The following is a 57,671-nucleotide window of genomic DNA, read 5'->3' on the forward strand; positions in this document are numbered from 1 at the left end:
GCCGTGCGGCACTTGGCGAGCCAGTCGTCGCGCTCGTCGAGGGAGGTGAGGTTCACCCCGAACCGGAACGGCTTCACGACCGCACTCCCGCGAAGTCCAGTTTGGACACCGGCGTCGACAGGTGTTCGGCGAACCCGCTGAGCACGGACCCGATGTCGTGGGCCACGCGCTGGGCTTCGGCCGCGCTGACCTGGTCGCCGCGGTAGGACAGCGTCCCCAGTAGCGCCTCGGAGGTTTCGGTGAACGTGACGGTGATCGGGAACTTGCTGACTTCTTCGGCCCGGGACACGAAGTTGACGGGCGTCAGCCGCGCTGGGCCGAGCCGGGCCGACCAGCGCGACACACCGACATTGTTGACCATCACGTCGACGTACGGCGTGCGGCCCGGCAGCCGCGACGGCCGAAGCTCCCGCACCACCGATTCGAGCGGCACGTCCTGGTATTCGAAGGCGTCGATCACGCTCTCGCGCACGGCGTCCAGCAGGTCCGCCAGCGTGGTCGCGGGCTCGGCCCGGGAGCGCAGCACCAGCGTGTTCAGCCGGGGCCCGATGACCTCGCCCGCGCCGGGCCCGCCGCGGGTGGCGACCGGGATCCCGAACGTCAGGTCGTCCTGCCCGCTCCAGCGGTGCAGGACCGCGGCGACCGACGCGGCCGCGATCATGAAGCCGGACACCTTCCGCTCCAGCCGCACCGGGAGCAGCGCGGCCGTGGTGCCCTCGGCCAGCGGAATCGTGACAGCGCCGTGGGGTTCCGGCTCCGCCGGCCCGGTCAGTGCCAGCGAGCCGGGCGCGCCGTCGAGCCGTTTCCGCCAGTGGGCGAGGTCCTCGGCGCTCACCTCGGCCTCGGCCCGGTCGTGGTACTGCGCGGGCGGCGGTGCCGTCCGGGCGCGCCCCGTGGCGAGACGATGGCACAGCTCGAGTTCGCGCAGCAGCAGCGGCACCGACTCACCGTCCAGCACGAGGTGGTGCGCGCACAGCGCGAGCACCTGGCCGCCTTCGGCCACGTCGAACAGCCCCGCCCGCAGCAGCCGGCCCCGCGTGGGATCCAGCGACCGGCCCGCCTGCTCCGGCCATTCCGCCAGCCGCTCCGCTCTGTCCACAGCGGACAGTCCGGACAGGTCGGCGGTGTCGAGCTCGGCCTGGTGGGCCGGCAGCGTCTCCTGGTACAGCAGGCCGTCTTCGTCGACGAACCGGGCCCGCAGGATCTGGTGGCGGGTGGTCAGCAGGGTGAGGGCGGAGCGCAGGGTTTCGGGCTCCAGGTGCCCGGACACCGTCCAGGACAACGGAATGTGGTAACGCGCGTGCTCCGGGTCCAGCCGCTCGGCGAGCCAGATGCCCTCCTGGAACCGCGACGCGCGGAACACCGTCCCGGCGCGGGCCTGCGCGGTCCCGGCTTCCGCCGTCTTCGGCGCGCGCGCCACGACTTCGGCCAGGTCGCCGAGGACCGAATGGGCGAACAGGTCCCGCACGGACACGGTCACCCCCAGCCGTTCGTTGATGCGGTGCACCACCGCGCTCGCCAGCAGGGAATGGCCGCCGAGGAGGAAAAACGAGTCCAGCGGGTCCACCGAGGCCACGCCCAGCGTCTCGCACCACACCTGGGCGAGCGCGGCCATGACCTCCTGGTGCGTGTCCGGCGCCTTGCGCGGTGCCGCACCGGCTGCCGGAACCGGCGCCGCGGCCGGACCGGCCGCCCGGCTCGGATGGAGCCCGGCCCGGCCCTGGGCGAGCGTCCGCCCGGGATCGGCGGTCATCTCGGCCACCATCGTCAGGTGGTCGTCGGCCAGCGCGCTGAGCAGGCCGGCGCCGAGAGTGCCGTGGTGGTCCTGCCAGATCAGAGACGAGCCGCTGCCGTCCTCCTGCAGCAGCACCGTCAGCCGCTGGTCCGACGCGTTGGTCGCGTCCACCAGGTCCAGCTCGGCCGGGCCGAAGTCGAGGTGCCGCACGTCGTGCGGACCGGCGGCGGTGTTCCAGTAGGTCAGCACGACGTCGCTCACCCGGTCTCGCGCTTCCGGCCCGACCAGGTCGGCCGCGCGGAGGATGGCGGCCAGCGGCAGGCCGCCGTGCGCGGTCGCGGCCCGGAGGTCCCGGCTCAGCCGTTGCGCCAGCTCCCGATACGTGTCGCTGTCGCGCATCCGCTGCCGGATCGGCAGCAGGCCGGCGAACGAGCCGACCTGCTCCGACAGCGCGTTGCCCCGCCGGCCGTGGTGGGCCGTCGAGACGATCAGGTCGTCCGCGCCCGAGTGGTGGTGCACCGCGGCGAACAGCGCGCCGTACATCATGGTGAAGTAGGTGACGCCCAGCTCCCGGGCGGTCCGTTTGACCTCGGCCACGAGCCCGGCCGGGACGGGCACGACCACCGGCGGCGCTCCCTGGCTGCCCTGGTGCGCGGGAAGCGGGCGAGCCGGTGCGGCCCCGGAGAGCGTGCTCCGCCAGAACGCCCGCATCGGCGCCCCCTCGGCGCCGACCGCCAGCTCCCACGACCGCCGCGCGTAGTCGGCGAACGGCGCCACGTCGTCCGGTTCGCCGAGCCGCTCACCGCGGTAGGCGCGGCTCAGGTCGTCGAGAACCGGCGGAATGGAGGCGCCGTCCAGGACGAGGTGGTGCACCGTGAACACCACGGTGACGCCTTCACGACCGCGGACGACCTCGACTCGTGCGAGCGGCCCCTGCGCCAGGTCGATCGGGCGCCGCCGCGCGTCGTGCACGGCCTGTTCGTCCCCGTCGGTCACCACGAACGGGATGGCCGGCGCGTCGGCCCAGGTGAGGCGGGTGCCCTCCGGCGTCACGACGACCCGGCCGGTGAACATCGGGTACCGCGCGCAGAGGACGGCCACCGCCTCGCGGAGGCGGTCGAGGTCCAGTTCACCGCGGACGGCGAGGGTGAGCGGGACGAGGTGCACCCAGCGTTCCGGCTCCACCTGCCAGGAAACCCACATGGCCTCCTGCAGCGCGGACAGCGGCAGTTCCTTCTGGGCCAAGGGTTCGGGGGCGGTCATCGCACCTGCTCGGCGAGGGTGCGCTTGTCGGCCTTGCCCGACGGGGTCAGCGGCAGGAAGTCCATCGGCACGAACCGGCTGGGGATCATGAACGCGGGCAGCACCGTCCGGCCGTGCGCGGCGATGCGGCCGGGCAGGCCGTCGGTGGCCACCCCGGGGCGCGGTGAGTAGAACGCGACCAGGGTCTGCTCGCCGATGCGGCTCGTCGTGGGCACCACGACCAGGTCGAGCACCCCGTCGGTCCCGCTCAGCACGTGCTCGATCTCGCCGATCTCGATCCGGAACCCGTTGATCTTCACCTGGTCGTCGACCCGGCCCGCGTAGTCCAGCGTGCCGTCCGGCCGCACCGAGGCGAGGTCGCCGCTGCGGTAGAAACGGCGCGGCCGCCCGTCGAAGTCGAGCACCGGGTACCGGGCCGCGGTCAGCTCCGGCCGCTTCAGATACCCGTCGGCCAGCTGCGGGCCGGCCTGGTGCAGCTCGCCGATCACACCCGGCCCGACCGGGCGGTCGTGCTCGTCCAGCACGACGATCTCGTTGCCCGGCAAGGGAACGCCGATGCCCAGGTCCCGTTCGGCCGAGCCCGCGGGCAGGCGCCGGTACATGGCGAAGACGGTGGTCTCGGTGATGCCGTACATGGCGACGAACTCGGTGTCCCCGCCGTGGTTGCGCCGCCAGTCGTGCACCGAGCCCGCATCCACCGGCTCGCCGCCGAAGATGACGTACCGCAGCGCGGGCACGGTGGTCCCGGGCTCCGCCGCCCGGCTGAGGTACCGGAACACCGACGGCACCTGGTTGAGCACCGTGACCTCGTGCTCCACCAGGAAGTCCAGCGTCGCCTCGGGGGAGCGGGCCACGTCCGCGGACGGCACCGCGACGCTCGCGCCGTGGCTCAGCGCGCCCCACAGCTCCCACACCGAGAAGTCGAAGCAGTAGGAGTGGAACAGCGCCCACACGTCGTCGCCGCGCAGGTCGAAAACCTGGTCGCAGGCGCCGAGCAGCGCGGTCACGTTGCGGTGCGTCACCACGACTCCCTTGGGGGAGCCCGAGGATCCGGAGGTGTAGATGACGTACGCGGGAGTGTCCGGAGTGGACGGTGCGGTGTCTGAGAGCGTCGAGCCGGGTTCCTCACCGGGCCAGACCTCTTCGTCGACACCCACCACCTGGGCCTCGGGCAGCACCGAGCCGGTGTCCTGGTCGGCCACCACCAGGTCCACCGCCGCGTCGGCGGCCATGTAGCGGATCCGGTCGCGCGGGTAGTCCGGGTCGAACGGCACGTAGGCGCAGCCCGCCTTCAGCACCGCGAGGATCGCGACCACCTGGCCGGCGCCGCGTCGCAGGTACAACCCGATCCGGCTGCCCGGCTCCTGCCGGTACCGCCCCAGCACGGTCGCGAGGCGGGTGGACCGCTCGTCGAGCTCGCGGTAGGTCAGCGACTCGCGCTCGTCCACCACAGCGACCGCGTCCGGGGTTTCGTCCGCCTGCCGGCTGAACACTTCGTGCAGGCACAGGTCTTCGGTCACGAGCGCGCACTCCTCGGCCGCAGGTCGGTCCACAACACGTCGATCTCCGCCAGGCACGCGGATTTCGGCCGTGGCTCGCCCACCGCGGCCCAGCCGGCCGGGAGACCGCGGTCTTCGGGCCAGATCGAATACTGCTCCTCGTCGTTGCGCACCACGACGTAGCCGCGCTGGTCGTCGTCCTCGAACACAGGCAGGCTCCCCCTCACCGGGTCGATTGAAGTTGTCGGACATGGTCGAGCAAGAGGGCGGACAGGTCGCCGAACATTTCGGCGCGGCCCGGTCCGTCCTGGAAGAAGTGGCCGCCGGCGAAGACCCGCGTGCGGAACGCGCCGCTGGTGTGCGCCCGCCAGCCTTCGAGGTCCTCAGTGGACACAACGGGGTCCGCGTCCCCGCCGTACACGGTGATCGGCAGGGGGAGCGGCACCGGGTCGTGGTGGCGGTAGTGGTAGTCCAGCTCGAAGTCGGCCCGCAGCGCGCGGACCGCGGTGCGCCGGACGCCCGGGTCGGCCAGGGCGCCCTCGGTCGTCCCGCCGAGCCCGGTGGCCACCGCCAGCATCTCGTCCTCGGTCAGGAGGTGCCCGGCGAACCCGGCGTTGCCCCGCGCGGGCGCCCGGTGCGCCGCCACGACCAGTGCGGCCACCGTCGCCGGGGACCGGACGAGCCGGGCGGCCGCCTCGAACGCGATCAGCGCGCCGAGGCTGTGCCCCAGCACCACCACCGGCCGGCTCGGGTCGTCGGCCACCGCCTCGGCCAGCCCGTCCGCGAACGGCGCCATCCGGGTGAGCGGCTCCTCCCGCAACCGCGCGCCGCGGCCGGGCGGCTGCACGGCGCAGACCTCGACCTCGTCGGGCAGCAGCCGCGCCCAGCCGTGGAACATCGACGCCGAGCAGCCCGCGCCCGGCACGCACACCAGCCTCAGCGCCGCGGCCGGGCGCGGCGGGAACCGCAGCAGCCAGCGGGTCATCGCGCGCTCCGCAGGTGAGCCGCCAGATCCTCGACGGTCGGGTTCCGGAAGATGTCGCCGACGCTCAGCCGCAGCCCGGCCTCGCGGGCCCGGTGCACGACCTGGATGCCCTTGAGCGAGTCGCCGCCGATGGCGAAGAAGTCCTCGTCCGGCCCGACCGAAGCGCGGTCCAGCACCCGCAGCCAGATGCCCACCAGCGTCCGCTCCAGCTCGTCGCGAGGCTCCGCGCGCGCGGCCTCGGCCAACGCCGGCTCGGGAAGCGCCGCGCGGTCCACTTTGCCGCTGCGGCCCAGCGGAAGCCGGGGCAGCACCACGAACCGGGACGGCATCAGGTATCCCGGCAGCCGCGCCCGCAGCCGCTCGCGCACCGGCCCGGCCGGATCGCCGTCGCCGCGGGGCACCAGGTACGCGGTGAGGCCGCGCTCGGTGGCGGTCACCGCGGCGTCGCGGACCTCCGGGTGCTCGCGCAGCGCGTTCTCGATCTCGCCGAGTTCGACCCGCACGCCGCGCACCTTGACCTGCTGGTCGTTGCGGCCCAGGTAGTCGAGCGCGCCGTCCGGCCGCCACCGCACCAGGTCGCCGGTGCGGTACAGGCGCTGTCCCGGCCGCCTGGCGAACGGGTGCGGCACGAACCGCTCCGCGGTGGCCGCCGCGAGCCCGAGGTAACCGCGGGCCAGCGCGACGCCGCCGAGGAACAGCTCCCCGGTCACCCCCGGCGGCACCGGGCGCAGTTCGGCGTCGAGCACGTAGGTCTCCACCCCCGCCAGCGGCCGGCCGATGGGCACCCGGGGGCCGTCGGCGGCCCGGCACTCCCAGCCGGTGACCTCGATCGAGGCCTCGGTCGGGCCGTAGAGGTTGATCAATCGCACTGGCAGCAACAAAAGACAGCGGTCGCGCAACGCGGCGGGCAGCGCCTGCCCGCTGCACAGCACCCGGCGGAGCGATCCGCAGCGGTGCAGGTCGGGCTCGCCGAGGAACGCCTCCAGCATCGGCGGCACGAAGTGCACGGTGGTCACCGCCTCGCGCTCGATGAGGTCCACCAGGTACGCCGGGTCGCGGTGCCCGCCCGGCTCCGCGACGACCAGCGCCGCGCCCGTGGTCAGCGGCCACAGCAGCTCCCACACGGACACGTCGAACGTCGTGGGCGTCTTGTGCAGCACCCGGTCGTCCGCGGCCAGCGGATGGGCCCGGCGCTGGTTGGCGATCCGGTTGGCCAGGCCCCGGTGCGGCACCGCCACCGGCTTCGGCGGCCCGGTCGAGCCGGAGGTGCTGATCACGTACGCCAGGTCGGCCGGGTCCACCGCGCGCTGGGCCATGGGCGCCTCGACGCCGTCGTCGCCCAGCTCGTCCACCAGTAGCACCGGCACGCCGGTCGTGTCCGGCGCAGTGTCCTTTGTGGCCAGTACCAGGGACGCCCCCGTCGCGCGGAGCACCGCGTCAATGCGGGCCGGCGGATCCTCCGGCGACAGCGGCAAGTAAGCGCTTCCCGCGGCCATCACGCCGACGACGGAGGTCACCAGCTCGAGGCCGCGGTCCAGGCACAGCGCGACCACGGTGTCCCGGCCCGCGCCGTGCGAAGCCAGCCGCCGCGCGAGCGTCCCGGCACGACGCACCAGTCCGTTGTACGACAGCTGCTCGTCCTTGAAGACGACCGCGGTCGCGTCCGGCGTGGCCAGGGCCTGGCGCTGGATGAGTTCGTGCACGGGCTCGGTCCACGGGTGGGCGTCGCCGCCGCGGCTCCACTCGTTCAGGATGCGCGCGCGTTCCCCCTCGTCGGACAGCTCGAAGCGGGACAACGGGGTGCCCGGCTCGGCCAGCGCGGTGCGCAGCACGGTCAGGAACCGCCGTGCCGTGCGCTCGATGTCGGCGGCGTCGAACAGCTCCGTCCGGTAGTGCAGCGCGCAGTCGGCCCCGTCGGCGTCCGGCCGGATCTCCAGCCACAGGTCGGTGAACACACTCGCCGTCGGCACCGGGAAGATCTCCGCGGCCAGCCCCGCGAACTCCGGCGCCGGCGCCGGCTGCTGGACGGCGAACATGGTCTGGAACAACGGGTCGTGGCCGCCGGCCCGGTGCCGCACCAGGTCGGCGACGATCCGGTCCAGCGGCACGTCCTGGTGGGCGACGGCGTCGAGGACCGCGTGCCGCACGTGCTTGAGCACCTCGGCGAACGTGGGGTCCGCGGCCAGCTCCACGCGGATCGGCATCGTGTTGACGAACATGCCGACCACCGGTCCGAGCGACGCCCCGGAGCGGCCCGCGCTCGGGCTGCCGATCACCACGTCGCGCGACCCGGTCAACCGGGACAGCAGCACCGCGTACGCCGACAGCAGCAGGATGTACGGCGTCACCCGTGTGCGTACCGCCGCGGCGCGCACTTCGGCCCACAGCTCGGCGTCGAGCGGGGTGCGGTGCGTGGCGCCGGCGAACCCCTGCGTCGCGGCCCGGGGGTGGGTGGTCGGCAGGGCCAGCAGCTCGGGAGCGCCCGTGAGCCGGTCCCGCCAATGGTCCAGCTCGGTGCGCAACCGGTCACCGGCGAGCTTTTCCCGCTGCCGCACGGCGAACTCGCCGAACTGCGTCGCCGGCTCCAGCTCGGCGCCCGCGTACAGCGCCGCCAGCTCGTCGACGACGAGGGCCATCGACCAGCCGTCGCAGACGATGTGGTGGCAGACCACGGTCAGCACGTGGTCGTTTTCGCCCAGCCGCAGCAAAGCGACGCGGACCAGAGGCCCGGTCGTCAGCGCGAACGGGCGCGCGATCTCCTGCTCGACCGCCTCGCGGGCCGCCGCTTCGCCGCCGACTTCGCGAACGGCCAGCTCCGGCGACAGCTCCGTGGCCACCTGCTGGAAGGGCTCGCCGTCGACCACGGTGAAGGTGGTGCGCAGCGCCTCGTGGCGGTCGGCCACCGCCGCCAGCGCCTGGCGTAACGCGGTGACGCCGACCGGGCCGTGCAGGCGCAACGCGGTCACCAGGTGGTAGGCCGAGCCGGTTTCGCCGATCTGGTCGAGCATCCAGAGCCGGCGCTGCGCGAACGACGTCGGCAGCAGCCGGGTGGCGGTGGTGGCGGTCATGCCTCGGCCTCGGCCCGGTACCGGTCGACGACCTGGGCGAGCCCGTGGACCGTCGGCTCCTCGAACACGTCCTCCAGCGTCAGCGCCACCTCGAACTGCTCGTCGACCAGCGCCATCAGCTGCACGGCCGCGAGCGAATCGCCGCCCTGCTCGAAGAAGTCCGGGTTTTCGACGTCCTCCTCCACCCCGAGCACCTGCTGGAACAGCCGGAGCAGGGCGGGTTCGACCGGGCCGGAAACGCTGGTGGCCGGAGCCGTGGTCACTGCCGGTGCCTCCGGGCGAACCAGGTGCTCACGGCGTTCGAACGGGTAGGTCGGCAGCACCACCCGCTGCCGGGGCGTCCCGGCGTGCACGCGCGCCCAGTCGATGCGCACGCCCGCCTGCCACAGCTGGCCGACGGCGTCCAACAGGGCGCGCAGCGGCTCGCCTTCGTCGGTGAGCGACACGCGCCGGCCGTCGAATTCCAGGTCGAGCACGCTGGTGGTGCCCGTTTCCCGGTGGGTGGTCCGCGCGATCCCTTCGGCCAACGGCAGCGCGCCGGTGACGCAGGCCGCGACCGATTCACCGGTGCCGTCGCCGCTGATCGTGTCCGGCTCCACGCCCCAGTCGACGAGCAGCTTGCCCAGCGCGTACCGCATCGCGAACGCTTCGGCGTCCAGGCTGATCGACCGGCATTCCTCGACCGCGGCCCGGAACACGGGGAAACGGTCGAGCACCTTGCTCCAGCCCTCGTCGCCGGAGATCGGCGGGAACCGGAAGGCCACCGGCGGCCGGGCCCCGGACTCGCGGCCGGTGACCGAGGCCAGCGCGCCGACGGCCTGTTCGACATCGCCGCAGGCCAGCTGCCACCGGTGCGCGAACGTGTGCCGCCCGCGCTGGAGGGTGGCGGCGACGTCGTCGAGCGGCAGCCCCGGATGCGCGCGCAGGTGCGCCGCCAGCTCGGTGGCCATTGTGGACAGTGCCGCGGGCGTGCGGGCGGAAAGCACCAGCAGCACGGCTTCCGAGGCCGGGGCCGGTACCGGGCCGGGCGGTGCTTCCTCCAGCACGGCGTGCGCGTTGGTGCCGCCGATGCCGAACGAGCTGACGCCGGCGCGGCGCGGAAGCCCGGAGCCGGGCCACGCCCGGTTCTCGGCCGTCACCTCGAACGGGCTCGACGTGAAGTCGATGCGGGGATTGGGCGCGGTGTGGTGCAGGGTCGCCGGCAGCGTCCGGTGTTCCAGCGCCAGCGCGGCCTTCATCAGCCCCGCGACGCCCGCCGCGGTGTCGGTGTGCCCGACGTTCGTCTTGACCGAGCCGAGCGCGACGCTGCCCGCCGGCACCTCGCCGAACGCTTCGGCCAGCGCGGTCACCTCGATCGGGTCGCCCACTGGCGTGCCGGTGCCGTGCGCCTCGACGTAGCCGATGGAGTCCGGCGCCACCTCGGCGATCGAGTGCGCGATGCGGACCACCTCGACCTGCCCGTGCACTCCCGGCGCGGTGTAGCCCGCCCGCTGGCGGCCGTCGTTGTTCACGGCCGTGCCGCGGATGACCGCGTGGACGTGGTCACCGTCGTCGAGGGCGTCGTTCAGCCGGCGCAGCACCACGATCCCGGCGCCGTCGCCCGCCACGATTCCCCGCGCGTCCTCGGAGAAGGTGCGGCAGCGGCCGTCGGGCGACATCGTGCCGCCCTCCTTGAACCAGTAGCCGCTGCGCGGCACCCGCAGCGTGACCCCGCCCGCCAGCGCGAAGTCGCAGTCCCCGGCCAGCAGGGCCCGGCCGGCCTCGTGCACGGCGACCAGCGACGTCGAGCACGCTGTCTGCACCGCGACGCTCGGCCCGGTCAGCCCGAGTGCGTAACTGACCCGGGTCACCAGGTGCTCGGGTTCGTTGGACAGGCTCAGCGAAAGCTCGTCCAGGCCGGGGAAACGGTCGGCCTGCGACTCGACCAGCCGGGCGTAGCCGTTACGCCCGGCCCCGGCGTAGAGCCCCACCACGCCGGGCACGTCCGCCGGGTCGTACCCGGCCCGCTCCAGTACTTCCCAGGCCAGCTCCAGGAAAACCCGGTGCTGCGGGTTCAGGATCGCGGCGTCCCGGGTGGTGATGCCGAAGAAGTCGGCGTCGAAATCACCGATCCCTTCGACGATGCCGTGCGCGGTGACGTACCGGGGGTCCGACCGCAGCGCGGGGTCCTCGCCCCATTCCGCCAGCTCTTCGGCGGAGAAGTCGCGGACGGAGTCGACCCCGCCGGCCAGGTTGAGCCAGAACTGCTCGGGGGTGGCGGCGCCGGGGAACCGGCAGGCCATGCCGATCACAGCCAGGTGCGTGTCGGTGTCGGTCAACTGATCGGTCCTTTCGGCGCGGGCGCGGCTGCGCACGGGGTGCAGTCGTGCCGGGCGGTGGTTACCCCGGTCCACTCGCGGCCGGCCGGCGGCCGGGCTGTCCAGGTGCCGGGCGAATCCCGCGACGGTGGGGTGGGCGTAGAGGTCGGTGACGGGCACGGCGTGGCCGAGTTCCCGGCGCAGCCGGGCGCTGACCGTGGTCAGCAGCAGCGAATGCCCGCCGACGTCGAAGAAGTTGTCGTCCCGGCCGAACGCGTCGTGGCCCAGTACCGCGGACCACACGCGGGCGACCAGCTCCTCGGCGCCGGTGGTGAACCCCGGCCGGTCCGGGCGGAGTTCGGCCGCGCCGGCGTCCAGCGCCGTCCGGTCGACCTTTCCGTTGGAGTTGAGCGGAAAACCGGGCAGCACGAAGTAACGGTGCGGGCGCATGTATTGCGGCAGCGCCCGGCCGGTGTGCTCGTGCAGCTCGGAGGGCGCCAGGCCGTCGGCGCCGACCAGGTACGCGGTGAGCCCGTTCCCGTCCGGCACGACCACGGCGTCGCGCACGCGGGGGTGAGTGCGCAGCACGTTCTCGATCTCGCCCGCCTCGACGCGGAACCCGCGCACCTGCACCTGCGCGTCGTTGCGGCCCAGGAACTCCAGCGCGCCGCCGGGACGGCGGCGGACCAGGTCACCGGTGCGGTAGAGACGCTGTCCCGGCCGCTCGGCGAACGGGTGCGGCACGAACCGGTCCGCGGTGAGTGACGGCCGTCCGAGATAGCCCCGGGCCAGACCCGTGCCGCCCAGGTACAGCTCGCCGGTGACGCCGTCCGGGACGAGCTGCAGCTCGGCGTCCAGCACGAAGGCGTCGATGCCCGGCAGGGAATGCCCGATCGTGGGCAGGCCGCCGTCTGGGCCGACGGTGCCGGAGGTGGCCACCACGGTGCACTCGGTCGGCCCGTAGTTGTTGACCAGCCGGAACGGCAGGGGCCCGGGGACCGCGTGCAGCCGGTCCCCGCCGGTCAGCACGGACCGGGGCGCGTGGCCCGCGGTCCACGGCAGGATGTTCTCGAGCAGGGGAGTGGGCAGGAACGTGGTGGTGATCCGCCGCTCCGACAGCCACTCGCGCAGTTCGTCCGGACTGTGCAGCAGTTCGGCGGGCGGCACCTCCAGCGTCGCCCCGGCGGTCAGCGCGGCGAAGATCTCCCACAGGGACGCGTCGAAGCCGGGCGCGGCGATCATCGTCGCCCGGTCGCCCGGGCCGAGGCCGAACTCCCGGTGGTGCCACGCAACGAGGTTCGCCAGCCCGGCGCGTTCGACCACCACGCCTTTCGGCCGGCCGGTCGAGCCGGAGGTGTGCACCACGTAGGCGGCATCACCGGGCCCGTTGCCCGGTAGCCGGGTCGCGCGCACGTTGTCGAGGTCGGCCAGCGTCACCAGCGGGCCCGCCTCGTCCAGGATCGAGGCCAGCCGGGCCGGCGGCTGGGCGGGGTCGAGCGGGACGCAGGTGGCGCCGGACTTCAGGATCGCCAGGTGGGCGATCACCAGCTCGGCGCCACGGGGCAGCAGGGTCGCGACCAGCGTGCCCGGCCGCGCTCCGGCCTCGCGCAGCCTTCCGGCGACTTCACCGGCCCGGCGGTCGAGGTCGCCGTAAGTCAGTTCCCCGTCGGCGGTTCGCACCGCGACCGCGTGCGGAGCCGCACGGACCTGCGCGGCGATCAGCGTTTCCACCGGTGTCGCGGCCTCGCCGGGCTGGCGTTCGTGGGTCAGCGTCCGGTGCTCCGCGGCGGACAGCAGCGGGAGCCGCGAGACCGGGGTGTCCGGCGCGTCCAGTGCCGCGGCGAGCACGCGGACATAGCGGGCGGCGGCCGATTCGACGGTGGCGGCGTCGTAGACGTCCGTCCGGTAATCGAACGACGCTTGCGGCCAGGTCACGCGCAGGATGAGGTCGAAAGCCGGGGTACGGGCGGGAAGCGGCACTGCGGAGGCGGCCAGCCCCGGCAGCCCCGGCTCGTCATCCGGCGGCTCCGAGTAGCTCATCGCCGTCTGGAAGAACGGGTGTGTCCCGGCGGACCGGTCCGGTCGTAACTGCTCGACCAGGTCGTCGAAACGCACTTCCTGGTTTTCCTGGCCGTCGAGCAGGGTGTCGCGGACCTGGCCGAGCAGCTGCGCGAACGTCAGGCCCGGGGTGAGCCGGACCCGGACGGGCAGCATGGTGACGAACAGGCCCACCACCCGCTCGACCGCGAGGTCGGTCCGGCCGCTCGACGGCACGCCGATCACGACGTCGTCGGCCGAGGACATCCTGGCCAGCAGCACGGCGTACGCGGCCAGCAGCGTGGCGGTTCTCGTGACCCGGTGCCGGGCCGCGACCGCGTCGGCGAGCGTGAGGAGGTCCCCGGACAGTGCCACCGGACAGCTGGCACCACCGGAAACGGGTTCGGGGGGCCGAGAACCGGGCAGGCCGGACCGCGGGGGCGCGCCCGTCAGCGATTGCCGCCAGTAGGCGAGCGCTTCCTCTTGTTCCGGCTCCCGCTCGGCCCACTCCCGGTAACTGCGGCCCGGCTGTGGCAACGGGCCGGTCGCGCCGTAGAAGGCGGCCAGGTCCTCGTCGATCAGCCCGACCGACCAGCCGTCGGCGACGATGTGGTGCAGGACCAGCACGAGCGCGTGGTCGTCTTCGGCGACCTGCAGCAGGTGTGCCCGAAGTACTGGGCCCTCGACCAGATCGAAGGGCTCGTGGACGAGCGCCGCGACGGCTTCGTCGAGCGCCGCTTCGCCTGCCACCCGCGATACCTTTAGCGGCACCGGGCCCGGCGGGCTGATCCGCAGGACGGGCCGGCCGTCGGACTCCGGGAAAGTGGCCCGCAGCAGCTCGTGCCGTTCGGCCAGTGAAGCCAGTGCGCGTTCCAGAGCCGGTACCTCGAGCCGGCCGCGCAGCCGCACGGCCTTGACCACGTTGTACTCGTCGCTTTCCGGCCGCAGCCGCCACAGGAACCACAATTGTTCCTGGGCTGGGGACAAGCGGCTGACCGCGCTGCTCAAGACCGTTCCGGCGCGGCGGCGTGCGCGAATTCGGACAGTTCGCGCACAGTCGGCCTTTCGAAGAATTCCGCCAGTGTGAGGCGGACGTGCAAATCTCTCGTCATCCGGGAAATGACCTGCGAAGCAGCGAGTGAATGGCCTCCCAGCTCGAAGAAGTCATCGGTGGCTGTGACACCGTCTATCCGCAGTACTTCTTCCCAGATCCGGGTGACCACGGTCTGAATGGCGGGTATCGCGAGGGTTTCCCGTGTCTCTCCGCCGGTGAATTCCGCGCTCATGCGACTGATTTTTTGATTGACACGCTTCGACTATAGACACTGCGGGTCGGAGTTTGTGCCAGCATTCGAGTGAACGCCGTCACCCACTTGTGATGTGAGCGAGGTTACACCCGACCGGAGCATGATGCCATCTTTCTTTCGGAGGATAATAACGCGAAGCGCGATTAATCCGTGCGAATTTTATTCAGTCTGAGGAGTCATCGTCGTTATGTCTGAGATCGGTCGGATGAGGCATTCCCGTGCGGCCGTCCCATCCAGCGGGTACCCGCCGTTGACCGCCGCTCAGCATTCACTGTGGTATCTGGACCGGCTGTATCCGGGCAGCGCCGTCTATAACGTCCCGCTCGCCGTGCGGCTCTCCGGCCCGCTCGACCGGCTGGCTTTGGAGCGTTCGCTGACCTCGCTGGCCGCACGACACGAGGCCCTTCGGACGACTTTCCCCGTGCACGAGGGAGCGCCGTACCGGCACGTCGCGGCTCCGGCGTCAGTTTCCCTGACGGTGACCGAAAGCAGCGGTGACGCTTTCGCCGCGCTCCTCGACGGGTGGGCGCTGGAGCCGTTCGATCTGGCCGAAGGGCCGTTGTGGCGGGCCCGGGTGATCCGCCTCGGCCCCGAGGACCACGTGCTGGCCCTGCAGCTGCACCACATCATCTGCGACGGCTGGTCCGTGCGCCTGCTGTTCGACGAGCTGGGCGAGGCCTATTCGGGCGCGGAACCACGTCCGCCGCTGGAAATCCCCGGCCCGGACGGCCCCGTGGCCGGCTCGTCGGTCCAGTGGTGGCGAGACACCCTCGACGAAGCCCCGGCCGCACTCGGGTTCCCGCCCGGCGCGCGGGGGAGCGGCCCGCGCTCGATCGACAGCGCGTCGCATCGCTTCACGCTCGCCCATGACCTGATCCGGACCCCGCCGCGGACGACCCCGTTTGTCGTCCTGCTCGCGGCGTACGCGCTGGTGCTGGGCCGGGCGACCGGCCGTTACGACGTGGTGGTCGGGGTCCCGGCCTCCACCCGTTCGACGCCGGAGCTGGAGCAGGTCGTCGGCTTGTTCGTCACCACGGTCCCGGTCAGAGTCGACCTGTCGGGCAACCCCACTTTCGACGGCCTGGTCAGCCGCGTGCGCGGCGCGCTACTGGCCGCGCTCGACCACCAGATCCCGTTCGACGCACTGGTCGACGGCCTCCGTCTGCCGCGCGACCCGGCCGGGCTTCCCTTGGTGCAAGCCACTTTCGGCTTCGAACCCGGCTCGCCGGCCTGCCCGCGCTTCGCCGGCCTCACCGCCACCGCGTTGCCCGCCCCGCCGCTGCCCGCGAAGTTCGACCTGGACGCCGTGGTGTCCCTCGCGGCGGACGGCAGCGGTGATCTGGACGCCGAGTTCGGCTACGCCACCGACCTGTTCGGCGCACCGGAAGTCCGCGACCTGGCCTCGCGTTTCGCCGGGGTGCTCAGCCGCGCCCGCGATCCGCGGCTCCGCCTGGCCGACCTGATCGAGGACCCGCCGGCCGACGTCGCCGAGCCCGCCCGGCCGACGGCCGTCCCGGTGCACGAACTGGTCGCCCGGCAGGCACTGGCGACGCCGGACGCCCCGGCTGTGGCCGACCGGACCGGCACCACCACCTACCGCGAGCTGGTCGAACGCGCGCGGGCCATCGCCCGCGAACTCCACCAGAACGGCGTCCGGCCGGGCGACGTCGTCGCGGTGTCCCTGCCGCGGGGCCGGGAGGTGCCGGCCGCGCTGCTGGGGGTGCTCATGGCGGGCGCCGCCTACCTGCCGCTCGACCCGCGCCACTCCGACGCCCACGCGGCCGAGCTGATCGCACGCGTTGGGGCTCGGCTGGTCTTGACTGCGGAGTCGGTGGCGCCCGTTGCCGGTGACTCGTCGGGCGTCGGGGCCCTGCTCCTGTCGACGGTGCAGTCGGTGGCGCCTGGCGCTGGTGATTCGTCGCGCGTCGGGACCCAGCTCCTCCCGACCGCACAGCCGATGCTGCCCAGCACCAGCGACCCGTCGAACACGGGACACGGCCCGGCCTACATCATCTTCACCTCGGGCTCGACCGGCGCGCCCAAGGGTGTCGCGGTCGGTCACGCCGCGCTGGTCAACCACGCCCAGGCGATGCGGGACCGGCTCGCGCTGGTGGCGGGCGACCGGGTGCTGCAGTTCGCCGGAATCGCGTTCGACGTGGCCGCGGAGGAGGTCTTCCCGACCCTGCTGGCCGGCGCGTGTGTGGTCGTCTGCCCCGACCCGCCCGCGCCCGCGGAATTCACCGAAGTGGTGCGGCGCCTGGACATCACCGTCGCCAACCTGCCGTCCGGCTACTGGCAGCGCTGGGCGGCCACCGCGCCCGTGGTCCCGGCGCTGCGCCTGCTGGTCGTGGGCAGCGAGCAGGTCGACCCGGGCGCGCTCGCCGCCTGGTGCCGTACCTCGGCGGTCCCGGTCCTCAACGCCTACGGCCTCACCGAAACCACGATCACGGCGCTGACCCATCGCGTCGAGCCGGACTTCGCGGGCGACATCGTGCCCGTCGGCACGCCGCTGGCGGGAGTCGTCGCCCGGGTGCTCGACCCCGAGCTGCGCCCGGTACCGCCGGGCGTCGAGGGCGAGCTGTACGTCGGCGGCGTGGCCCTCGCCGACGGCTACCTCGGGGACCCGGCCCTCACCGCGACCCGGTTCATCCCTGATCCGTACGCCCACGGCGCCCGCCTGCACCGCACGGGCGACCGCGCCCGGCGGCGCGCGGACGGGGCCGTCGAGGTGCTCGGCCGCGCGGACGGACAGTTCAAAGTGGACGGTTACCGGGTCGAGCCCCACCAGGTCGAAGCCGCGCTCGCGGCTCACCCCGAAGTGGAGCAGGCCGCGGTTACCGTCCACAAGGGGCAGGACGGTACTCCGAGGCTCTGCGGCTACGTCGTCCCCCGCGTCCCGGACGACCTCCGCGCGCAGCTGGCCCACCGCCTGCCGTACCACCTCATCCCGGCGTCCCTGACCGCGCTTCCCGCCCTGCCGCTCACGGCCAGCGGGAAAGTCGATCGCGGCGCCCTTCCAGCGCCCGTACGCGGCCCGGCGTCGGCCGGCCCGCCGCCGCGCACCCCGTGGGAGCGGAAGCTCGTCGCCCTCCTGCGCGACCTGCTGGGGACCGCGGAAATCGGGGTGCACGACAACTTCTTCGACCTCGGCGGCAATTCCCTCACCCTCGCCACCCTCCACTTGCGACTGGACGCACCGGTTCCGCTGGTCGTCCTCTACCAGCACCCGACGGTCGCCGGGCTCGCCGGGTACCTGTCCGACGGTCACGACCGTTCGATCGGGGCCGACCGGCCGGAAGCGAAAGCGGGACTGAGCCGTCTGGCCGGGCTCCGCCAGAAACAACGGTGAACGGCCGCGCTGTCCTCAGTGGATAGTGGCGAGCCGAGCCCGCAGAGTCCCCGCCGGAACCCCGGCGGCGTCACACACCACTAGCAAACGCGCCTGGCGCGGATCGAGCGTCAGGGCCCCGGTCGCGGTGCGGACGAGCACCCGGCGGTCCGGCCCCGCGGCCAGTTCCACTGTGGTCCCGGGCAGGATCCCGGCCCCGCGCAGGGCGCTGAGGAACCCGACGTCGTCCTGGATCCGTTCGCTGATCCGGTGCAGCCGCACCGGCCGTTGCCCTCGGTGCAGGGCTTCGGACAGTGGCCGCATCCCGCCGGGGACGCGCAGCGGCGCGACGGCGATGCCGAGGTCGGCCAGCCCCGGGATCGGCGTTCCGTACGGGTCGTATCGCGGGCCGCCGCACACGTCGAAGATGCGCCTCGCCGCGGAAGCCGACATGACGTGCTCCCAGCGGCAGGCCTCGGCGTGCACCTGCTCCCAGTCCAGCCCGACCACGCGGTACAGCAGCACCTCGGCGAGCCGGTGCTTGCCCATCACCCGCGTCGCCCGGCGACGGCCCTCGGCGGACAGCACGAGGTGCCGGTCCTCGCTCACCTCGAGGAGCCCGTCGCGCTCCAGGCGGGCCACCGTCTGGCTCACCGTCGGCGCGCTCTGGGCGAGCCGGTCCGCGATCCGCGCGCGCAGCGGGACCACCCCGTCCTCGGCCAGTTCGTAAGCCGCCTTGAGGTACATCTCGGTGGTGTTGATCAGGCCTCGCGCGGTCACCCAGGCGAGGCTGTCAGCTCAACTCCGGTTGAGGTCAAGGCATCGAACCGCTGACCACGGGCACCTGCACCTCCTCGCGGAACTGCGGGCACTCGTCGGGCGCGCCCTCGTGCCGGCAGTCGAGCAGATGGGTCAGGTACGACCGGGCGGTTTCGAGCCGCGCGGCCTCCGCGTCGATCGCCTCGATGCGCGCGGACACCGTGTCCCGCCAGCCCCGGCTCGCGGCTCGCAGACCCAACGCGGCGGCGATGTCGTCGAGGCTCAGCTGACCCGTCTCCCGCCACACCCGCAGCAGCGCGATCCGGTAGAGCTGGTCGCGGTCGTAACACCGCCGGCCGGACCGGCGGTGCGGAGTGACCAGCCCGCAGCGCTCCCAGTAGTGCAGCGTCGAGATGCGCAGCCCGAAACCGGCGGCCACCTCGCTGATCGGGAGGAGATCCATGTCCGCCATTTGACCTCAACCCGGGTTGAGTTTGCAAGCTTAGGCTAACCAAACTAATAGGGGGATGCCATGACGTTCGAGGATTCGGCGGTGGTGCTCCCGCTCACCGCTGTCGGCGCCACGATGGCGGACCTGGTCGGCGGAAAGGCGGCGAACCTCGGGGAAATGCTGGCGGCGGGGTTCGACGTCCCCGGCGGGTTCTGTGTGACCACGACGGCTTACCGGGAGTTCCGGCCCGACGACCCCGCGTTCGGCGAGCTGGAATCCTGCCCGGCGGACGACGTCACGCGGCTGGCGGAGTTGTCAGCGAAGGTCCGCCGCCTGGTTCTCGCGGCGCCGGTTCCGTCCTCTGTGGAGAGTGCCGTCCGCCTTGCGTGCCAACGGCTTTCCGCGGGTGGTCCGGTCGCGGTCCGGTCTTCGTCCACCGCCGAAGACCGGCCGGACGCCAGCTTCGCCGGACAGTACGACACCTTCCTCGACGTGTGTGGTGCCGACGCCGTCCTCGTCGCGGTGCGCCAGTGCTGGGCGTCGCTGTGGTCCGAGCGGGCGACGCGGTACCGGGCGGCGCACGACGTCGGGCGCCGCGGTCCCGCGATCGCCGTGGTCGTGCAGCACATGGTCGACGCGGAGTGCGCGGGCGTGCTCCACACCGCGAACCCGGTGACCGGGAACCGCGCCGAGACGGTGGTCGAAGCCGCGCCCGGGCTCGGCGAGGCGGTGGTTTCCGGGACGGTCACCCCGGACCACTACCGCCTGACGGCCGACGGCGACGTAGCCGACGGCGACGTAGCCGACGGCGCGGGCACCGGCTGCCTGTCCGCCGCCCGGCTCGGTGAGCTGCAGCGGCTCGGCCGGTCGCTGGAGCGGTACTTCGGCGCACCCCAGGACGTCGAGTGGGCGATCGGCCACGACGGCCGGCTGCGGCTGACCCAGTCGCGGCCGATCACCACACTGTTCCCGATCCCGGTCCACGCCGGCCACGACGTCCGCGCGTACTCATCGGTGAACATTTACCAGGGTCTGGACCGGCCGTTCACCCCGATGGGCTCGTACCTGGTCCGCAAGCGCCAGGAGGGGATGCGGCAGTACCTGGTGGCGGTGGGTTTCTCGGCGGAGGTCACCGACGTGGACGGGTGGCTGTACTGGGACATCACCGACAGCGTCCGGCACGCCGCGAAACGGCCGAAGGTCGTCTCGTTCATGAACAACCTCACGGCGCCGGCGGGGCAGGTGGTCGAGCAGCTCGGGAGTGACCCGCGGTTTCCTGAGGTGCCGGGATCGTCGGCCGAAGCGGTGCCGGGCCCGGGCCGTCACCGGTGGGAGCGCGTCGTTCCGGCCCTGCTGTGGCCGTCCGCGGCGCGGGCGCGGGTGGTCCGGGCGGCGGAGGGGAAGCTGCGCGGGTTCGCCGGCCCGGTGGAGGCAACCGCGCAGGAGCGGCTGAGCTTCGTGGAGGACGTGCACCGCGACGTCTGCCAGATCGAGGCGAACCTGCCGCGCGGCGCCAACAGCGCGCGGACCGTGGTGTCCGGCTACGTCGCCAGGCTGCTGGCCGGGTATGCCGATCCGGCGGAGATCGCCGCCGTCTACCGGGGAATCCCGCACAACCCCACCACGGAGATGGACCTCGTGCTGTGGCAGCTCGCCGTCGCCGTGCGGCGTGATCCGGCGCTGTGCGCGCAGCTGCTCGAAACCGACGCCGGACAGCTGGCGCGCCGTCAGCTGTCCGGCGAGCTGCCCTCGGTCGTGCAGGACGGGATCCGGGAGTTCCTCGCAGCCTACGGCTGCCGCACCACTGCGGAAATCGACTTCGGGGTGCCGCGGTGGAGCGACGATCCGGCGCCGGTTTTCGTGATGCTGGCGAACTTCCTGCGGGCGACCGGCGACGACCAGGACGCCGGGAAGCGGTTCGCCGCGGCCGCGGTCGCCGCGGAAGCGAAGATCGGCGAACTGACCGGACGGCTCCCGCGTTCCCGCGCGCCGAGGGCGTGGCTCGCGCGGTTCCTGCTGCGCCGGACCCGTCAGCTGTGCGGGCTGCGGGAATTCCCGAAGCTCTGCCTGATGCGCGGGTTCGCCTTGCTGCGTCGGCAATTGCTGCTCGTCGGCGCGGAGATCGCCGGCGCGGGGCGGCTGGCGAAGGCGGGCGATGTCCTGTTCCTCGATCTGCCGGAGGTGCGGAAAGCGTTGGCGGGGGAGGACTTCCGGGATCTGGTCACCGAGCGCAGGGCCGTTTACGAGCGGGAGTGCCGGCGGCCGAGGGTGCCCGCCGTCATCCTTTCCGATGGCACCGTTCCCCAGCCGGACCGCGCCTCCGCCGAGGCTGCGCTCACCGGGCTGGCGGCCGCGGCCGGGGTCGCGACCGGCCCGGCCCGCGTCGTCCACGATCCGGACGGCGCGCGGGTCGAGCCCGGCGAGATCCTGGTCGCCGCGACCACGGACCCCGGCTGGACCCCGCTCTTCCTGACCGCGGCCGCCCTGGTCACCGAGACCGGTGGCATGGTCTCGCACGGCACCACCGTCGCGCGGGAGCACGGGATCCCGGCCGTGGTCGGCGTCGGCGACGCCACCCGCCGCATCCGCACCGGCCAGCGGATCACCGTCGACGGCAGCGCCGGCACGGTGACGCCGGATGATCCTGGGTAGCCGGTCAGGTCGTACGGCCGTGTTCCTGGTGGAGCGGTCCTTCGCCGGTGCCCACCCCGGACAGCACGGCGCGCGCGACGTCCTCCGAGAACTCCGGCCCGAGTTCGAGATGGCCGAAGAGCGCCCGGAAGACGACGGGGGCGGCGAACAGGTCGACCACGAGGTCGATGTCGAGGCCGGGACGGAGGTCGCCGCGGGCCCTCGCCCGGTCCAGGGAGACGACGCAGGCTTCCCGCCGGGGTCCCCAGACGGCGGTGAGGAAGGTCGCCCGCAGCTCCGGGTCATCCGCGAGGTCGGCCACCAGCGCCGGGAGCACTTGGCCCAGCGCGGGGTCGTCCATCGCGATCCGCAACGCTTCGAGGTGCCCCACGATGTCGCAGTGCGTGCACCCCGTGTCGATCTCCACGACACCGCTCTTCTCGTCCGCCATAGCCGCGACGACCAGGTGTTTCTGGCTCTTCCAACGGCGGCGGATGGCCGGCTTGGTGGTGCCCGCCCGCTTCGCGATGGCCTCCATGGTCAACGCCGGGTACCCGACCTCCCGCACGAGCGCGGTCACCGCGGCCAGCACGGCGTCATCGATCCGCTCGTCCCGCTGGCGTGCCATCGAACCCTCCCGCGTACCGCTGCCGCGACGAAACCCTGTGACCTGGCACCTTACCCAGGGGGCGGGACGACCTCGCCGAACGGCGTTCCGCGGCGACACCGACGAGCACGTGACCGGGCGCGAGCTCAGCTCAGCACGTCGAGCAGCTCGGGAACCGGCAGCCCAGGGGACCGGTGACCGCGGCGGCCGACCATGGTGCGGCCGGCGACAAGGGCGTTGAGCACAGCCTCCTCGACGGCAGGGGCAACGGCCGCGTAGAAGGCGTCCATCCGGTTCCACGGCACGAACCGGAGCTGCTCGTAGCCGGGGTCGCCCTCGGGCGGGCCGATCGTCAGCGCGCCGGCGTTGGCGGTGGAGAAGGCGAGGAAGATGTCACCGGAGAAGTGCGAGCCGGTGGTCCCGGTGCGGGCGAGGCCGAGTGGCACGCGGCGGGCCAGCGCGGTGCACTGCCCGGGCAGCAGCGGGGCGTCGGTGGCGACGACGACGATCACCGAACCGGCGCCGGGCGGCGTCCGCCACTCGGTGTGCTCCATCGGGTTGTCGGCGCCCAGCCGGTCCCCGACCGGCACCCCGCAGACGGTCAGCTCCCGCCGGGACCCGAAGTTCGCCTGCACGAACACCCCGACCGTGTAAGTGTCGCCGCCGTGGGCGACCACCCGGGACGCCGTGCCGCTGCCGCCCTTGAAGGCGTAGCAGTTCATCCCCGTCCCGCCGCCGACCGAGCCCTCCTCGACCGGGCCGGGCCGCGCCGCGTCGATGGCGGCGATCGCGTGCTCCGCCCGCACGTGCGGGCCGTTGATGTCATTGAGGTAGCCGTCCCAGGTCTCCGCGACCACCGGCAGCAGCCACTGGTCCGCGAGGCGCGGCCGCTCCCGCAGCGCCCAGTCCACGACCCCGCGGTGCACGGGCCCGATCGCGTGCGTGTTGGTGATCATCACCGGCAGCCGCAGCGCCCCGGTCTCGGTCAGCCAGCTCGTGCCGGTCATCTCGCCGTTGCCGTTGAGCGAATACCAGCCCGCCGCGCACGGCACGTCGACCTCGTCGTGCGGCCGGGGGAGGATCGCGGTGACGCCGGTGCGGACGTCGGTGCCCTCGATCAGTGTGGTGTAGCCGACGGCGACTCCCGGCACGTCGGTGATCGTGTTGAGCGGGCCGGTCCGGCCGGCCAGCGGCAGGCCAAGCGCACGCGCGCGCATTTCAGGCTCCTTCCGGCTGGGGGAGCGCGTCGAGGGCGCACCCGGTGGAATCGGTGGCATAGGCCAGTAACAGCTGTTCCGCCACTGGCGCGGTGAAGGTGGGCACGGCGTGGGTGAGGTGCAGGCCGAGGCCGTCCTCCAGCGCCACCAGGTTGCGGGCGATCGTGGTGGTGTCCCGGGTCAGGGTGAACACGCCGCCCGCCGCGCCGGCCGCCAGCACGGCGGAGTACAGCGCGACCTGGCGTTCGTAGAGCTGGATGTGCTGGGCGGCGTAGGCGGGATCGGTGCGGGCGTAGGCACCGAGCTCGTAGATCAGGAAGCACAGGTCGTCCTCGCGCCCGGACGGCAGCCCGGCCCGGATGAGGCCGGCGAGCCGGCGCCGGGGATCGGGCTCCCGCGCGGCCGCGGCCTCCCGGTCGGCGCAGAACCGCTCGACCGCGGCCCGCTGCACCTCGTACAGCAGCTCGGTGAGGTTCGGGAAGTAGTAGAGCAGCGAACCGGTCGAGATGTCCGCCCGGTCCGCGATGTCCCGCAGACGGAGGCCGATCACCCCGTGCTCGGCGATCGCCTCCCGGGCGGCGACGAGGAGTTCGGCCCGCCGCTCGGCGGCCCTGCTCGGTCGTGGCATGGCGTCGATTCTTCACAGGATGGTCAGAGAACACAAGCATTACCAGACAAGCCATTGACATATGCCCGTCGGGGTTCTTTGATGCCTCTTCAAAGAACTGCTCCGAAGAGGAGACGGCGACATGGCATCAGACCCGACCGGCGGCCCGGCCGCACCGTCCACGCCTCAGCAGCAGCCGTCCCGGCCGGTGCTGCGCCGCGGCCTTCGTGTGCTGGGCACGCTGCTCATCACCCTGTCCGCGACCACCCCCGCGTCCTCGGTCTTCATCATTTCCCCCGGCGTGATGGCGCAGGCCGGCAGCGGCGCCTTCTGGAGCTTCCTGCTGGCCGGCGTGGTCGGGATCTTCATGGCGTTCGTCTACGCCGAACTCGCCTCCGCGTACCCGCTCAGCGGCGGCGAGTACGCGATCGTCGGCCGCACACTGGGCAAACTGCCCGGTTTCGTCACCCTCGGCCTGCTGGTGATCACCCAGGTGCTGATCATCGCGGTGATCGCGCTCGGGGTCGGGACCTACCTGTCGGTGGTGTTCCCGAGCCTGAACGGCCCGGTCGTCGCCGCCGTGACCACGGTCGTGGCGACCGTGCTGGCCGTCTTCGACATCAAGCTGAACGCGTGGGTGACCGGGGTCTTCCTGGCCATCGAGATGGCCGCGCTGGTGGTCCTGACCGTGCTCGGCGTCGCCCATCCCAGCCGGCCGTTCACCGACCTGCTGCTGCACCCGGTGGCGGCCGGCTCCGGCGGATCGCTGATGCCGGCCGGCATCGGGCTCATCGGCGCGGCGACGGCGGTCGCGATCTTCTCCTACAACGGATACGGCTCGGCCGTGTACTTCGGCGAGGAGACGAAGGACGCCCACCGCGGCATCGCCCGCGCCGTGCTGTGGGCGCTGGTCATCACCGTGATCGCCGAACTGGCCCCGGTGACCGCCGTGCTGCTGGGGGCGCCGTCGCTGAACGAGCTGTTCGCGGCGCCGAACATGATGGCCTACTTCATCACCGCCGTCGGCGGGTCCGGGCTGAACACGGCGATCAGCCTCGCCGTGGCGCTGGCGATCCTCAACGCGGTGCTGGCGATCATCCTGATCACCGCCCGGATGGTGTTCAGCACCGGCCGGGACGCGGCCTGGCCGGGCACGGTCAGCCGGGCGCTGGCCACCGTCCACCCCCGCTTCGCCACCCCGTGGGTAGCGACGATCGCCGTCGGGGCCGTCGGCGCGGCGCTGTGTTTCGCCGACGAGCAGTTCCTGGTCGTCACCACGGCGACGACGATCGTGGCCGTCTACATCCTGCTGTGCCTGGCCGCGGTGAACGGCAGGCGCAACGGCTCGACCGCGCACGCCCGCTACCGCATGCCACTGTTCCCGGTCGCCCCGATCCTCGCGCTGATCGCCCTCGGGTACGTGGTCTACGAGAACGCGCTGGACTCGAAGGTCGGCCGGCCGAGCCTGTACGTCACGATCGGCATCGCCTCCGTCGCAGTCGCTTATTACCTGCTCGTCCTGCGTCGGCGCGGCACCTGGGAACTGCGCGGCGCAAGCGACGAGTGACGCTCCTTTTTCGCGAGGACGAAGTGTGGTGGTGCGAGCAGGATCGTCATCGGAGCGACGAGCACTGGGGACCTGATTCGCATGGGGGACAAGCACTTGCGTCGCCAGAGCGACGCCACGACAATCGCCTGTTGCTTCGGGTTGTCATTCAGGTGTTCCGGCGCATAGCCGCGGCCGTGCTTGTCCATCAACGCGTTCAACTCATGAACCGGCGGAAAGTCACCGAAAATGCAGGGCAACGCGGCTTCGGCGGCTTAGTACCCGGGCGAGCTCAAGAAGGCGCGGCTCATCCGTCCAAACGGTCGTCTTCATCTCGCCAGGGCTAGCTGAAGATCGTCGAAATGGTGGCGAAGGCGTCCTCGTCGAGTTCGGCCTCGAGCGCTTCGTGAACGGCCTGCCACTGGGCGGCGGTGCTGGGCGAGATGACCGGCGCGGTGATCGCCGGATGCGCCCGCATCCAGGCCAGCGCCAGCCCCGCCACGCTGATTCCCTTGTCCCGTGCGATGTCCCGGAGCCGGGCGACGCGGGCGAGGTTGTCCGGGGAGTACATGCCGGCGTAATAGTGATCGCCGGCCACCGCGATGCGGCTGCCCGCGGCCGGTTGGGCGCCGTCGAGGTAGCGATCGGACAATACGCCGCCGGCGAGCGGGGAAAAGGCCATGTAGCCGAGGCCCTCCGCGTCGACCAAGGGCAGCAGATCCTTCTCGTCCTTGCGGTCAAGCAGGTTGAAGCCGTTCTGAATCCACTCGGGACGCGGCAGCCCGGCGTTCGCCGCCGTGGACAGGAGGGATTCGAGCAGCCCGGCGTCGACATTGCAGACCCCGAACGCCCTGATCAGCCCGGCTTCCTGCGCGGCCGCGAACGCGGTGAGGGTTTCTTCGAGCGGGGTGGTCGGGTCGGGCGCGTGCGTCAGGTAGAGGTCGACCCGGCCCAGGCGCTCGATGCTCTGCGCGAGCTGCCGTTCGACGTGCGGACCGGACAGGTTGATGCCCTGCGCGGTGCCGCCCACCTTGGTCTCGACCAGGACGTCCTCGGGCAGCTGCTCCGCCAGCCAGCGACCGACGGTGAGCTCGCTTTCACCGCCGCCGTAACTGTCCGCGGTGTCGACCACGCGAATGCCCAGCGCGTGGGCTTCACTCAGCCGGTTGAACCCCTGCTCGGCATCGATGCCCAAGCCCCGAGTCGCCGGCGCGCCGCCGATGCCGCCGATCGATCCCGCGCCGTAGACGAACTCGGAGATCTCGATTCCGGTCTTGCCCAGCTGCCGCTTCTCCATGGTGAAACCCTACTCAAGGAGTTCCGGATCCGGCCGCGGCCGTGCGCGAAGTACCCCGAACGGGAGGAGAAACGGGCGCGCCACGGGAAGCCCCCGCGGCGCCGGGGGAGAACTCACCCCGGGCGCGCGGCGGGTAATAGGCCCCGATGCGATATTTCGCTTACGCCTTCTTCGCGCTGTTACGCTTGCGCGTGGCCTTCGCCGGAGCCTGGTCACGCTCTTCATAGGCGGCGATGACGGTCGCCGGGATGCGTCCGCGCTCGGAGACGTCCCAGCCGTTCGCCAGCGCCCACGCGCGAATCTCCCGCGAACGCTCCCGGTCGGCGGAAGTGGTGGTCGCGACCCCGGCGACCGACCGGATCTTGCGGCCCCCGGTCCGGCGCGACGCGGCGATGTAGCGCGCGAACTCCTCACGCAGACCGGTCGCGTTGTCATCGGACAAGTCGATTTCGTACTGGATGCCGTCGATGCCGAACGGGACCGTCTGGCTGGCCTCGCCACCATCGATGTCATCGACCATCTGGACTAGAACTTTTTGTGCCATGGGGGGTGATTCCTCCTCGGAAGGCATTACCTGTGTGGATCCACGCAGATTCTCACTCACACTATACAGTGATCCACAGTGGATCGGTAAGTCGGCCCGGCGAATCAAAGCCTACCGGACCCGCACTCGCCCCCGGTGAAAATTTCTCTCCCGGCGGAGATCACACCTTTTGCGGCCGCCTCCGAGGAAACGTCAACCCGGCGCCGTCCCGCTTTGATCCCGAACGGGGCGGGGCGGCCACCGGCCCCGGCCGAGGGCGATGTTATCGGGCGAAGACGGAGCAACTGGTTCCCGCAGCCCGCTTCGAAGGGTGGGGTCAGGGTGCGGTCCCGTTGCGCGGGTCGCGGACGTGGCCGAGGTATCCGGTCGACTGCTCGACCGCGTTTTCGGCGATCACCGGCGCGCCGGGCCGCAGGTGCGGCTCGCGCAGTTCGAGCGCGGGCCGGCAGAGGCCGAACGCGCCGTCGAGCAGCACCAGGTCCACCGGCCCGCCGACACCGTCGCGGAGTGCTTCCAGCGCGTCGCCGACCCGGATTTCCACGAGGTCGGCCAGGCTGGCGGTCTCGTGGTTATCCCTTGCGCACTGGGTCTTCGTGGCTTCCAGTTCGGTCCTGAGCCGGCCGCCGCCGTCTTTGAGCGCGGTGGCCAAATAGATGGTGGAGATGCCGAACGACGTGCCGAACTCCACGATGCGCTTCGCCTGGCGGGCCCGCGCGCAGATGTAGAGGAACTGGCCGACCTCCGCAGAAATGTTCAGGAAGTTCCCCGCGAAGGATTTGTATACATTTTTGTAGCCTGTTGCCTCTTCCCCGAGCAGTTGCTTGATGCTCTCGTCATTAAAAGCCGGGCCGTCGGTGTGCTCTTCGAGCAGCGGCCGGCGAGCGGGGTGGCAGCCGCATCTTCGGTATCGGCCGGGCCGGGGTCGATCCTCATCCGCATTTCCCGCCCCACGTCCACCGTGAGCCCATGCTGTTGTGGGCCTCGACGGCGACCGTGACCGTGACGACCGCGTCGCGGGATTGGCTGGTGCCGCCCGCCGACGGGATCTGGATTCCCGGCGGGGCCGAGCACGCCGTGGCCACGTTGCAGGCCGGCGAATTGAGCATCGTGCTGTTCGTGCCCGGCCGCTGCCCGGTCACCTGGTCCGAGCCCGCCGGTGTCGGGATGACCCCGCTGCTGCGCGATCTCATCCTGCACCTGAACCGGACCGGGGCTGGGCGGAGGAACCGGGCCGGCGGCACGCCGAAGCGCTGGTCTTCGACCGCCCAGTGGCGCACCCACGTCCGTATTCGCGCCGCCGCCCGGCAGCCGGCCGACGGCGCGTCGGTCAACGCCACCGCCCGGACGCGACGCCAGCGCGGATCTGCTGGCACAGCCCGAATCCGGGTCGAATCGTGGTGCCGGCTCGATCCGGTGGGCTAGGCTCTGCGGCATGACTACCGGGACGGCCTCGAGCCACGCACGGATTGGTTACCCGGTGCTCTTCTGAGCGCCGTGCGGGCCGCTGCGGGCCCGCTGTTCGAGCGAAAATCCGGCACTGCCGCACGGGCTCCGCCTCCGTCGTGTTGATCACCAGCTCCCACCATCAACCACGACTGGAGAATTCATGCCCACCACGACTTTGCTGATTCCCACTCCCGACGGCCAGGCCGACGCTTTCGCCGCTTTCCCTGAAGGCGGGCGGCACCCAGGGGTGCTGATGTACGCGGACGGCTTCGGCCTCCGGCCCGTGCTGCTGGAGATGGCCCGCGAACTGGCCGGGCACGGGTACTACGTGCTCGTGCCCAACTTCTTCTACCGGCACGGCCCGGCACCGGTGATCGAACTTCCCGAGCACATCGGAGAAGCGGCCCGTCCCGCGGTCTTCGCCCGGCTGATGCCCTTGATCGAGGCGCACACCACCGAACGGATCCTGCGCGACGCCGACGCCTACCTCAGGTTCCTCACCGCCCAGCCCGAGGTCAGCGCCGGGCCGGTCGCGGTGACCGGCTACTGCATCGGCGGCCTCCTGGCGTTGCGCACCGCCGCGGCCCACCCCGGCCAGGTGGCCGCCGTCGCCGGATTCCACGGCCCCGTCGGCGCCGACGGGCCGGACGGCCTCCTCGCCCGGATCACCGCCGAAGTCCACCTCGGTCACGCCGAAGGCGACCTGACGCCCGAGGCCCTCGGCGAGCTCAACCAGGCCCTGGACGCCGCGGGTGTCCGCTACACCTCCGAGATCTACCCGGGCACCGTCCACGGCTTCACCATGTCCGACACCGATTCCTTCAACGCCTCCGGACTACAGCGGCACTGGGACCGCCTGCTTCCCCTGCTCGACCGGACCCTGGCCACCGGCTGAGGACACCGCGCCCGGCCGGATTCATCAGGTGTGAACGCGAAGTGAATATTGCGAATCCGGCGCGGCCGCACCGGTGGTGAACTCGACAGTCGCAGTTCTTCCCCGGCTGCGGGCCGTTGTGAACGCTCACACCGTCGCGCCGCGGCCCGGCCGCACTGTTGCCCGGCCGCGGCGCCGAGCACACAGTGATCTCCGGCCGGGCGACTCGTCCCGGTCTCCAGCACGAACTCCGTTTCCCCACATCCCTGTTACTAGGAGATTCGATGGATTACCGATCCAATCGACGGGCAGTCCGGGCCGTCGTGGCGACCGGGGCGACCGCCCTCGCGTTGGCCATGCTGCCCGCTTCCGCGTTCGCGCAGTCCGGCGGCGACACGAACCGGCCCAACGGACTGGAGAAGACCAGCACCCACACGCAGGTCCGGCAGGTCACGCCGCCCGGCGCCAGGGCAGCGAGCACCTCCCACGCGGCACCGGCGTCGAAACAACTGGACTACAGCCAGCAGGTGCAGCAGAACGACGAGTGGTGCTGGGCCGCGGACGGCTCCAGCATCGAGCAGTCGCAGGGCGGCAGCGCCTCCCAGGAGGAGTTCTGCGCCGCGGGCAAGGGGGCCCAGGTCGGCTCCTGTCCGAACGACGCGGCGCAGATTTCGGAGATCGTGCAAGGGTTCCAGGGCACCGGCTTCTCCGCGCAGGACGCGGGCGGGCCGATCAGCTACAACTCGATCGAGCAGCAGGTCGACTCCGGCATCCTGAACCTGACCGGCATCTACTGGACCTCCGGTGGCGGCCACGCCGAGGTGATCTACGGGTACGACAGCTCGAACCAGTCCATCATGCTCGGCGACCCGTGGCCGTCCTACCAGCGCTACCAGACCTGGGACTACAGCCAGTACCAGCGCAACGCCCAGTTCACCTGGAACGACACCGTCGTCAACATCCAGAAGGGCTGATCCGCGGTCATGAGTGAGATCTGCCGGAAGTTCTTCTTCAGTCTTGCGGTCGCCGTGGCGGCGCTGGTCCCGGCCGTGTCGACGGCGTCGGCCGGCGAGTGGGTCACCCCACCCTCGGCGGAGGACCTGGCGGCCGCCGTCAAGGCCGCCGACCAGCCGCGCGCGGTCAGCTTCGCAAGATCGAACTTCCGGCAGGTCGACCACGCCGAGCCCGGGCGGATCACGCTCGCCGGGCGGGGGATTCCGGTCTATACCCTCAATCCCGGGTTCGTCGCGGGCACGGCCGGCGCCCCGGCCGGGGTGCTGGGGTCCATCGCCGTGACGGCCACCACGGACTCCGGCGCGAAGGCCACTCTCCGGGCGAGCCGGGACAGCTCGGCGCCGGGCGGCTGGGTCGTGGGGAATGTGTTGTCCGGCAACGACGAGGAGGCCCTGAGCGGCAAACTCCGTCCCGGCTCGGTTCTCCTCAACGAGCCCCAGATCAACGGGTGGTACGACCTGAGCCCGGCCGGCGTCGTGCTGCTGCAGGCGAGCCTGCCGCAGTCCCCGGTGGGACAGTTCGTCCCGCTGGGGGACTACCAGCGCACGGTGCACGACCGGTACGCGGACAAGCTGCCGGGATCGGATTACCAGCGCCGGGGCGGAGTCGGCTTCGCGCAGGCGCCCGTTGGTTCCGACACCGGTTCGTCGGTGCCGATCGTGGCCGGGCTGGTCGTGCTGGCGGCCGCCGCGCTGGTCGTCGTCGTGGTCGTGCTGCGCGGTAAGCGCCGCGCAGCACGGGAGTCCTAGTCCCAGATGAGGTCGACTCCCGCGATGCCGACGCCGAGGTCCTCGAAGTAAGCGCTCACGGTGGCGCCCGGCCCGCAGAACAACGGTTCGCTGACCAGTGGATCGAGGTCTTCACGGGGGCGGATCGTCTTCAGGCACCGGGCGGGCAGCTTGGCCGCGTCGAAGCGCAGCCGGAGCAGGTAGGCCGACATGGGGGCGCGGACGATCCGGTGGAAGCTGCTCGACCGGACCGACGCGTCCAGCCGCAGGGTGAAGGCGAACGTGTGCGTCTCGCCCTCGGCCAGGCCGCGGTCGAAGAGCAGCTCGAACACCATCCCCGCCGACGGGACGCTCCGCCGCAACCGGCCCATCCGGCAGCCGTCGACCGCGATGACCGAGGTCGCCGTCACGTCGGTGCCGTCTTCGTCCTGGTGGGTGACCAGGAAGCTGTCCGCGCCGGACCGCCGGGCCCGGACCACCATGGTCGAGGTGATCTCCTCGGTCTGGCCCTCCGCGGTCAGGGTCAGCACGTCGACGACCGTCACCACGTCCAGGTCCGCGTTCTCCTCGGCGCGGGGCAGGCCGCTCAGTTCTTCCAGCAGGGTGCAGGTTTCGGTCCAGCTCTGCTGCAGTTCCGGCAACGACGGCCTGCGGTCGCCTTCGCCCGGCGACCGATGGGGGCCGATCAGCACGACGAGGCTGTCGGAAGGCAGGCCCAGTACCGATTCCAGCGCGCGCACGACGTTGAGCGAGCGGGTGGCCGAGGGATGCCGGAGCCCGCGCTGCCAGTAACTCAACGTCGACTCGGCCACCGACACCCCGCGCGTGGCCAGATGCGCGCGCAAGCGGGACAAGGAAAGCCCGCGATGATCGACTGCCTCGGAGAGCGCCCGGTGGAACGGCCCGAACCGCACCGCGGACGGCAGCGCCCCCGGTGACCGCCGGACCGCGCCGTCATTGGCGTAGTGCTGGTGCATGTGGCTTCCCTTACTCCTGCCGAGCAGAAGAACAGCATGAGTAGTTCACCTGCCGGCGGCAACCGTCCATCGTCGAAAACCGGACTTTTCGGCCAACGGATCCGAAGTTTCGTCGCCGGGCAAGGTCATGGTTCCGGTCATCATGGTGTTCAGGGCGTTGCGGTGTTCGGGGTGTCAGGGTGTTCAGGGCGTTGCGGTGTTCAGAGTTCTGCAGTCAGGCCGAACATGACGCCGCGGACCGCGGCCTCTCGCAGTGAATCGATGCCGGGTGAATCGGCGCCGTCGGTTTCGGCGCCGTCGGTTTCGGCGCTGCCGGTTTCGGCGTCGTCGGCCGGGCTCTCGTAGGGCAGGCTTTGGATGACCGCGCCGACGTGGGCGGCGATGACGGCCCGGGTGAACGTCGCGGGGTCGGTGAGCAGGCGGCGACCGGCGCCCACGACGCTGGTGATCAGCAACGGTTGCAGGTGCAGCTGCAGATGATCGGCGTGCTCCCGCAGCGCGACCGCCAGTTCGGGCTTGTGCAGGGCCTGCCCGGTGACGCCGGCGCGGAGGGCGAACCACTGCCCGTCGTCGGGGAGCGCGCTGAGCACGTGGGCGATGCCGGCTTCGAGCGAGTCCGGGGCGGACCCGCGCTCGGTCATCAGAACCTTGAGGCGGTGCTCGATCTGGGCGGTCTGCCGCTGGTGGAGGGCGAAGAAGACGTCGTCGACCGTGGTGAAGTTGGAGTAGAACGCGCCGCGGGTGAATCCGGCGCGCCGGCAGATCGCTTCGACGCTGACGGCGGTCGTGCCTGCCTCGGCGAACAGCTGCGCCGCTGCCTCGATCAGCTGCGCGCGGGTCGCGACGCGCTTGCGCTTGGTCGGCCGCGCGCCGTCGTCTGATGCTGTCACCACGCCGTTCCTTCCTTCGGTTTATGCCGGCCTGTGAACTCTATCTCGCTTTCGATGCAGAATGAATCCAGTACGAATCGTATCAGATACACTTCGTATTGAAGGTGCTGATGCCGTCGGGCTCGACCGAAGATGGGCGCGGCGACCGCCCAGCCCGCAACGGCTCGGCCGGCACCTGCCGAGCCCGCAACCGCCCGGCCTGCAACGGCTCGGCCGACACCCGCTCAGCCCGCATCCGACCAGTCCGCAACCGACCAGTCCGCAATCGACCTCGGGAGGCCCGTCATGGCCCGCTCAGTACCGGAAGATCTCAACTCTCGCCCTGTCGCGGTGATCGGCGGCGGCACCCTCGGACGGCGCATCGCGCTGATGTTCGCTTCGCAGGGTGGCCTGGTCCGCGTTTACGACCTGTCCGCCGACGTCCGCACGGCCGCCGTCGAGTACGTGGAAAAGAAGCTGCCCGATCTCGTGGCCGCGCGTCCGGGCGCCAGCGCCGGCCGGGTCGAGGCCGTGGGCGACTTGCCGGCGGCGCTGGAGGACGTCTGGCTCGTGGTCGAAGCCGTGCCCGAACGGCTGGACCTCAAGCGCTCGCTGTTCCCCGACCTGGACCGGCTCGCTCCCGCCGACGCGATCATCGCCAGCAACTCGTCGTCCTACCCGACCCGCATGTTCACCGATGACGTGGCGGGCAAGGACCGGGTGCTGAACATGCACTTCTACATGCCGCCGGCGCAGAACGCCGTCGACCTGATGAGCAGCGGCCACACCGATCCCGCGATCATGGAGCTGCTGAAGGCGAAGCTGCCGGGTTACGGGGTGTTCCCGTTCGAGGCTCGCCGGGAGAGCACCGGGTTCATCTTCAACCGGGTCTGGGCCGCGGTCAAACGCGAAGCGCTCGCCGTCGTGGCCGAGGGCGTGACGACGCCCGCGGAGTTCGACGAGATGTTCACGATCAACACCGGGGCCAAGGCCGGCGTCTTCCGGATGATGGACCAGGTCGGCCTCGACGTCGTCCTCGACATCGAGAACCACTACGCCGCCGAGAACCCGCACCTGCCCGAGGGCCCGCGTGCGGTGCTGCACGAATACGTCGACGCCGGCCACCTCGGCCTCAAAACCGGCCGCGGCTTCTACGACTACGAGTGACTCGGGCCTGACCCGCGCAGGCCGGACTCGCGCAGACCTGGCCGCACAGGCCGGACTCGCGCAGGCCGGACTCGCGCAGGCCGGACTCGCACAGACCGGACTCGCACAGACCGGACTCGCGCAGGCCGGACTCGCACAGACCGGACTCGCACAGACCGGACTCGCGCAGGCTGGCTGCACGGCTGGACTCGCGCAGGCTGGACTCGCGCAGGCTGGACTCGCGTTGGCTGGACTCGCTCAGGCCAGCCCGCGTAGGCCGGGCCCGCGCAGGCCGGATCCGCGTTGGCTGGACTTGCTCAGGTCGGCCGCAAAGGCCGGATCCGCGTTGGCCGGACTCTCGCAGACTGGACCCTCGCAGGCTGGGCCGCGCAGGGGCTCGCCCCGTCCGTGACCTCGGCCAGGCCACGACTGTCCCCAGTGGACGGACCGGTGCGGCTCACAGTGCCGCCGCCCGGCTCGTAGGCCGCCTCGGAATCCGGGTTCCATCACGGGGAAAGTGGTGCGTACGAACGGGTTCTTGGCCCATTCGTACCCGGCGACCTTCACCCCCGGGAAGCCAGGCACACCCTTGAAGGCGTCACTCTCCCCGATAGCAGCTCGGCGAACCCCCCCCCGGAGCTTCCCCGTTCTCAGGTCCAAAGCTGCCTCCGTCCGACTACTTCTCCCTCGTGGACCTGGCCGGTGGGGTGAAAGCCGAGCTTGAGGTAGAACGGCTCGGGGCTGTGCTCACCGGGCTTCCAGAGCACGGTAGCGGCTTGGGCGCCGCGGCGGCGGGCTTCGGCCAGTACCGACTCCACGGCGAACCGGCCGTAGCCCTTGCCCTGGTGCTCGGCGGCGATGTTCAGCCGCCAGATTCCGTGCTGGAAGTAGTCGATCGGGCAGGTGGGGTCGAAGGCGCCCATCACGAAGCCGACGAGTTGGTCGCCGGCGTAGACCAGTCGCGGCCAGGCGACGCCGGGCTGGACGTAGGCTTGGGCGAGGGATTCGGCGACCGGTGCCACGTAGTCGCGCTGGTGCGGGGCGACGGTCAGGCGGCAAGCGTCGCCCAGGTTGTCGTCCGTGACCTCGGCCAGGTGTGGTGTGTCCATGGCCCGCAATTTAGCCGGGGGGGGTACGACAGTTTTCGCTCGCTCGGCTTCGAGGACCCGGTCAGGACACGGCCAGATGATGGTGATGGTGCCGCGGGGTCTCGGCCTCGTCCAGCAGGGCGAGGGCGAAATCGGCGTAGGAGATGCGGGCCCCGGCATCCCCGTGCTCGCGGACGTCGTAGTGACCGGTGCGCTCGCCCTCGTGGTCGAAGTCGCCGGCCGGGCTGACGTAGACCCAGTCCAGCGTGCCGCCTTCGGCGCGGAGCACCTCGAGACCGGCGGCGTGGGCCAGGTAGAACGGCTGGACCTCGGCGGGAAGCGCGTCCAGCTGCCGGGTCCCGTCGGGGCCGGGCAACAGCACCGACAGCCCGACGGCGATCAGTCTGTCCACTCCGGCCTGCCGCAAGCCGTTGACGAGAGCGTGCGCGGCGGTGGTGAAGAACGCGCCCGGGTCGGTGCCCGCGCCGTACACGGCGGCCGCGTTGATCCCGGCGTGGTGCCCGGCCGAGAGGGTGGCGACGTCCGCCGCGTTGGTGACGTCGCCGGCGGCAATCCGTACGCCGCCATCCGCCAAACCGCCGTAGCGCGAGGGGTCGCGCACCACCGCGGTGACCTCGTGCCCACGGCGACGCGCTTCAGCGACGGCCTGCCTGCCGGCCCGGCCACCCGCCCCGAAAATGACGATCCTGCTCATCTGGGGAATACCTCCTGGTGAGTCGATGCTCGGAAAGGTATCCGGAGGTGCGGTTACCTCCGGGATACCGAGACCGCGCACCGGGCGCGAGGCAGGAGATCACCATGACGCATCGGCAGCCGCTGCCAGCCGACCTGTTCGACGAGCTGTGCCCGTCCTCGCTGGTGCCGTTCCGCGTCGGTGACAAGTGGGCGGCCCTGGTCATTCGCTGCCTGGAAGACGGTCCGCGCCGATTCTCCGAGCTGCGCGTGCCACTGCGCCGGGTCACCCCGAAAGTGCTCACGCAGTCGCTACGCGGCCTGGAACGCGCCGGGCTCGTGTCCCGCACGGCGCACGCCGACCCGAAACTGGGGGTGCACTACGCACTGACGCCGCTCGGCCGCAGCATGCTGGAGCCGCTGGAGGCCGCATACGCCTGGGCGGCGGAGCACTGGGACGAGCTGCTCGACGCGCGAGAGCGGTACGAAGCCCCAGCCGTGGGCCGAAACTGACCGGACTGGTCCCTGCCCCGCATCAGACCGGAAACAAGAATCCTAAGTGGACAGAAGCGCGCGGTAGTGGTCCGTGCCCGGTTTCATCCCGTGGCCGGGATCGGCGTTGTACAGGCCGTCGGGACCCTGGGGTCCGAAGCTGCAGGGCTGGTACAGCGCCGCGGACGAGGGCCCGTCCCGGCGCGGTCGCCGGCCGGGATTTCTTTCGATACCGGGCGGATCCTGTCCGGTAATGCCTCTAACGTCTCCGGTGTCCCTCGGAGGACGTGCCAGCCGTCCTCCAGCGCCGAAAGGATCCACCGTGCAGTTCGTTTCCGTCCGTGTCATCAGCGGCGATGTCGCCCGCCTGGCCGATTTCTACGAGCAGGCGACCGGCCTCGAGGGGCGGCGGCCGGCCGAGCAGTTCGCCGAGTTCGCGGGCCCGTCGGGAAAACTGGCGATCGGCGGTGTCCAGACGATGCCGCTGCTGGATGCCGGGGCGGAGCGCACCACGATCCTGGAGTTCCTCGTCGAGGACGTCGACCGGGAGTACGAGCGGCTGATGCGCCTGGCTGTTGTCCCCGAGATCGTGCAGGAGCCGACCACCATGCCGTGGGGAAACCGTTCGCTGCTGTTCCGCGACCCCGACGGGAACCTGGTCAACTTCTTCACCCCGCCCACCGGGGACGCGCGTCAGGCGTCGATCCGGACGACCGCGTTGTTGTAGGTGACCTCGGGGAAGGTCAGCCGGCTGCGGTTCCCCTCGTCGAACATGCCTTCCTGCGTCGGGTTGGGGTGGGTGATCGCGCCGCCGCCGTCCTGGGTGATGGCCACGAACGTGATCGTCTGGACGCCGAGCACGCCGTCGAGCTGGATCTTGTCCCCGGACGTGACGTGCACCTGGCAGTGGCCGTCCAGGCACGAAGCGAAGTCCCGGCCGTCGTCGGTGGGCTTGGGGCTCGGCGGGGGAGTCGCGGAGCTGCTGGCCGGAGTGGGTGCGGTCGGGTTCGGCGACGGGGGAGCGGGCGCCGGGGAACATGCCGCGGCCGCGCCCAGCAGAAGCACCGCCGTCGCCGCACGCACGAGAGACCTGTTCATGGCGTCGCAGGTTACCGTCGGTTTCCGGGAGGGGTCCCCGGAAACCGACGGAGGTACAACGTCTTCGATTCGGCCGGTCGTTACCGAGGCCGGTTATTCCGGCAGTTCCGAGGTGCCGGCGCCGATATTCGGTCCCCACAGGAATGACCGCAGGAATTCCCGTGTCCCGGCCGCGTCGAGGTGTTCGGGCGTCCGGCCGGTGCCGGGGCGGTGGTGTGTCGGCGATTCCGCCGAGGTCGCGCACGTGCTGTGGTTCGGGCGGCTGCTCGGGTTCCGGCTCCGGTTCGGGGAACTTCTCGCGGTAGCGGCCGACGATGGTGCCCATCGTCTGCTGGTCGTCGCCGATCGTTTCGGCCATCACGTCGCCGAGCCGTTCCGGCAGGCGGGCCTGGGCGCGACGCAGGGTGCTCAGCACCGCCGCGGCCACTTTCGCCCCGGTCGATTCGCGTACCCCGTCGGTAATGCGCAAGTCCGTGACATTCCCGGCGGAATCCACGGTGACCGAAATCATGCCATCCGGGGGTGGCGGCCTGCATGGCTTGGTAGCGCTCGGCTTTCGCCTTCGCGGCCGCGATTCGTTGTCAGGTGGGGGTGCCGCGGCTCAGATCGACCAGTGGGTCTTGAGGCGGAGGAGCACCGAAAGCCAGGGGCGGTGGGAATGACGGAGCCAGAAAAGCACCCGGTACGGCTCATTCGGCGCCGAATGCCGGATTTCACTCGAACAGCCCAGCACCGAGGGTCGGCCGTTTCGGGTGTTGCCTGGCACAGTCCGCGTTGTGTCGCTGGACGATCTGCCGGACTGGTTGCCCGCTTGGTGCCGGGATCATTTGGGCAGCGCGCCCGGCGGTGTGCTGTTCCGGCTGCACCGGATGTCGACGGTGTTCGGCCTCCGGTTGGCCGGGGGCGGGGACGTTGTGGTCAAGGCGCGCGCCGATGACGGCCGGGCCGGGTCGTGCGTGGCGGCCCAGACCTGGTTGGCCGAGCGGGGGTTTCCGTGTGCCCGGCCGTTGACGCCGGTGGTCGCTGTCGGTTCGCTGGCCGTGCACGCCGAGGAGTTCCGGCGCGGTGGCGAGGTGCTGCGCGGGGACTCGCCGGACGTGGCGGTGCGTTACGCGGAGGTGTTCGCCAGGCTGATGGCCGGGCTGTCCGGCGCGGCCATCGCGCCGCCGTTGCCGAATCCGCGCTGGATGCGTTGGGACCACCCGGATCCCGGGGTGTGGCCGGCCATCGGTTTCCTCGATAGTCGGGACCAGGCTGCGGTACCCGCGTACGTCGTGGACACGGCCGCCCGGGCTCGCGAGCGGATGTTGGCCACGAGTCTGCCGTGTGTGCTGGGCCACGCGGACTTCGAGGCCCAGAACCTCCGGTGGCACGGCCGGGAGGTGTGGGCGGTGCACGACTGGGACAGCCTGGCGTGGCAGCCGGAGGCAGCGCTGGCGGGCGCGGCGAGTGGGACGTTCGCGAGCGCCGGGCCGCCCACACTGGCGCCGGTCGAAAGCTCGGAGGTGTTCCTGGAGTCCTATCAGGACATTCGGGGTCGCCGGTTCACGGCCGTGGAACAGGAAATCGCGTGGGCGGCCAGCTTGTGGCCGGCGGCGCACAACGCGCGATGGGAGGCACTGCACGGCGACGCCCCGGTGTGCGGTGATGCGCTCCGGGCGCAAGCGGTTGAACGCCTTCGCCGGGCGAGCGCTTAGTTGCGTGGTCGCGAGAAGGCCCGTTCCCCGCGTTGCCGGGTGAGCCACTGGCCCGGTGAGGCGCCGATCTCCTCGCGGAAGCGGCGGGTGAACGTCCGGGTGCTCATCGGCTCCTGGGCCGCCAGGTCCCGGGGCGAAGGTGCTGCCCCGGCGCTGATCTGGGGTGCCGACCGCTTCGGCCCCGCGGAGGGCGAGAACGCGGCCAAGGAGCTGCGTGGGCGACTGCTGGCGATCCCGGTGACGGAGCCGATCGCGCACCAGGCCTGATTTGACTGCGGGACAACAGATTCCGAACCTCGAACGCCTGGCTGCGACGAGACGATCTCGGTCAGGCATCGGGGCGACCGTGAAAGAACCTAGGACTTTCGGGCAGTCCCGGTGGTCGCCGAGGGCTGGCAGGCGGCCGGTCTGGAATCGTCGGGGGTGCATGATCATCGTGGATCGGGAAGGGATTTTTGCGGGTATGCCTGAAAATCTGACGCAGCGGCTGGCCGAGCACGCCCGTGAACAGGGGTGGAACGAGCACGTCGCCTTCCTGGCCGACGATCGGGCTTGGACGTTCTCCGAGGTCTTCGCCGGCGCGGCCCGGGTTTCGGCCGGGTACCAGGCCGCGGGGCTGCGGCCGGGGGACCGGGTCCTGCTCGCGCTGCCCGACAGCGTCGAACTGGTCTGGTGCCTGCTCGGGGCCTGGCAGGCCGGGCTGGCCGCGATCCCGGTGAACGTCCAGATGAGCGAGCCGGACCTGGTCCGGGACGTGGCGACCGCGGAGCCGGCGCTGGCCGTGGTCGACCCGGAGACCGCGGGCTGGCTCGACGACGCCGGATCGGTGCCGACCACCAATGCGGACAAACTGGCCGTGGCCGCACCGGATTCCCGGTTCGACGCGGGCGGGGACGCGCCGGCGCTGGCCATGTTCACCTCCGGCACCACGGGCGCGCCGAAGCTGCGCTTCTTCCGCCACCGCGATCTGGCCGGCGGAAGGAGCAAGCTCAACGCCGACGGCCCCGGGGTCGTCGGGCTTTCGGTGTCCCGGATGTACTTTCTGGGCGGTTTGATGGTGTCCCTGTTCGGTGCGCTCGAAGGCGGGCGGACCTCCGTGCTCTCGCGGCCGCGGGCGACGCCGGCGGCCGCGCTGGAGCTCATGCGCCGCCACCGGGTCACGACGTTGTTCGCCCAGCCCAGCTTCCTGGCCCGGCTGCTGCTCGAGCCCGGCCACGCCGAAGTACTCGGAGCGTTGACGCAGGTGTCGTGCGCCGGAGAGGTGCTTTCCGCGCGGCTGCGCGAACAACTCGTGCCGATCCTCGGGGACCGGCTGGTCAACGGCTACGGCGCCACCGAAATCGGCGGGATCGCCGTCGGCCGGCCCGCGGCGTACGACACGCCGTCGGCGGTCGGGCCGGCCTGGGACGGGCGGCCGGTGCGGATCCTCGACGCCGGGGGACAGCCGCTGCCCACGGGCGAGCGCGGCGAGCTGCAGATCCGTGTTCCATTCGCCACGCGCGGGGTGGCCAAGGGCAGTCTCGGACCGGACCAGCTGACCGACACCTGGTGGCCGACCGGAGACCTGGCCTCGATCGACGAGAACCAGGTCGTGCACGTCTACGGCCGGCTCGACGACGTCGAGGTGATCGGCGGGCAGAACGTGGTCCCGGCCGAGGTCGAGCGGCTGCTCGAAAGCCACCCGCGCGTGCTCGAAGCGGCGGTCAGCGCCGTGCGGCGCCCGACCGGGGAAACCAGCCTGCGCGCCTACGCGGTCGCCGTCCCGGGAGCCGGCGACCGCGAAGCGCTGGGGGCCGAACTGATCGAGCTGGCCCAGGCCAGCTTGTCCTGGTATAAGGTCCCGCAGGACGTGGCCTGGCTGGACGCGTTGCCCCGCAACGGAAACAGCAAGGTACTGCGCCGGAAGCTCCGCGCGGACGGCGATCAGTACGCCTAGCGCGGGGCTCGGCGGCTAGGTGTTGAACGTCTTCGTCGGCGGCTGGGTGGACAAGGCCGGCTGGTTGAAGGTGACGGCCACGCCGCGTCCCCGCAGCCGGGACGCGCGCTGGTCGATCTTCCAGCCGTCGACCCGCACCCCGATGTCGCCGGCCCGCGGTGAGCCGCTCAGCCCGACCCGGGCGGTGCCCGACTCGCGGTGGGCCAGGTTCAGGTAGTTGTCGCTGAACGTCGCCGGCAGGACGCGTTCGCCGGTGCGGGTGTTGTACACCTGCAGGTGCAGCATCAGCGCCATGGCCTGGCCGATGTTCTCGACCTCCACCGCCAGTTCGAGGCCGTCCCGCCCGTGCTGCGCGGTGGCCGTGACGGCGACGGCGGCCGGAGCCAGGTCGTCCAGGCTCGCGAATCCCTTGGCCCGGGCCAGGTTCTCGACCCAGGAGAAGTTGCGGACCAGCTCCGCCCCGTGCGGGTCCGTGAGCGAGAGCCGGACGAAGGCGACGTCGCCCGGCGCGGTCTTCAGCTGCGCGGCGACGTTGCCGACCACGGTGTGGCCGGACGCCGTGGCTCCGTTGACACGCAAGGAAGTGCTGGCGAACGCCGTCCCGTCGAGGCCGTAGAGCGTGACGGCGACAGTGCCCGGCACCACCGCCCGGGTGTGGTTGGCCACCACCACGTCGAACGTTTTGCTATCGAGGATCACGTTGACCCGTCGGCACGCGTGCTGAACCGCATAGAACGCCGAATGCGCTTCGAGGTCGTGGCTGTACATCTGCCAGACGAAGCTGGGCTGCGCGGGATTGGTCATCCACATGATGACGCCGGTGCGCGGGTAGGGCTTGCCCGGCGCGGCGCCGGTCATGCTCGCGGCGTGCGACTCGAAGATCGACTTGACGCACTCGTAGTTCATCAGCTGGGACTTGCGGGCGAAGTCCGCGAGGTTCCGCACTTCGCCGTATCGCTGCGCAGTGAGCGCGAGGTAGCCCGCGCCGCCTCCGTTGCCCCCGTTGCCGTTGACGTCCCGGTCGGCCCAGAAGTCGTCCGGGTGCTCCCACGACGGCTCGGGGAGCATCTTCCGGATGAACTCCAGCGTCGGGATCGAGTACGAGCCGACCTCGTTGTGGAACGGCGGCCAGTGCGTGCCGTCGTTGGTCGTGAAGTGGGTGGCGGGGGTGACCCAGTGGTACGGCCCGCCCGAGGTGTACCCGCCGATGGGGTTCTCGCCGGTGTCGCCGGCCGAACTGGTCAGCACGGCCCGCTGCGGGTCCAGCTCGGCGACCAGCGCGTCCAGGCCGTCGATGATCGGCTGCGGCGGCGGGCCCTCGTTGCCGCCGCACCAGAGCAGGATCGACGGGTGGTTGCGGAACCGCACGATGCAGTCGCGGATGTTGTCCAGGTCGCGGGCGGTGTTCGCCGGGCCGGGGCCCTCGGTCGAGGAGAAGAAGTCCTGCCAGACGAGGATGCCGTTCTGGTCGCAGGCCTCGAAGAAGTCCTCGGTGCTGCTCTGGCCGTTCCAGTTCCGGATCAGGTTGAGGTTGGCGTCGCGGTGCATCCGCACCTGCTCGAAGAGCCGTTCCCGCGGGATGCGCTTGAGCGCCTCGTCCAGGCCCCAGTTGCCGCCCATCACCAGGATCGGCTGGTTGTTGACGGTGATCGCCAGGACGTCGACCGTCGCGCCGGACGGGGACGGGAACGGCTGGGTGTACTCGATCCGCCGGACGCCGAAGTCCACCGTCCGCTCGTCGCACACCTGCCCGCCGGACTCGACGCCGATCGTGAGCCGGTAGCGGTACGGGTCGCCGTACCCGTTGGGCCACCACAGCTTCGGGCGGTCCAGCCGTAGGCCGGGGATGTCTTTCGGCGTTAGCGTGACCGTGGAGGACCCGGCGGCCACGGTCACGGTCCGCCGGAACTCGCGGCCGTCGAGGGAGCCTTTGACCACCACGGATCTGGACGAGCTGAACGCGCTGTCGAGGGTGAGGCCGACGGTGACGTCGGCCGTGCGCAGATCCGCGGAGAGCGTCGGATCGACGCGCACGTCGGACAGCCGGACCGGGCCGGTGGTGGACCAGGTGACCGGCTGCCAGATGCCCAGGTCCCGGTCGGGGATGGTGGGCAGCCAGTCCCAGCCGGCCGTGCAGAAGAACGTCGGCCCGTTCTCCAGGGTGATCCCGGTCGGGCCGCCGTTACGCCCGCCGCGCGTCACACCGCTGGTGTAGCTCGGTTTCAGCGGGCCTTCGGCGTAGTCCAGCTTGCCGATCAGCACCGCGAGATACGCCTGGCCGCCCGCCTTCGCGACGATGTCGGTGATATCGAAGACGCCGCGCTTGAACGCGCCCTCGATGGTGCCCACTTCGGTGCCGTTGAGCCAGATGGTCGCCAGGTAGTTGATGCCGCCGAACTCCAGCCAGAACCGCTGGCCCGGGATCAGCCGCGGCACGGCGAACGCGACCCGGTACCAGTAGCCGGTGTCCTTCAGGGTGTCCGGGACGGTGTCGGTGACGATGTGGCCGTACAGCGGATCGGGGTACTCGCCGTTGGCGATCATGCTCGTGAGCGGCGTGCCCGGCACGACGGCGGGTTTCAGGCCGGCGATGCCCTGCGCGCTGGATAGCCGGCTCCCGGGCGACGTGGTCCCGTCGGCGGCGGTGAAGGTCCAGCCGCTGGTGATCTCGCGGCCGCCGGTGCTGAGGGCCGGGGTACCCGCGGTGCCTGGGGCGCTGCCCGGTTCCGCGCCGGCGGTGCCGGACAGCCCGAGGACGCCGAGAGCGCCGCCGCCGGCGATGGCGATCCCGCTGGACAGGAAACGCCTGCGGTTCAACTGGGTCACGTCGCTCCCGATGACATCGTTGTCAGCCTGCCTGTGGGATCTATGATCCGCAGCGGCCGATCCCTTTGTCAAGCAGTCTGTCTACTGTGGACAAACCAGGCGGGTGGGCCGCCGCCGACGCGGAGACGGCCCACCCGATGGGAAACGGGGCTCAGCCGCGAGCCGCGGCCACCGCAGCCACTGCGGCCTGGCCGTCGGCCGGCGGCATCAGCTTCGGGTACTCCTTCTGGAAGTTCGCGATCATCGTGACGGACGGGACGATCCGGTTCGGGTTGCCCTGGCTCGTCGCCTGCTTCTCGCCCCACGCGCCGGCGGCCTTGCGCTGGTCGGGGGTGCCGTGGCTGTGGAAGCAGTCACCGATGGAGGCGTCGAGGTAGGTGGCCTCCTGCTGGGCGCGGGCGTCCCAGGCGTCGCCCTTGGCGTGCGCGACGAAGTAACCGCCGTAAGCGTCAGGGCCCATCTCGGACGACTCGTTGTTCGGGTAGTTGTCGTGCGCGAAGTCGACCTGGTGGCCGTACTCGTGGCCGACCACGGCCTCGACCGAGACGTCGTCGAAGCCGAGGGTGTTGACGACGTCGAGCAGGCCGTCACCGAGCGCCACCCGCTTGCCGCCGAGGCTTTCGGCCGGGGCTGAGAACGCGTTGAGGGTAAGCAGTGGGTTGCGGCCGCCCTGCAGCGCCGGGACTTCGTAGAGCACCTTGGTGGCGAGCGCGGCGGCGGCCTTCACCCGCGCCGGCGCGAGGCCGAGGCTGAAGGTCTGCTCCATCTTCGCCTGGCTGCCCAGGTCGGTGCCCTTCCAGGCGACCAGCTGCACGTTCCAGCTCTCGATGTCCCAGAAGCCGCGCAGCTTGTTGATCGTCGAGGTGGCGCGGGGGGTGTACTGGCCGTCGGTGCCGAAGACCTGCGGCGTCTTGTCGCTCGCGACGCCCTGGGTGTACAGCGAGCTGAGCCCGGAAAGCACGCCCATGGCCTCGTTCTCGAGCGGGGTGAGCTTCGACGCGAGATTGTTCGCGTACGTCAGCAGCGCGCCCTCGGTGCAGCCCGGGATCGGCCCCTGCGCGGCGCGGCTCTGGCGGCCGACCTGCGGGATCGGCGACTCGATGAGCGGGTCGACGTTCTTCAGCGCGCTCGCGGGCAGCCCGGTGTACAGGTCGTTGACGTCCTGGTTCAGCTGCGCGATGTCCTGCTCGACAGTCGACGGCGTGTCGGCGGACGCCGGCACGGCCAGCGCGAGCCCGAGCGCCGCCACGGTGCCCGCCGCGGCGAGCGTTCTGCCGAGGAATCTGGTCCGGTTGTGCAAGGTGGTTCCCCTCTTCATTCCGGTTCAAGATCACGAAGCACCGCCACATTAGGGCGGTGATCGGGTCCGGAACCGGCGCCGGGACGATTACCCCGGGATGGCTCACGTCTTTCGGAGGGTTCTCGCCGTGCGGGCATCGGCCGAAAGTACTAGGGGCGCAGCGGATCGGGGCTGACGTTCGCGTCAGGCTTTTGCGGAGGCGGTCGTGGCTTAGCTTCGGTTTGTCATCCGGGCTGTTCGCTGCAATGCGCGGTGCAGCCACAGCGCAGCCAAGCAACGGGCCGAACTCGACACCGGAATCGTCGAAGATCTGTTACGGGCCACCGAGACGTCACGGTCGAAGCTCTTCCTGTGGGGCGGTGAACCGCTGACGCACTCGCGGTTCGGCGAGATCGCCGAGCTGCGGCACCGGTATCCGCGGACTGTCACGATGTGCTGGTCAGCCTGGACGGGCCGGCCGAGGACCGCGCGGCGGCCGTCCCGCTACCGTGAAACTCGCGGCCGCGCACCTGGACCGCGCCCGGTCCGCCCTCGAACCCAGGACGTTGGCGTGGCCAGGCCCCTCGCTGGGCGACGGGATCTCCGGCCAGTTGCTTTCCCGCGAGGACCAACGCCGTCAAGGCCTCCTTACCCGCGTTGGACGCGGGTAAGGAGGCCTTGACGGACTTAGGCCACCACGGTGACCGACACCGGCGCCCCGGTGCCGACACCGGTCACCGCCGCGATGGTGAACGTGTAGCGGGTGCCGGGTTTGAGCCCGGCGACCACGCGGGTCATGCCCTTCGCGGTCGGCTGGCTGACCAGCGCGTCGCGCCCGGTCACGGGGATCGTGCGGCCGTCGGAGACCGTGATCCGGTAGCCGAGCACCGGGGTGTCGCCGGTGACGGCGGGCGGGGTCCAGTGCAGGCTCACGGCATCGGCGCCCGGGAGTGCCTTCGCGCCAGTCGGTGCGTCGGCGGTGCGGGTGCCCGGCGAACCCGCGGTCACGGCCGCGGAAGGCAGCGACGGGAGGCCGGTGCCCAGTGCGCTGCGAGCGGCCACCGTGACGGTGTACGCCGTGCCATCGGCGAGCCCGGGCACCTCCGCGTAACCGGTCCGCTGGAACTGCGCGGCGGGGATCGTGGTCGTGACCGGGTGCGCGCCGCCGGTCGCGGTGATCACGTACTCCGTCAGCGGGGAGCCGTTCTCCGCGACTGTGGGATTCCAAGTGGCGTAAAGCTTTCCGGCCACGGCGAAGGTGCCCACCCGCGACGGCGCGTCGGGGGCCGAACGGCCGTCGACCGGGCGGTACAGCACCCACCGGTAGGCCGGTTCGACGCCGGCGTTCGCGACGACGGCCGCGGGGGCCGCGGACGGGCTGCTCAGCAGGTGGTTGCCGGTGGTCACCACACCCTTGTTGTCGCCGTCGCGATCGCCCTGCTCCCAGTAGTTGCCCTGGATCAGCGTGGGGTCGTTGTTGCCGAGACCGTCGCGGTAGTCCTTGTGCGTGCTGCCGACGTTGGCGTAGGCGGCGTTGTACAGCACGTTGCCGGACACCGTTTCGTAGGTGTTCCCGTTGTCGGTGTACACGGATTTGCCCAGGCCCCACTGGTCGTGGATCACGTTGCCGGTGACCTTCTCGCCGTCGGCGAGCGAAGTGCCGGTGATGCCCTGGGTGTAGATGCCGCCGCCGTCGTCCAGCGAGAGCATGTAGTCGTGGATCAGGTTGTCCGAGACCACGTTGTCGTGGGAGACGTTCGGCGTCGCCGGCTTCCCGATCTTGTCCGGCCAGCCGCCCCAGCCGACCGAGATCCCAGAGTAGGCCACGTGGTCGATCTGGTTGTGGGCGATCGTGTCGTGCTGGCTGTAGCCGTTCACGATCGGCACGCCGCCGTGGAACTCGCGCGGCAGCCCGTAGAGGTGGTTGTCGACGACCCGCACGCCGCTGGTCACGTCGCCCCCGCCCGCCTGCGGCTGGTCGACCCCGCCGACCTCGACGCCGTTGCCGGAGATGTCGGTGAACACGCTGCCCGCCACGGTGGTGTCCTTCGCGCCGTCACCGAGTTCGAGACCGGCGGCCCCGAGGTGGGTGAACACGTCGTCGCTGAACTCGACCCGCTGGGCATGGGAGACGGACACGTTGCCCGGCTCCTTCGTCCAGTCGGCGTACGGGCAGGTGCCGCCGGCCACGAACTGGCACAGGCCCTGGGTGGCGTAGCCGGTCGGGCCGGTGATCGTGTAGCCGGCCTGGATCTCGGAGAACCCCTCCGGCGACGACGGCGTGAGCCAGGTGGCGTAGGAGAACTGGAGACCGCGGAAGGCCACGTCGTGGACCGGCGCGGCGGCGGTGCCCCGGCCGTCGACGAGCTTCTCCAGCGCGGGCACCTCGACGTCGGCGTGGCGAAGGTCCTCATGCGCGCGCGGCAGGTAGTAGATCGTGCGGGCGGCGCGGTCGAGGTACCACTCGCCCGGGGTGTCGAGGAGCTCGTACGCGTTGTCCACATAGGACGGCTGACGGCCGTTGGTGAGGTCGCCCGGGCCGACCATGTTGACCGTGCGCCCGGGGATGTCCGGGAAGACGACCCGCCGGGTGGAGTTGTCCCAGCACGGCTGCGCCATCGTCACGGTGGTCCCGGAGACTGAGCCGATCGGGCAGCGCGGCTCGGTCCACTGGCCCAGCCCGGCCCGCTCCACGTTCCACAGCGCCTCACCGGCGGTGTACACCATCTCGATGTCACTCGGGTTCCGCCAGTGGGCGAGCGTGTCGGCGGACGCCGTGTACCCCGTCGCGGTGGCCTTGAGCGAGACCGGCAGCGGGCCCTGGGCTCGCTGCTCCCGCACGCCGTTGACGTAGAGCTGCCGGGTGTTGTCCATGCCGGCCGGCTCGGGTGCCGAGTAGAGGCCGGCCCGGCCCGGGACCGGGCGCCACCCCGCGACCTGGCGGCCGCCGCTGAGCACGGTCTGGCCCGAACCCTGCCAGATGATCCGGTGCCCGTTCGCGCCCGAGTCACGCGAGTCGAGCACAAGGGGCTTTTCGAGCCGGAACACACCGGGGGCCAGGTGCACCGTGAGGTCGGCCGTGAGCCGGGGAGCGCGCTGGCGGACCAGCTCCTGGGCCCGTTCGACGGTGCGGACCGGGCGGAACTGCGTGCCCGGCGCGTGGTCGGAGCCGTACGGCGTCACGTAGACGTCCTGGCGGGATCCGCCCCACTGGTCCGCGATCGCGCTGCCGGCCCCCAGCAGCCCCGTCGCCAGGCATATCGCGCCCACGAGCGCGAAGGCCCGCCGGCGTCCGGTCCGTCTTGGTGTTGTGGTCATACCGACCCTCCGTGATCCCCAGTGATCGCCGGTCGGCTCCGCGAGCCGGGCACGCCAAACATAGGATCTCTGACGCGCTGTGTCGAGTCCAAGGCAAGGTTCTTTACTTATCCGCCTGGCTGGACGGCGGAGTATTGCTCGTCCCGACAACCGGGAAGACGGTGGTCGCATCGGTTAAGTAGCGGCGCGGTCTGCGAAGTCCCGTTGTTTCCATGGCTTAGTCATCCGATGACTCGTTGACTGCCGATGAGCCGCGGGGGTACAAATGCGACGGTTTTCCACCGGTGCGGCAGTGGGGCCGCCCGGGTCCGCGAGAGGTGGTCCGGTATGGCCAGAGCACGTAGGGCGAGACACCTGGGAGCCGCGCTCACGGCGCTGGCGGCGCTGACCGCCGCGGCTCCGGCGACGGCGGCCGAGGCCGAGGCAGCGGCACCGGCAGCAGTGGCCACAGAGACCGCAGTGCCGCAGGGCCATGGCCGGCCCGCGGTCGCCGCCACGCCGCCGATGGGCTGGAGCAGCTGGAGTTCGTTGCGCCGGAACATCAGCGAGCCGGTGATCGAGGCGCAGGCGAAGGTGATGCACGATTCCCTGGCCCGGTACGGCTACCGCTACATCAACATCGACGCGGGCTGGACGGACCACGTCGACGAATACGGCCGCAACGCGGAGGACGCCACCAAGTTCCCGCACGGCATCGCGGCGGTGACCCGGTACGTGCACGGCCTCGGCCTCAAGTTCGGCATCTACCTCGTGCCGGGCATCCCGGCGGCGGCCGTCGCCGCCGACTCGCCGATCAAGGGAACTCCTTACCACGTCAGCGACATCATCCTGCCGGGCACACCGGGCAACACCGCGGACGACGGCTCCGCCCGCATCGACTTCGGCAAACCCGGCGCGGACGCCTACGTGCGGTCGCAGGCCGAGCTGCTCGCGTCGTGGGGCGTCGACTACGTGAAGATGGACTTCGTCGGCCCCGGCGGCGGCCGCGTCCCGGCCGACAACCGCGCGGACATCCAGCACTGGCAGGCGGCGCTGCGCGCGACCGGCCGCCCGATCCACCTGGAGCTGTCCAATTCACTGAGCTTCCCCGACGCGGCCACCTGGCAGCACTACAGCAACGGCTGGCGCATCGAGGGCGACATCGAGTGCTACAGCCACTGCGTCGGCCTCACCAACTGGGACGTGCGGGTGAAACAGCGCTTCACCGACGTGCCGAAGTGGATTCCCTTCGCCGGGCCCGGGCACTGGAACGACCTCGACTCGGTGGAGGTCGGCAACGGCGACGCCGACGGCCTGACCCCGGACGAGCGGCAGACCGTGGTCACGCTGTGGGCGGCCGAGGCCGCGCCCCTGCTGCTGGGCACCGACCTGACCAAGCTCGACCCGGCGGACCTCGCGCTGCTGACCAACCGGGAGGTCCTGGCGGTGGACCAGGCGGGGCGGCCCGCGCGCCCGCTGTCGCAGGCGACCCCGCAGCAGGTCTGGGTGAGCAAGGACGGTCACGGCGGTTACACCGTCGCGCTGTTCAACCTCGGCGCGGCCACCGCGACGGTCACCGCGGACTTCGGTGACCTGGGGTTCCGCGGCCCGGCCGTGGTCCGGGATCTGTGGAGCCACCGCAATCTCGGGGTCGAGCGCGGCGAGTTCAGCGCACCGCTGGCTCCCCACGCCTCCCGGCTCCTGCACGTCGTGCCGCTGGGCTGACCGCTGCGGCCGGATGACGGTTGCCCCACCCCGTCCGGGATGGGGCAACCGTCATCCGCCGCTTCGTTTTAGCTGTGCCCGCGTGCTCCGCTGTCCCCGGTCAGCGCGATCCGGAGGATCTTGTTGTCCAGCTTGCCGGGGCTGCCGCTCTTGTCGCCGTTGGTGGTGGTCAGCCAGAGGCTGCCGTCCGGCGCCGCGACGATCGTGCGCAAGCGGCCGTAAGTGCCGGTGAAGTACGCCTTCTGGGTGGGCAGCGAGTCGCCCGAGATGGGCATGCGCTGGACCTCCAGGCCGGTCAGCTCGGACATGAACAGCACGTCGCCGACGATGGCCAGGCCGCTGGGGGAGTGCTTGCCGGTCGGCGAGAACGTCCGCTTGGGCGCGATGAAATCGGGGTTGTCGCAGCTGCCGGAGGTGCCCTCGCAGGTGGGCCAGCCGTAGTTGCCGCCCTTGACGATCAGGTTGACCTCGTCCTGCTTCGAGTCGCCCAGCTCGGATTCCCACAGCCGGCCCTGCGAGTCCCACGCCAGTCCCTGGACGTTGCGGTGCCCGTAGCTCCAGAAGTACTTGCCGGGCTGGGGATTGTCACCGGGAACACTGCCGTCCGGGTTGAGCCGGAGGATCTTTCCGTTGAGGGAGTTGACGTTCTGCGCGTTGTCGCCGTTCTGCGCGTCGCCGGTGGTGGCGTAGAGCTTGCCGTCGGGGCCGAACGCCAGCCGGCCGCCGTTGTGGTAGCGGTTGCGGGCGATCCCGGAGAGCAGGACCTGCTCGCCGCTGATCCGGTCGTCGACGTACTGGAATCGCACGATCCGGTTGTCCGAAGGGCTGGTGTGGAACACATACAGCCAGTGGTCGGTGGCGAAGTCCTTCGACACCGCCAAGCCGAGCAGGCCGCCCTCGCCGCCGGTCGTGTCGACGCCGGGGACCGTGCCGACCACGGTCTGCTCGCCCGCCGGGGTGACCCGGACCAGCCGGAAGGTGTCCCGCTCGGAGACCAGCGCCGAACCGTCGGGCAGGAACGCCAGTCCCCACGGGATGTCGGAGTCGGTGGTGATCTGCGTGACCTCGCCGGGAATCGTGCCGGCGGAACTCTCGGTGGACGAGGCGGTGGCGGGTTTTCCGTGGGACAGCGTCGTGTCGGCGAGCGGCTCGGCCACCGACGGCGGCGCGATCAGCGCCATCGCGACGGCCAGTGCCGTCGCGCCGGTATAGGCGGCGCGCCATCGTTTGAAGTGGGTCACTGCTTCCTCCCAATCGGCTCGGGTTTCGGGCGGGGATGTGGGGCGGCGACCCAGGTTAGGAAACGCTCCTAACTTTTGCGCCGGATTACAGCACCGGCCACGGGCGGCTGTCAATCGGCCTTCCCTGTCAGCGGAAGCGGTTGCCCTGAAGGCCACCATGAGGGACCTCAGTGCCCTCATGGTGGCCTTCAGGGTCAGCGGAAGCGCTTTCACGGTTGCCGGACCGCGACGCCGAAGCGCCCCTCACCCGGGTTCGGGCGAGGGGCGCTTCGGCGCGTGGCGATCGGTCAGCGCGGGATCTGGGCGCAGTTGCCCGGCGCGGTCTTCCCGGAGAACCGGCCGTCCAGCCAGCTCAGGGCCAGCGGGAACCAGGCGACGGCGGTGCCCACGTGCGACAGCAGGTCGTACTGGTTGTACTGCACCGCGGTCCCGCTGGCGCAGAACTGCCGGGCGAGCGCCCGCACGTCGGCGGCGACCATGACCCCGTCGCCCGCGCCGATGCCGGGCTTGTTGCCGAGGGTGCCTTCGAGGATGCCGTTGGCGCCCTGGCCGATGAGCATCGGCACGGTGGGGGAGGCGGCGCCGAGCATGGTGATCTTCTTGACCGTGTCGACGAAGACCGGGATGGTGTCCGGGCTGGAGGCGTACTCGGGCTTGACGAGTTTCTGCCAGGTCAGCCCGGAGGCCTGGGGCAGCGCGTCGATGATCGAGGAGTGCTGGAGCTTGTTGTACAGCGCCAATCCCTGGCTGTTGAGGTACGGCGTGAGGTCGATGTCGAAGGCGCGGCCGGCGCCGATCAGGGCCATCGCGATGACCCCGGCCCAGACCGGGCTCCCGCTGACGTAGTCGAGGTTCTTGCGCGGGTTGGCCAGCACCCCGCCCTCGGCCGCGCCGACCAGGTTGCGGTTGACGTCGGGGGCGTAGGCCGGGGCGAGCTGGGCGGCCCAGCCGGTGGCGATCGCGCCGCCGGAGTAGCCGATCGCGCCGACCTTCGTGTCGCTGGTGAGCCCCGTGGCCGGCGAGGCGCTCGCGGCCCGGATCGAGTCCAGGGTGTTCATCCCGTACTCGGGACCGGCGGCGAAGTCCGCCGCCTGGCCTTCGGTGTCGGGGAACAGGACGGTGTAGCCCTGGGACAGCCACGGCACCAGGAAGACGCTCTCGAAGTTGGCGATCAGCCCGGGGATCCGGACGTCACCGGCGATGGCGCGCGACGGCCCGTCTTCCGGGTTCAGCGAGTCGTAGAACGACTGGTAGCTCACGGCTTTGGGCGTGGCTGGGGTGACGGGCGGCTTCACGACCGAGGTGACATTGGCGGTCGGCTGCCCGAGTGAGCCGGTGGAGCGGTAGAGCAGCTGCACGACCTGCAGCGGCAGCGGGAGCCCGAGGACGTGGTACGGAATGGTGCGCGTCTTCAGCACCGCGCCCGGCGCGTACGAGGACAGCGGGGCGCTGCCGGAATAGGTGTAGAACGAATCGCTTCCGGCCGTCGCCGCGCTCGCTGCCGGATTCCCGGCCAGCGAGGCCAGGAGCAGCGTGATCACGGCAGCGATGGCGCTGCGCGGTTTGACCTTCATGTCGTGGAGCCCTCTCGATTTCGGCAGGCGAAAACGGCGCGGGAAAGCGATCTCCGAGCCGGGTGCAAAACGGTGGGGTGGCGAGTGCCGTGGGAGCACCCCGGCGTCGAGGGGGCGCGGCCGTGGAGGTGCTGTCGCTACGACATCGGGGCCTCCCGGGAGACGTCATCGTCACCTACTGGCGAGTAGCATGCACCGGGGCCCGGAATATTTCAAGTGCCCGATGACCAAGGGAGCCCGCCCGCGCACGCTCGGCGCTGTCCCTTCGTGCCTGGTCGCAGCTCCGGACGCGCTGTCGCCGCTAGGGTGACCGGTATGGACACACGCGACCCGGCCGGGCCCGGCCGGCCCGTGATCGGCTGGCTCGCGGTCCGGCTGCAGGGCAGCGGCGGGCTGCTGGACGGCGTGGCGGCGCGGCCGCGGGTTCGCGCGGACGGGCAGGTGTGGCTGAGCTGGCTCGGCGCCCCCTCGGTCGACGCGGTCGCGACGGCGCTGCTGACGGTGCGGGACCCGGATTTTCCGGTCGAACCGGTGCCCAGCAGTCACTTCGAGCAGGCCCGGCTGCGAGTCGGCGGGGTCCTGGTCGTGCTGGACACCCAGGACCGCGCCGGCGAATAGCGCCGTCGATGCGTTGCCCGCCTTGGCTTGTGATATCCATGGCCGCCAATGGCGGTGCCGGATTCTCCCGGTACCGGTGAAAGGACACTCGATGATCCAGCTCGGCCGCACCGGCATCGACGTGTTTCCCCTTGTGCTCGGCGGGAACACGTTCGGCTGGACCAGTGACGAGGCGACTTCGCACCAGGTGCTGGACGCCTTCGTCGCGGGCGGGGGCAACTTCATCGACACCGCAGACGGCTACTCGGCGTTCGTGCCGGGCAATCCCGGCGGCGATTCGGAGACGATCATCGGCTCGTGGCCGGCCGCAAGAACCGCGACGCCGTGGTGATCGGCACCAAGGTGAGCACCCACCCGAAGTTCAAGGGACTGGCGGCGGCCAACGTCGCGGCGGCCCTGGACGCCTCGCTGACGCGGCTGGGAACCGACTACGTCGACGTGTACTACGCCCACATCGACGACCCCAAGACGCCGCTCGCCGAAACCGTGGCCGCGTTCAACTCGCTGCACAAAGCCGGCAAGATCCGCGCGGTGGCCCTGTCGAACTACACCGGCGCCCGGATCACCGAGTGGCTGGACATCTCCCGCCGCGAAGGGTTCGAGCCGCCGGCCGTCGTCCAGCCGCACTACAACCTCGTGATGCGGCAGCCGTACGAGCGCGAGATCGCTCCCGTCCTCGCCGACGCGGACATCGCCTCCGTGCCGTACCTCGCGCTGGCCAGCGGATTCCTCACCGGCAAGCACCGCAAGATCGGCGCGTACCGCAAGGTCCGGCCTTACCTCGCGGTGGTCGGCGGGCTCCTCGCCGGCAAGCAGCGCACGAAGAAGGAGGAGTTCGGCGGAAGCGCCCGGCAGATTCCCGCCGCCCGGTACTTCTCCGCGGCCGGGCTCGCCGTGGTCGACGTGGTCGGGTAAGGACTCGTGAGTGTTGAGGACGGTTAGAACCGTCATCAACACTCACGAGCGGCCACGCTTTCGGGGCCCGGCCTAGCCGCCGATCCGGACCAGTGGCAGGTACACCTCGTCGACGATCTCGATGATGACTTTGTCGTCGACGGGCACGCCGAACAGCAGGAACTGGTTGCGCAGCAGGTCGGTGGCGACCAGGGCGCGCCGGGAGCCGAGGATCCCGGGCTCGGTCTCGCCGCGTTCGACGGCCCTGGCCAGGATGACGCCGATCGCGGTGGGGCCGGTGGCCTGGATCTGTTCCCGGACCAGCCGGGCGAACTCCTCGTCGCGGGTCATCTCGGCGAGCAGGCCGCGCAGGATGCCGCCGAGCGGGCTGGCCATCTTCGCCGAGAGCTGCCGCAGCAGCGCGAGCACGTCCGCCCGCAGCTCGCCGGTGTCGGGCACTTCCACCTCGGCGACGCCTTGCCGGCGGCACGCGTCCATGACCAGCTCGGCCCGGCCGGACCACCGGCGGTAGAGCGCGGCCTTGCTGGTGCGGGCCCGGGCGGCGACCCGGTCCATGGTCAGCGCGCCGTAGCCCGTTTCGGCGAGTTCTTCGAGCGCCGCCGTGAAAATGGCGTGCTCCAGCTCCTCGCCACGCCGCCGTGGTCCTTTGCGGTGGTCGACGGGAGAGTCGAGAGTCTGTGCGACGTTCTGTGACAGGGTGACTCCTGAGAGTTTACTGAGAGTTCGACGCGTTCCCTGGAAGGATACCTTAGCTCCGAGTTAGAGTACTAGTAGTTCTTTAATCGCCCAGCGCTTCGCTGGCTGGAGACTCGAGGGGATCGATGACCGAGACTGTCGTGACACCGCGGACCGAGGACGCCCCGGTTTTTCCGGACGACCGCACCTGCCCGTACCAGCTGCCCGAGGGGTATTTCCGGCTGCGCGACGAGGAAGGCTCGCTGCGCAAGATGAAGCTCTTCGACGGCCGCGAGGCGTGGGTGGTGACCAAGCACGGGGTCGCGCGCAAACTGCTGGGCGACCCCCGTCTGTCGTCGGACCGCAGCCACCAGGACTTCCCGGCGGCTTCACCGCGGTTCAAGGGGTTCCGCGGGGGGCCGAAGGCGTTCATCAGCATGGACCCGCCGGAGCACGGGCCGAGGCGGCGGATGGTGATCGGCGACTTCACCGTCAAGCACATCAAGGGGATGCGCGGGGACATCGAGCGGATCGTCCACGGCTTCATCGACGACCTGCTCGCGGCCGGCCCGGCCGCCGACCTGGTCAGCCAGTTCGCGCTGGCGGTGCCCTCCATGGTGATCTGCCAGATGCTCGGCGTGCCCTACGCCGACCACGAATTCTTCCAGGATGCCAGCCGCCGGCTCGTGCAGTCGACCGACGCCGAGGGGCTCATCGCCGCCCGCGAGGACCTCAGCGGCTACCTGGACGGGCTGATCACCCGGCTGCAGGCCGAGCCGGGGCCGGGCCTGCTCGGCAGCCTGGTGGCCGGGCAGCTGGCGAACGGGGAGATCGACCGCGAGGAGCTGGTCGCGTCCGCGATCCTGCTGCTCGTCGCCGGGCACGAGACGACGGCGTCGATGACCTCGCTGGGCGTGATCACCCTGCTGGAGCACCCGGACCAGCTGGCGGCCCTGCGCGCCGACCCCGGCCTCGTCCCGGGCGCGGTCGAAGAGCTGCTGCGTTACCTCGCCATCGCCGACCTCGCGGGCAGCCGCATCGCGACGGCCGACATCGAGATCGGGGGAGAGGTCATCCGGGCCGGCGAGGGGGTCATCGTGCCCAACTCGATCGCCAACCGCGACGGCTCGGTCTTCGAGGACCCGGACAAGTTCGACGTGCGCCGCTCGGCCCGCCACCACATCGCGTTCGGGTACGGCGTGCACCAGTGTCTCGGCCAGAACCTGGCCCGCCTGGAGCTCGAAGTGATCATCACCGCGCTGTTCGACCGGATCCCCACCCTGCGCCTCGCCGTTCCGGTGGAGGAGCTGACGTTGCGGCCGGGGACGACGATCCAGGGCGTCAACGAACTTCCCGTCACCTGGTGACAGCGGTCCCGTCGGCCCGGCTCAGCCCTGCCGGGCCGGCCGGAGGGTGATGTCGCCGATTTCGACGTCCTCGGGCTGTTCGATGGCGAACGCGATGGCGCGCGCCACGGCGTCGGGGCTGATTCCGAGTGCTGCCATGGCTTTCTGGGCCTGCGCCCGCTGCTCGGGGTCGTCGAGGTAGTCGACGAGTTCGGTGTGGACGTACCCGGGCGAGATGGAGGTCGTGCGGAGAACGCCGTCGGTGGACTCCTGGCGCAGGGCCTCCATCAGGGTGCGCACGGCGTTCTTGGTACCCGCGTAGACGGCCTGGGTCGGGACGATCTTGAGGCCCGCGGTCGACACCGTGGTGACGAAGTGCCCGTGGCCCTGTTCGCGGAACACGGGCAGTGCCGCGGCGATGCCGTGCAGGACGCCGCGCAGGTTCACGTCGATCATCGTGTCCCAGTCGTCGACGTCGAGCGCGGCGACGGGGGCGATCCGGGCGAGCCCGGCGTTGCCCACCAGGACGTCGAGGCGGCCGAACCGGTCCACGGCCAGCGCCACCAGCTGCTTGAGGTCGGCGCGCCGGGTGACGTCGACTTCCAGCCTCTCCGCGCGGCCGCCTCCGGCCCGGATCCGCGCCACGAGCGAGTCGAGCCGGTCGGTGCGCCGGGCGCCCAGCACGACGGCCGCGCCGCGGCTCGCCAGGTCCAGGGCGGTGGCCGCGCCGATCCCGCTGCTGGCTCCGGTGATGGCGACGACTTTGCTGTCCAGCGTGCTCATCGTTACGTCTCCTGTTCTAAACTGACAAGTGTCCGGTTGTCACTCCACCGTACCGGACACTTGTCCACATGGCTACGCGGGAGGGGAGGCGGCGTCGTGACGAGCCGTGAGCGCAGGTCGGACGCGGTCGCCAACCGGGACCGCATCGTCGAGGCC

At 71.2% G+C, this 57,671-nt stretch carries 44 protein-coding genes and 2 pseudogenes (2 of these 46 only partly in view); 17 read left to right on the forward strand and 29 right to left on the reverse strand.

The genetic code is table 11. From position 1 onward, the window contains the following. The 8 genes in view from OG943_RS07765 to OG943_RS07800 are tightly spaced (at most 17 nt apart) and all read right to left on the reverse strand, a layout consistent with a single transcriptional unit that may run on beyond the window. Window positions 1-77, reverse strand: partial view of a TIGR03621 family F420-dependent LLM class oxidoreductase gene (locus OG943_RS07765; RefSeq protein WP_328609009.1) — the start only. Its footprint begins 811 nt before the window's first position; the window shows 77 of its 888 coding nt (coding positions 1-77); it begins with the start codon at window positions 75-77; the stop codon falls past the left edge of the window. Then, entirely contained in the window at window positions 74-2,998 is a 2,925-nt protein-coding gene (locus OG943_RS07770; RefSeq protein ID WP_328609010.1) for a condensation domain-containing protein, read from the reverse strand. The genes OG943_RS07765 and OG943_RS07770 overlap by 4 nt, the downstream gene beginning before the upstream one ends. Continuing rightward, entirely contained in the window at window positions 2,995-4,518 is a 1,524-nt protein-coding gene (locus tag OG943_RS07775) for an amino acid adenylation domain-containing protein (RefSeq protein ID WP_328609011.1), read from the reverse strand. Before OG943_RS07775 ends, OG943_RS07770 begins: the two co-directional genes overlap by 4 nt. Further along, window positions 4,515-4,706, reverse strand: coding sequence for an MbtH family protein (locus OG943_RS07780; protein WP_328609012.1), 192 nt, complete (start codon window positions 4,704-4,706; stop codon window positions 4,515-4,517). The genes OG943_RS07775 and OG943_RS07780 overlap by 4 nt, the downstream gene beginning before the upstream one ends. A 14-nt stretch (window positions 4,707-4,720) precedes the next feature. Next, complete coding sequence (locus tag OG943_RS07785) at window positions 4,721-5,482, reverse strand: thioesterase II family protein (protein ID WP_328609013.1); 762 nt, start codon at window positions 5,480-5,482, stop codon at window positions 4,721-4,723. After that, the gene (locus OG943_RS07790; protein WP_328609014.1) at window positions 5,479-8,550 is read right to left on the reverse strand and encodes an amino acid adenylation domain-containing protein; all 3,072 of its coding nucleotides are present in this window, start codon (window positions 8,548-8,550) and stop codon (window positions 5,479-5,481) included. The genes OG943_RS07785 and OG943_RS07790 overlap by 4 nt, the downstream gene beginning before the upstream one ends. After that, window positions 8,547-13,871, reverse strand: coding sequence for a non-ribosomal peptide synthetase (locus OG943_RS07795; RefSeq protein WP_328609015.1), 5,325 nt, complete (start codon window positions 13,869-13,871; stop codon window positions 8,547-8,549). The genes OG943_RS07790 and OG943_RS07795 overlap by 4 nt, the downstream gene beginning before the upstream one ends. Before the next feature lie 17 nt (window positions 13,872-13,888). Continuing rightward, the gene (locus OG943_RS07800; RefSeq protein WP_328609016.1) at window positions 13,889-14,170 is read right to left on the reverse strand and encodes a phosphopantetheine-binding protein; all 282 of its coding nucleotides are present in this window, start codon (window positions 14,168-14,170) and stop codon (window positions 13,889-13,891) included. Between the two features lie 226 nt (window positions 14,171-14,396). On the opposite strand from OG943_RS07800, the gene OG943_RS07805 reads away from it, so the two are divergent. After that, window positions 14,397-17,540, forward strand: coding sequence for a non-ribosomal peptide synthetase (locus OG943_RS07805; RefSeq protein ID WP_328609017.1), 3,144 nt, complete (start codon window positions 14,397-14,399; stop codon window positions 17,538-17,540). A 15-nt stretch (window positions 17,541-17,555) separates the two neighbouring features. Here OG943_RS07805 and OG943_RS07810 read toward each other — a convergent pair whose 3' ends face one another. Together OG943_RS07810 and OG943_RS07815 are read right to left on the reverse strand one after the other, a co-directional pair. Continuing rightward, on the reverse strand, window positions 17,556-18,299 hold the full coding sequence (locus tag OG943_RS07810) for a metal-dependent transcriptional regulator (RefSeq protein ID WP_328609018.1): 744 nt from the start codon (window positions 18,297-18,299) through the stop codon (window positions 17,556-17,558). A gap of 34 nt (window positions 18,300-18,333) precedes the next feature. Continuing rightward, window positions 18,334-18,741, reverse strand: coding sequence for a MerR family transcriptional regulator (locus OG943_RS07815; RefSeq protein WP_328609019.1), 408 nt, complete (start codon window positions 18,739-18,741; stop codon window positions 18,334-18,336). Between the two features lie 69 nt (window positions 18,742-18,810). On the opposite strand from OG943_RS07815, the gene OG943_RS07820 reads away from it, so the two are divergent. Then, complete coding sequence (locus OG943_RS07820; protein ID WP_328609020.1) at window positions 18,811-21,381, forward strand: PEP/pyruvate-binding domain-containing protein; 2,571 nt, start codon at window positions 18,811-18,813, stop codon at window positions 21,379-21,381. A 4-nt stretch (window positions 21,382-21,385) separates the two neighbouring features. Here OG943_RS07820 and OG943_RS07825 read toward each other — a convergent pair whose 3' ends face one another. From OG943_RS07825 to OG943_RS07835, 3 genes are all read right to left on the reverse strand, one after another. Beyond that, window positions 21,386-21,988: a TetR/AcrR family transcriptional regulator gene (locus OG943_RS07825; RefSeq protein WP_328609021.1), complete on the reverse strand. Its 603-nt coding sequence runs from the start codon at window positions 21,986-21,988 to the stop codon at window positions 21,386-21,388. Between the two features lie 125 nt (window positions 21,989-22,113). Next, entirely contained in the window at window positions 22,114-23,184 is a 1,071-nt protein-coding gene (locus OG943_RS07830; protein WP_328609022.1) for a DmpA family aminopeptidase, read from the reverse strand. 1 nt (window position 23,185) lies between these two features. Beyond that, entirely contained in the window at window positions 23,186-23,812 is a 627-nt protein-coding gene (locus tag OG943_RS07835; RefSeq protein WP_328609023.1) for a TetR/AcrR family transcriptional regulator, read from the reverse strand. Between the two features lie 121 nt (window positions 23,813-23,933). Here OG943_RS07835 and OG943_RS07840 point away from each other — a divergent pair, with 121 nt between their 5' ends. Further along, window positions 23,934-25,358: an APC family permease gene (locus tag OG943_RS07840; RefSeq protein ID WP_328609024.1), complete on the forward strand. Its 1,425-nt coding sequence runs from the start codon at window positions 23,934-23,936 to the stop codon at window positions 25,356-25,358. Between the two features lie 322 nt (window positions 25,359-25,680). Here OG943_RS07840 and OG943_RS07845 read toward each other — a convergent pair whose 3' ends face one another. The 3 genes from OG943_RS07845 to OG943_RS07855 form a co-directional block, all read right to left on the reverse strand. After that, window positions 25,681-26,634: an aldo/keto reductase gene (locus tag OG943_RS07845; protein ID WP_328609025.1), complete on the reverse strand. Its 954-nt coding sequence runs from the start codon at window positions 26,632-26,634 to the stop codon at window positions 25,681-25,683. A 160-nt stretch (window positions 26,635-26,794) separates the two neighbouring features. Beyond that, complete coding sequence (locus tag OG943_RS07850) at window positions 26,795-27,178, reverse strand: histone-like nucleoid-structuring protein Lsr2 (RefSeq protein WP_328609026.1); 384 nt, start codon at window positions 27,176-27,178, stop codon at window positions 26,795-26,797. Window positions 27,179-27,494: 316 nt separating this feature from the next. Then, window positions 27,495-28,049, reverse strand: a complete 555-nt coding sequence (locus OG943_RS07855; protein WP_328612027.1) for an O-methyltransferase — start codon at window positions 28,047-28,049, stop codon at window positions 27,495-27,497. A gap of 95 nt (window positions 28,050-28,144) precedes the next feature. Here OG943_RS07855 and OG943_RS07860 point away from each other — a divergent pair, with 95 nt between their 5' ends. The 4 genes from OG943_RS07860 (at window position 28,145) to OG943_RS07875 (ending at window position 31,261) form a co-directional block, all read left to right on the forward strand. Beyond that, the gene (locus OG943_RS07860) at window positions 28,145-28,600 is read left to right on the forward strand and encodes a hypothetical protein (RefSeq protein WP_328609027.1); all 456 of its coding nucleotides are present in this window, start codon (window positions 28,145-28,147) and stop codon (window positions 28,598-28,600) included. A gap of 184 nt (window positions 28,601-28,784) precedes the next feature. Continuing rightward, entirely contained in the window at window positions 28,785-29,519 is a 735-nt protein-coding gene (locus OG943_RS07865; RefSeq protein ID WP_328609028.1) for a dienelactone hydrolase family protein, read from the forward strand. A 263-nt stretch (window positions 29,520-29,782) separates the two neighbouring features. Further along, window positions 29,783-30,472, forward strand: coding sequence for a papain-like cysteine protease family protein (locus OG943_RS07870; RefSeq protein WP_328609029.1), 690 nt, complete (start codon window positions 29,783-29,785; stop codon window positions 30,470-30,472). A gap of 9 nt (window positions 30,473-30,481) precedes the next feature. Further along, window positions 30,482-31,261, forward strand: coding sequence for a hypothetical protein (locus tag OG943_RS07875; RefSeq protein ID WP_328609030.1), 780 nt, complete (start codon window positions 30,482-30,484; stop codon window positions 31,259-31,261). Here the strand turns inward: OG943_RS07875 and OG943_RS07880 are convergent. Beyond that, window positions 31,258-32,217 (reverse strand): XRE family transcriptional regulator, encoded by a 960-nt coding sequence (locus tag OG943_RS07880; protein ID WP_328609031.1) that lies wholly within the window; start codon window positions 32,215-32,217, stop codon window positions 31,258-31,260. The two genes, OG943_RS07875 and OG943_RS07880, sit on opposite strands and share 4 nt — an antisense overlap. 200 nt (window positions 32,218-32,417) lie before the next feature. Next, window positions 32,418-33,107 (reverse strand): TetR/AcrR family transcriptional regulator, encoded by a 690-nt coding sequence (locus OG943_RS07885; RefSeq protein ID WP_328609032.1) that lies wholly within the window; start codon window positions 33,105-33,107, stop codon window positions 32,418-32,420. 285 nt (window positions 33,108-33,392) lie between these two features. On the opposite strand from OG943_RS07885, the gene OG943_RS07890 reads away from it, so the two are divergent. Next, window positions 33,393-34,253, forward strand: a complete 861-nt coding sequence (locus OG943_RS07890; protein WP_328609033.1) for a 3-hydroxyacyl-CoA dehydrogenase family protein — start codon at window positions 33,393-33,395, stop codon at window positions 34,251-34,253. A gap of 629 nt (window positions 34,254-34,882) precedes the next feature. On the opposite strand, the gene OG943_RS07895 is transcribed toward OG943_RS07890, so the two are convergent. After that, entirely contained in the window at window positions 34,883-35,341 is a 459-nt protein-coding gene (locus tag OG943_RS07895) for a GNAT family N-acetyltransferase (protein WP_328609034.1), read from the reverse strand. Between the two features lie 61 nt (window positions 35,342-35,402). Beyond that, window positions 35,403-36,035 carry an NAD(P)-dependent oxidoreductase gene (locus OG943_RS07900; RefSeq protein WP_328609035.1) on the reverse strand — a complete coding sequence of 211 codons (633 nt, stop codon included), beginning with the start codon at window positions 36,033-36,035 and terminating at the stop codon, window positions 35,403-35,405. Window positions 36,036-36,139: 104 nt separating this feature from the next. On the opposite strand from OG943_RS07900, the gene OG943_RS07905 reads away from it, so the two are divergent. Both OG943_RS07905 and OG943_RS07910 read left to right on the forward strand, forming a co-directional pair. Next, the gene (locus OG943_RS07905) at window positions 36,140-36,526 is read left to right on the forward strand and encodes a winged helix-turn-helix transcriptional regulator (RefSeq protein WP_328609036.1); all 387 of its coding nucleotides are present in this window, start codon (window positions 36,140-36,142) and stop codon (window positions 36,524-36,526) included. A gap of 301 nt (window positions 36,527-36,827) precedes the next feature. Continuing rightward, complete coding sequence (locus OG943_RS07910) at window positions 36,828-37,232, forward strand: VOC family protein (protein ID WP_328609037.1); 405 nt, start codon at window positions 36,828-36,830, stop codon at window positions 37,230-37,232. Here the strand turns inward: OG943_RS07910 and OG943_RS07915 are convergent. Beyond that, window positions 37,199-37,603: a hypothetical protein gene (locus tag OG943_RS07915; protein ID WP_328609038.1), complete on the reverse strand. Its 405-nt coding sequence runs from the start codon at window positions 37,601-37,603 to the stop codon at window positions 37,199-37,201. The two genes, OG943_RS07910 and OG943_RS07915, sit on opposite strands and share 34 nt — an antisense overlap. A 776-nt stretch (window positions 37,604-38,379) precedes the next feature. On the opposite strand from OG943_RS07915, the gene OG943_RS07920 reads away from it, so the two are divergent. Next, on the forward strand, window positions 38,380-39,300 hold the full coding sequence (locus OG943_RS07920) for a hypothetical protein (RefSeq protein WP_328609039.1): 921 nt from the start codon (window positions 38,380-38,382) through the stop codon (window positions 39,298-39,300). Window positions 39,301-39,317: 17 nt separating this feature from the next. On the opposite strand, the pseudogene OG943_RS07925 reads toward OG943_RS07920, so the two are convergent. Further along, window positions 39,318-39,431, reverse strand: a pseudogene (locus OG943_RS07925) (AraC family transcriptional regulator); the annotation flags it as partial. Between the two features lie 332 nt (window positions 39,432-39,763). Between OG943_RS07925 and OG943_RS07930 the strand changes: the two are divergent. After that, on the forward strand, window positions 39,764-41,236 hold the full coding sequence (locus OG943_RS07930) for a class I adenylate-forming enzyme family protein (RefSeq protein ID WP_328609040.1): 1,473 nt from the start codon (window positions 39,764-39,766) through the stop codon (window positions 41,234-41,236). A gap of 15 nt (window positions 41,237-41,251) precedes the next feature. Here the strand turns inward: OG943_RS07930 and OG943_RS07935 are convergent, their stop codons facing one another. The 3 genes from OG943_RS07935 to OG943_RS07945 all read right to left on the reverse strand — a co-directional run bounded on the left by OG943_RS07935 (window position 41,252) and on the right by OG943_RS07945 (window position 48,611). Continuing rightward, window positions 41,252-44,062: a glycoside hydrolase family 2 protein gene (locus OG943_RS07935; protein ID WP_328609041.1), complete on the reverse strand. Its 2,811-nt coding sequence runs from the start codon at window positions 44,060-44,062 to the stop codon at window positions 41,252-41,254. 151 nt (window positions 44,063-44,213) lie between these two features. Then, window positions 44,214-45,380, reverse strand: coding sequence for a hypothetical protein (locus tag OG943_RS07940; protein ID WP_328609042.1), 1,167 nt, complete (start codon window positions 45,378-45,380; stop codon window positions 44,214-44,216). A gap of 648 nt (window positions 45,381-46,028) precedes the next feature. Beyond that, window positions 46,029-48,611: a fibronectin type III domain-containing protein gene (locus OG943_RS07945; protein ID WP_328609043.1), complete on the reverse strand. Its 2,583-nt coding sequence runs from the start codon at window positions 48,609-48,611 to the stop codon at window positions 46,029-46,031. Window positions 48,612-48,986: 375 nt separating this feature from the next. On the opposite strand from OG943_RS07945, the gene OG943_RS07950 reads away from it, so the two are divergent. Beyond that, entirely contained in the window at window positions 48,987-50,363 is a 1,377-nt protein-coding gene (locus OG943_RS07950) for a glycoside hydrolase family 27 protein (RefSeq protein ID WP_328609044.1), read from the forward strand. 68 nt (window positions 50,364-50,431) lie between these two features. Here OG943_RS07950 and OG943_RS07955 read toward each other — a convergent pair whose 3' ends face one another. Together OG943_RS07955 and OG943_RS07960 are read right to left on the reverse strand one after the other, a co-directional pair. Beyond that, window positions 50,432-51,604: a PQQ-dependent sugar dehydrogenase gene (locus OG943_RS07955; RefSeq protein ID WP_328609045.1), complete on the reverse strand. Its 1,173-nt coding sequence runs from the start codon at window positions 51,602-51,604 to the stop codon at window positions 50,432-50,434. Between the two features lie 287 nt (window positions 51,605-51,891). Continuing rightward, window positions 51,892-53,178, reverse strand: a complete 1,287-nt coding sequence (locus OG943_RS07960) for a lipase family protein (protein WP_328609046.1) — start codon at window positions 53,176-53,178, stop codon at window positions 51,892-51,894. Window positions 53,179-53,493: 315 nt separating this feature from the next. On the opposite strand from OG943_RS07960, the gene OG943_RS07965 reads away from it, so the two are divergent. Both OG943_RS07965 and OG943_RS07975 read left to right on the forward strand, forming a co-directional pair. Then, window positions 53,494-53,796 carry a hypothetical protein gene (locus tag OG943_RS07965; RefSeq protein WP_328609047.1) on the forward strand — a complete coding sequence of 101 codons (303 nt, stop codon included), beginning with the start codon at window positions 53,494-53,496 and terminating at the stop codon, window positions 53,794-53,796. Between the two features lie 91 nt (window positions 53,797-53,887). Then, window positions 53,888-54,711: pseudogene (locus OG943_RS07975) on the forward strand (aldo/keto reductase). 72 nt (window positions 54,712-54,783) lie between these two features. Here OG943_RS07975 and OG943_RS07980 read toward each other — a convergent pair. Continuing rightward, window positions 54,784-55,407, reverse strand: a complete 624-nt coding sequence (locus OG943_RS07980; protein WP_328612028.1) for a TetR/AcrR family transcriptional regulator — start codon at window positions 55,405-55,407, stop codon at window positions 54,784-54,786. A gap of 125 nt (window positions 55,408-55,532) precedes the next feature. On the opposite strand from OG943_RS07980, the gene OG943_RS07985 reads away from it, so the two are divergent. Then, complete coding sequence (locus OG943_RS07985; protein ID WP_328609050.1) at window positions 55,533-56,753, forward strand: cytochrome P450; 1,221 nt, start codon at window positions 55,533-55,535, stop codon at window positions 56,751-56,753. Window positions 56,754-56,774: 21 nt separating this feature from the next. On the opposite strand, the gene OG943_RS07990 is transcribed toward OG943_RS07985, so the two are convergent. Then, entirely contained in the window at window positions 56,775-57,515 is a 741-nt protein-coding gene (locus OG943_RS07990) for an SDR family oxidoreductase (protein ID WP_328609051.1), read from the reverse strand. Between the two features lie 96 nt (window positions 57,516-57,611). Between OG943_RS07990 and OG943_RS07995 the strand changes: the two genes are divergently transcribed. Continuing rightward, window positions 57,612-57,671, forward strand: the start of a protein-coding gene (locus tag OG943_RS07995; RefSeq protein WP_328609052.1) for a TetR/AcrR family transcriptional regulator. The gene runs 501 nt beyond the window's last position; 60 of the gene's 561 nt are visible here — the first part of the coding sequence; its start codon is at window positions 57,612-57,614; its stop codon lies off the right edge, out of view.

This window comes from Amycolatopsis sp. NBC_00345, assembly GCF_036116635.1.
Lineage (GTDB): Bacteria > Actinomycetota > Actinomycetes > Mycobacteriales > Pseudonocardiaceae > Amycolatopsis.

Coding starts and splice junctions, on each gene's coding strand:
- OG943_RS07815 (WP_328609019.1), bottom strand. CDS start 18,741: ATGGATCTCCTCCCGATCAGCGAGGTGGCCGCCGGTTTCGGGCTGCGC.
- OG943_RS07865 (WP_328609028.1), top strand. CDS start 28,785: ATGCCCACCACGACTTTGCTGATTCCCACTCCCGACGGCCAGGCCGAC.
- OG943_RS07960 (WP_328609046.1), bottom strand. CDS start 53,178: ATGAAGGTCAAACCGCGCAGCGCCATCGCTGCCGTGATCACGCTGCTC.
- OG943_RS07800 (WP_328609016.1), bottom strand. CDS start 14,170: ATGAGCGCGGAATTCACCGGCGGAGAGACACGGGAAACCCTCGCGATA.
- OG943_RS07785 (WP_328609013.1), bottom strand. CDS start 5,482: ATGACCCGCTGGCTGCTGCGGTTCCCGCCGCGCCCGGCCGCGGCGCTG.
- OG943_RS07840 (WP_328609024.1), top strand. CDS start 23,934: ATGGCATCAGACCCGACCGGCGGCCCGGCCGCACCGTCCACGCCTCAG.
- OG943_RS07930 (WP_328609040.1), top strand. CDS start 39,764: ATGCCTGAAAATCTGACGCAGCGGCTGGCCGAGCACGCCCGTGAACAG.
- OG943_RS07875 (WP_328609030.1), top strand. CDS start 30,482: ATGAGTGAGATCTGCCGGAAGTTCTTCTTCAGTCTTGCGGTCGCCGTG.
- OG943_RS07860 (WP_328609027.1), top strand. CDS start 28,145: ATGCTGTTGTGGGCCTCGACGGCGACCGTGACCGTGACGACCGCGTCG.
- OG943_RS07940 (WP_328609042.1), bottom strand. CDS start 45,380: ATGAAGAGGGGAACCACCTTGCACAACCGGACCAGATTCCTCGGCAGA.
- OG943_RS07895 (WP_328609034.1), bottom strand. CDS start 35,341: ATGGACACACCACACCTGGCCGAGGTCACGGACGACAACCTGGGCGAC.
- OG943_RS07805 (WP_328609017.1), top strand. CDS start 14,397: ATGAGGCATTCCCGTGCGGCCGTCCCATCCAGCGGGTACCCGCCGTTG.
- OG943_RS07880 (WP_328609031.1), bottom strand. CDS start 32,217: ATGCACCAGCACTACGCCAATGACGGCGCGGTCCGGCGGTCACCGGGG.
- OG943_RS07965 (WP_328609047.1), top strand. CDS start 53,494: ATGGACACACGCGACCCGGCCGGGCCCGGCCGGCCCGTGATCGGCTGG.
- OG943_RS07915 (WP_328609038.1), bottom strand. CDS start 37,603: ATGAACAGGTCTCTCGTGCGTGCGGCGACGGCGGTGCTTCTGCTGGGC.
- OG943_RS07825 (WP_328609021.1), bottom strand. CDS start 21,988: ATGGCACGCCAGCGGGACGAGCGGATCGATGACGCCGTGCTGGCCGCG.
- OG943_RS07905 (WP_328609036.1), top strand. CDS start 36,140: ATGACGCATCGGCAGCCGCTGCCAGCCGACCTGTTCGACGAGCTGTGC.
- OG943_RS07830 (WP_328609022.1), bottom strand. CDS start 23,184: ATGCGCGCGCGTGCGCTTGGCCTGCCGCTGGCCGGCCGGACCGGCCCG.
- OG943_RS07950 (WP_328609044.1), top strand. CDS start 48,987: ATGGCCAGAGCACGTAGGGCGAGACACCTGGGAGCCGCGCTCACGGCG.
- OG943_RS07850 (WP_328609026.1), bottom strand. CDS start 27,178: ATGGCACAAAAAGTTCTAGTCCAGATGGTCGATGACATCGATGGTGGC.
- OG943_RS07835 (WP_328609023.1), bottom strand. CDS start 23,812: ATGCCACGACCGAGCAGGGCCGCCGAGCGGCGGGCCGAACTCCTCGTC.
- OG943_RS07890 (WP_328609033.1), top strand. CDS start 33,393: ATGGCCCGCTCAGTACCGGAAGATCTCAACTCTCGCCCTGTCGCGGTG.
- OG943_RS07770 (WP_328609010.1), bottom strand. CDS start 2,998: ATGACCGCCCCCGAACCCTTGGCCCAGAAGGAACTGCCGCTGTCCGCG.
- OG943_RS07820 (WP_328609020.1), top strand. CDS start 18,811: ATGACGTTCGAGGATTCGGCGGTGGTGCTCCCGCTCACCGCTGTCGGC.
- OG943_RS07990 (WP_328609051.1), bottom strand. CDS start 57,515: ATGAGCACGCTGGACAGCAAAGTCGTCGCCATCACCGGAGCCAGCAGC.
- OG943_RS07790 (WP_328609014.1), bottom strand. CDS start 8,550: ATGACCGCCACCACCGCCACCCGGCTGCTGCCGACGTCGTTCGCGCAG.
- OG943_RS07985 (WP_328609050.1), top strand. CDS start 55,533: ATGACCGAGACTGTCGTGACACCGCGGACCGAGGACGCCCCGGTTTTT.
- OG943_RS07870 (WP_328609029.1), top strand. CDS start 29,783: ATGGATTACCGATCCAATCGACGGGCAGTCCGGGCCGTCGTGGCGACC.
- OG943_RS07845 (WP_328609025.1), bottom strand. CDS start 26,634: ATGGAGAAGCGGCAGCTGGGCAAGACCGGAATCGAGATCTCCGAGTTC.
- OG943_RS07900 (WP_328609035.1), bottom strand. CDS start 36,035: ATGAGCAGGATCGTCATTTTCGGGGCGGGTGGCCGGGCCGGCAGGCAG.